Below are 57,671 nucleotides of genomic sequence, written 5' to 3' on the forward strand. Positions count from 1 at the left end.
GGTGCGGAATGTGGGTTTTAAGTTGGGATGAAGTTTTTCAGGAAAATTTTACTCTTTGGGAAGATTAGAAATATATACTTTTGTGTCCTTAATCTCTAATTATTTAGGGTATAGAATATGCGATATTCAAAAAACAATTAAAATTTACTCTTCCCTCTCAATAGTCAGCAGTCAACAGTCAACCATTCATTAAACTTCGTTACGAAATAAGAAGCTAGGTGAAAAACATGATACCTTCTGATCTAGTCAAACAATTACACAAACCTTACAAAGGAGAACACAGTGGCAATGGAATCCAATGTACTAACGGGCGCAACTGTAGATAATCAAGATATAAGTGAATATGTAGCTCATCTACAGTTGCACATGACACTGCAAGCTCGCAACCTGGTTCCAACCCTTAAGCAGACAGTAGAAGATAGTCGTCAGCAATTGCTTCATCAAACCCAAGCTGACTTTGAAAAATTTGCTTCTCGTCAAGTTTTATAGATCTAACAGCATTTTTCCTGTAATTCACATAGAATAAAAGCAGATATTGTGGTTTTAGCCCCAAAGCCGCTATATTTTGCTTTTGATATTCTTTTAAGTATTTAGTTAAGAAAATCACTCTTTAGAAGCAAGACCTAAGAGCCAAAAGCCGTTAAAATAATTGTAGCATTAGACCACCAATCATATTTTGTCAAGGTTAAATCGCGGCTTGAATCAAAATGACTTCACTACTCCCTCGAAACCTCAGCGTGATTATTCGACCAGTCCAACATAGGGACTTGGACGAAATCGAACGCCTAACTCAAGAATCCTTATCCCCTCTTTCCCCACAAGAAGTTGACGAGGCCATGCAAAAAATGCAATGGTTACGACGCTGGTATGGATTCCTGAAATTTTTAAGTTGGTTTCCCAATCCCTTACAGTATCGCTTTTGGGGTTACGTCGCCCAACAGGGGCGCATCCTCCTGGGTATGATTCAAATATCACCGTTTAACCGCACCCGCAGCACTTGGCGGATTGATAGAGTGATGTTAGCAGGTAGTAGCGATCGCATGGGAGTAGGATCACAATTACTGCGCCATTGCTTTGAGTCCATTCTAGAAGCGCGGACTTGGATTTTAGAAGTTAACGTCAATGATGTTGATGCTTTAGCACTGTATCGCCACAACGGTTTTCAACGTCTGGCAGAAATGACATATTGGGAAATTAACCCCCAATTATTAGCTGAATTAATCCAAACCGAGCCAGATTTACCCAATCTCCTCCCAGTTAGTAACGCTGACGCTCAATTGCTCTATCAATTAGATACAGCATCCATGCCACCCTTAGTCCGGCAAGTATTTGACCGTCACACCCACGACTTTAAAACCACATTCTTTGGTGCTATTAGCGATGCAGTCAAACAGTGGATGACAAAAACCGAAGTTGTAAGCGGTTATGTCTTTGAACCCCAACGCAAAGCAGCCATAGGGTATTTTCAGATTCAACTTGACCGCACAGGTGAAAATCCCCACGTAGCCACACTTACAGTTCATCCCGCTTATACTTGGCTATATCCTGAACTATTGTCTCAATTAGCCCGCATTGCCCAAGATGTTCCCCAACAAGGACTACAACTAGCTTCTTCTGACTATCAACCAGAAAGAGAAGAATATTTAGAACGCATCGGGGCGAAACGCATAGAACATACATTAATCATGTCTCGTTCCGTTTGGCATAAACTCCGAGAATCTAAATTTGTCTCCTTGGAAGGGATTCAATGGCAAGAAATGTTACAAGGACTGCAACCAACCCGGAAACCTATCCCCGGAGGAATGTCATGGGTACAAGAACACCAGCCCATACAACAAGCCGTTAATATAGATATAGCTTCTCCCTCGGAAGCAATGCCAGATGAACCCCAGGAGCAATAATAACGTGATCTCTGATTCCTCCAAATCATTTATCTCTGCCTTGGGTATTGATGTTGGTAGTAAACGCATCGGTTTAGCCGGTTGTGATGGTACTGGCTTAATTGCCACAGGTATCACCACAATTGAGCGTAAGTCTTTTGTTGAAGATGTGGAAAAAATTCAACAAATAGTTAATGACCGACAAGTACAAATTTTAGTTGTCGGTTTACCATATAACATGGATGGTTCTTTGGGTTTTCAAGCGCGTCATGTCCAAAAATTTGCCACTAGACTAGCTAAGTCTCTCCAACTGCCTTTGGAATATATGGATGAACGCTTAACTTCCTTTCAAGCAGAACAACTATTAATTTCAGAAAACCGTTCCCCATCCAGAAATAAAGATTTAATTGACCGTAAGGCGGCAGCCTTGATTTTACAACAATGGTTAGATGTGCGGCGAACTTCGGTACACAGATCAGTAACATTTACTGATGAGTGATCCCTTTTAACATGATATTCTAAAAACTATTGCTTGTATCTCTCAATTTATGGTTGACATCGGCTGTCATTTAACGGTTCAATGATTTCCATATTTAAGAGTATTATTTAAATTTAGATAATTCAGCTATGTTTTCCTCTCCATTCCCTGAAGATAATGATCACGCTCCCGAAAGTTCTCTGACTTTGACAGATGAGCTAAAACGAACTTTAGAATGTTACATTGAGCATACCCTCTCAGTAGACGGACAGAAATATGTCCTGCTGTTACCTGTAGATGCACCCATAGAAATTTTCGCTTGGGAAACTGATGGCGAAGAAGAGGAAGCAGTTTTAGTAGAAGATGATGAAGTCATCGAAGAAATTTTTAGCACTGCTCAAGCGGTTCTTTCTGAGCAAAATCTCATTCTCAAAAATACTGCTTATGCCCTGACTGTAGCAGGTGATTTACCTCCTGAAGAGGAGTCAAAATTATTCACTTTAGAAATTGAAGATGAAGAAAATGGTTTAGAACCAGAGCAACTGCTGGAAATTGCCACTTTTTATCATCAAGACCAGGAGTATGCCATTTATACTCCCCTCGATCCCCTGCTCTTTTTTGCCAGAATTACTAAGACAGGTGAACCAGAATTACTTTCTCCTGAAGAGTTTCGCCAATTTCAACCCCTGTTAGAAGAACATCTTTTTAACGAAGTTGAGTAGTTACGGTTGACTGTTGCCCTATTCAAGAAGATTAAGTTTAATCCTATTAGACATAGGAGTGAAAATTATCCTAGGGACAATTCATGAATTGTCCCTACAAGGGTTTAGTGGTTATGCACATTTAATTACCACCAGATGTCTATTGAACCAAGTAGGTTAGCAAAATAAAATCAAAGTGTGTAAGGAAAAGAAAACAAGGATAAAACCCTTTTTCCGCTGCCCTCTGCCTCCTACCTTATCCCAAGGACAATTTTTAACACAAACCTACTTATGACCCGCAATCATCTATTACAGCCTGATTTGATTTTACCAGGCTCAATCTTGACTCTGACACCAGACATAATCCAACAATATGGGCTTAAAGGTCTAGTATTGGATGTAGATGAAACCTTAGTACCAATTAGAGCGGGTTCGACTTTCCCAGAACTGCAAGTATGGGTAGAAGCAATTCGTTATTCTACAACATTATGGTTAGTTAGTAATAATTTAAGTGAAGCCAGAATTGGTAGTATTGCCCGTTCTTTAGATTTACCTTACTACTTAGGTGCGGCTAAACCCTCCCGTAGGAAAATTAGGGCGGCATTACAAGAGATGAATTTACCAGCCCATCAAGTGGGAATGGTAGGCGATCGCTTGTTTACAGATATCTTAGCGGGTAATCGTTTAGGAATGTTTACAATTTTAGTTGAGCCAATTATCCATCCTGATTTTACAGACCTGCGTACCCACCCCATCCGTAACATTGAAGTTTGGATATCGGAAATACTAGGGGCATCTATTACCGGGAAGAGGTAGGGGCGCAGGGGCAAGGAAGGTAAAAATAATACAGCGATATGCAGTTGAATGAGATACAAACGGTTACTGAGCGATAGCCTGTGTGGCGTTAGCCATGCCACTGCCTCCTGCTATATTGTGTTTTTTTGTGTGGTTTAGGATACAAAGATTTACAAACATTGATAATTTGTAAAAAAAGTAAACCTAAAGAAATAATTAAGAAATTCTATAGTTTGCAAAAAATGAGGGATCATTGATTTTGATAATATCAGGGTCAGCCGAAAAAGACCCTAGCAGATAATAAATCAATATAAACTCATACAGCGTCAACCTTCACTATAGAGGGATTGGCGCTGTATAATTTTTTGGAAGTATAGCAGGTGACTGTTAACTGTTAACTGTTGACAACTGACAACTTGACTAATGACCCAAACAATTGTTATTAAAATCGGTACTTCTAGTCTTACCCAACCAGAAACAGGACAATTAGCCCTTTCTAGCATTGCTACTTTAGCGGAAACTCTCTCTGATTTACGAAGACAGGGACATCGGGTAATTTTAGTTTCCTCTGGTGCTGTGGGGGTGGGTTGTGCGCGGTTAGGTTTAACTGAACGTCCTAAAGCCATAGCCTTAAAACAAGCTGTAGCAGCAGTTGGTCAAGGGCGATTAATGCGTATATACGATGATTTATTTACTATCTTACAACAACCTATTGCCCAAGTATTATTAACTAGAGCAGATTTGGTACAACGTAGCCGCTATCTGAATGTTAATAACACTTTTCAAGAACTACTCAATTTAGGAGTAATTCCTGTTGTGAATGAAAATGATACAGTAGCGGTAGAAGAGTTAAAATTCGGGGATAATGATACTCTCTCGGCATTAGTCGCTAGTTTAGTAGAAGCAGACTGGTTATTTTTGCTCACCGATGTTGATAGATTATATTCAGCCGATCCCCGTTCCGTACCTGATGCTAAACCTATTAGTGTAGTTAGCAGTATGCAAGAACTGACCGAACTACAAATTCAAACCGATGGACAGGGTTCTCAATGGGGAACAGGAGGAATGATGACAAAAATTTCTGCGGCCAGAATTGCGATCGCTGCTGGTATCCGCACAGTTATCACCCAAGGGCTGTTTCCTCACAACATTGCCAAAATTATTCAAGGAGAACTCATCGGTACACACTTTTTACCCCAACCAGAACCCACGTCAGCCCGGAAACGTTGGATAGCCTATGGTTTGATCCCCGGAGGAAAATTATATTTAGATCCAGGAGCGATCGCCGCCATTACCAAAGGGGGAAAATCCTTATTGGCCGCAGGTATTAAAGCCGTAGAAGGAAAATTCGACAATCAAGAAGCAGTGCAATTATATGATACTAATGATCATGAAATTGCTAGAGGACTAGTAAATTACAGTAGTAATGAATTGCAAAAGATTTGCGGCCGACATTCACGAGAAATACCCTCAATTTTAGGTTATGAAGGTGTGGATACTGTAATACATCGAGATAATTTAGTGTTAATTTAAATTACCAATTACCAAATTGTGAATCTACTACGTTTAATCCCAATTTTTGATAATTCTGTTTCTACCTGGGGGTTAGAAGCCCGTATATTGCGTTGGCTAATATTAACATGGATGTTTATTGGCCTAATCATCCTCTTCTCTGCATCCTATCCCGTAGCTGATGAACGTCATGGTGATGGTTTATATTATTTCAAACGTCAAATGCTTTGGGGTATCGTTTCCTTAATTATTTTCAACATCATTGTTAATTTGCCATTGCGGAAAATTTTAGGAGTATCTCATTGGTTTTTAATATTGTTCCTAATGTTGATTTTTGTGACCTTAATCCCAGGATTAGGAAAAAAAGCCTTTGATGCAGCCAGATGGATAGCCATCGGACCCATTCCTATTCAACCATCAGAATTAATTAAACCGTTTTTAGTGCTACAAAGTGCCACACTTTTTAGCAAATGGGAAAAACTATCTTGGGAAATGCGTTTATCATGGTTAGGTGTTTTTGGTCTTGTTCTCTTAGGAATTCTTGCACAACCTAATTTAAGTACCACAGCACTTTGTGGGATGACAATTTGGTTTATAGCCTTAGCCGCAGGACTACCCTATAAATACCTGGGAGGAACAGCCCTTGGAGGTGTACTTTTAGCCTTACTAAGTATTAGCATCAAAGAATATCAACGTAAACGTATTATGTCCTTTATGAATCCTTGGGGTGATGCCACAGGAGATGGTTATCAATTAGTACAAAGTTTACTAGCTGTAGGTTCAGGTCAAACTTGGGGATCTGGGTTTGGACTTTCTCAACAAAAATTGTTTTATTTGCCTATTCAAGATACTGATTTTATCTTTGCAATTTTTTCTGAAGAATTTGGTTTTGTGGGAGGTATTTTACTATTACTAATGTTAGCCATATTTACCACCATAGGATTAATTGTTGCCCTCAAATCTAAAAATTTGACATCCCAATTAGTCGCCATTGGTATGGTAGTTCTGATAATTGGCCAGTCATTATTACATATTGGTGTCACCATAGGCGCATTACCAACTACAGGTTTACCCTTACCCATGTTTAGTTATGGTGGTAATTCCATGATTGCTAGTTTAATATCTTCAGCTTTATTAATTCGAGTAGCCAGGGAAAGTGGCAAAGCAGAAGTAGTTCCCCTCCACAAAACACCATCTGAAAATCGGCCAAGAAGACGATTTTTTTAGAATTAGTCCTATTCAATTACTTTCCCAATTCCTCAATATTCTTCATGTTCCTGTTTCTGAGGCGTTATTTTCCAATAAGTATTTATATCAACATTAACAGGCAATTTTTCTAGATTAACTCCTAAATTTTTCCGTATATCTTCGGTTAAAGTAATGGTAAAATCTAAATCAATCCCTTGATTTTCTATCAAATCTCTCAATTCTTGAAACTGAGTTTTGAAAGTTTTTCGCTCATAGCTAGTCAGCTTACAGTAAGAAGTTTCTTGAACATCCTGGGCTAACATAGCTTGCTTAACTCGTTCCTGTAAATGCTCAAATTCAGATTTAAGTATTTTCTGTTGCTGTTCGATTTCCACATATCTAGCAGTCAATAAACTTAAATCTTCACTACTAGGATCTATATTTAATTTTGACTCTATTGTTAATAACTTTAAATATACTTGGGCTAGATAAATACAATCAAGATAGGCATATTCTATCTGTACTGATGTTAATGGTCTTTTACCCCAATCACCGCTTTGTTCTTGTTTATCAATTCCATGAAAATTACAAAGTTGAGTAGCTAAAGTTTGCAGTTGATAGTTAGGTAATGGTAATAAATAAACAGGAATTTTTTTAGCCTTGGCTAAAGTACAAGTAACATTTTTCGCTTTTTTACCGCCTAAAAATTTCAGATCATAACTAGCATTATGAAAAACCTTTTCAATCCTCTCATTCTTCATAATCTGATCAATAAAATCAGCAATTACATCTGATTGATTCAGAACATCCAGCAAATACACCCGATCACCAGTCATATCTTCAGGATCATCCAATACCTGAATTAGTGATAATCTAGGATTAGGACTTTTATAATCGGCAATTTCTGTATCTATCCACAAAATTTTAGTTTTGCTATATTCAGCAATGAGAGAACTAATTTCCTTAGCAGCAGTAATATAAGGCATTGGTAGATGTCGGAAGATTTGAATTTGTTTTGCTACACCTATATTTTATATAGGACTTATGCCACATGTAACTGAAACCTTTATTCTTTCCTAGGGGTAATTCATGAATTACCCCTACAAACTTTGAATTTATTCAGTCCATTCTATAGGCATAATATTTGATTTATGAAAAGATAAGTAGGGTGCGTCAGACTGCATAAATTCTATCAATAAACAGATTTGTCATATCTGACGCACCCTACAATACTTCTTTTATCGCACATCCGTGAGGTACAAACTGAATAACCAAAACCCAAGCTGCAAGGGTGTTTCACCTCCTGCCTCCTATCTTCTCCTATATCCACGAAAAAAGCTCAGGAATTAATACCTGAGCTTGTGGTAAACTTAAATTATATATTTGAGGCAGATAGACATCCGATACTTTTTTGCTAACTAATGCCAACAAATACATAAGTTGAGATTTTTTTCTTTCAACCAAGGCGTATCAACCAATGCACAAAGATAAATTCCTCGCGCACTTAATAAGTGTTTGCCGTGCTTGGTTCTCGCACAAAGAAGCAAACTGAATTAAGAGTATTATATTTTCTTGACGCAGTGACTATCTTGATTTACAGAGGAATAGTTTGCCAAGATGGTATTTCTCCAGATACTCTTAATTCTAAATAGCTTACAGGCTATAGGTAAAATATATCGTACATCCGGTGAAATTCGACCGCTTTTCACCAGTGGTATGTATGCCATGGGGAAAGTAGATCGTTAGTTAACGAAAGTTAGCAAATGCTTAACTAACTAATTCCCTTCTCAAATTGATAGCTATTAGTAGCGGTTACCGCGGAAATTACCGCCACCACCACCACGATTTCCACCAAAAGAACCGCCACCACCACGATCTTCTCTGGGTTTAGCTTTGTTCACTTTCAAATCACGTCCCATCCATTCAGCACCATCTAGGGCTTCAATTGCTGCTTCTTCTTGAGCATCAGATTCCATTTCCACAAAACCGAAACCCCGTAGTCTGCCTGTTTCCCGGTCAGTGGGTAATTGTACACGCTTTACAGTACCATATTCTGCAAAAACTGCACTTAGAGCGTCCTGGGTAACTTGATAAGAAAGATTGCCTACATAAATTGACATAAATCTGCTCCAAAATCATAAGAGTGTAGAGATTTAGATTTCGGAGAAAAGTCTGTAAATACCAATGGTAAAAAGCCGATCAATACTAAAAACAAACGTGGTCCACCGAATTACTTCTCGAATCCGATTATAGCATAAAAAATTTATATATAGGGAGGTAAATTAAAAAAATTAATCATCTTGTAGGAAGCAGGGGCTAAGGGGGAGGGACTAGGACGGGTTGCAATCCGCAATTACCAATCCCCTGTTGCTTTTTGTCTGCTAGTAGGCGGTTATTACCCCCACAATCTTCTACCTGATTTTCCCTGTAGTCGTTCATGACTATCTGTGAGTAAAGCGGGAATATCTAATTTTTCGGGACATTTGGGCAAACAATCGCCACATTCTGTACAACGGTTGGCTTTCATACCAGGAAACCAATGACCAGCATTTTCAAACATTGCATAACGATATTTACCATAATCGGTCATATCATAAGCTACAGCCAAATTTCTTAATCTTAAAACTTCGGGGATGTGAATATTTTCTGGACAAGGTAAACAAGCATAACATTGACTGCATTTATCAGTTAATAAAACCTGATTTTGGTGATGTGCTAATTTTTCTAAAATATCAATTTCAATTTTTGTCAATTCATTTGCATAATCGAAAAGGTCTAAAGAAATTGCTAATTCTTCTGGCTTTTCTGGTCCGATACTCAAGGTAGTAATACGTTGATCACTGAGCAAAAAACGATAATTGAAATCTAAGGGTGTCAAGGGATGACAAATTTCTGTTAAGGTTAGGGATGGAGTATATAATTTTCCACCTTTATCAGCAGGAGAAATAATAAAAATACCCATATCTTTTTTTGCTGCCAACTCAATAGCCGGGGCATTACGTTGGAAAAAATAATAATAATGGAGATTGACAAAATCAAAGAAATCTGTATTTATAGCAGCTAAAATGATATCTAATGGTGCGTGGGTAGAAAAGCCAATATGTCTAACCCTGCCATCATTGACAGCTTCCTGGACAGCTTGCATACAGCCGTTTTGGGATTGTACCCATCCTAAATGTTGCCAAGTATTTAAACCATGAATTCCCAAACAATCAAGATAATCTGTATTTAACCGTTTTAAAGATTCATCAATATACTGACGCATAGTATCGGCATCAGGTGTGGGAGGAATTTTAGTAGTAATATAAAGTTGATTTCGCGGGACTGATAAACCAGTTTTTATGGCTGTTCCTAAATATGTTTCGCTGTCGCCATAACCTCTTGCTGTTTCTAAATGATTAATTCCTAAAAATAAAGCTTTTTCAATTGTTTGCCGGACATTTTTGCTATCACTTAAATAGCGCATGGTTCCCAAAGAAAAAACAGAAATTTGTAAATTAGTTTTACCAAAACGACGATATTGCATATAGGTGATTATAGCGGTATGCACTTGAATGAGATACAGAATTTACCTAAAAAACTATACACTCTCATGACTTTCAACTCTGTTCCCTATTCCCTGTTCTAGTTACGTTTTACCAAACTAGCAACTACTATTGCTAGTTCGGCTGGTTCAATGGGTTTTGGTAAATGAAGTTGAAAACCTGCTTGGATAGCCCGCATTCGGTCTTCTGTTCCAGCATAGGCTGTTAGTGCGGCGGCTGGGATATTTCCGCCTTTGTCTGAGGGGAGCGATCGCACTTGGCGAATTAATGAGTAACCATCTTCTTGTGGCATCCCAATATCACTAATTAAAACATCTGGTTGCCATCGCTTTAGCATCTGCAATGCTTCTGATACTGATGCCACTGCTGTAACTTCTGCTTGGCATTCTTCCAGTACGGTCTTCATAAATTTACGGCTATCGGTTTCATCATCTACCACTAACACGCGCACATTGGTGAGTTCAGGCAAGGATCTAGAAGACTTGAGAGGTAAAGAGGCAGATTCTTCTACTTCATCTAGGGATTTCTGCTTCTGTGCATTTGTGCTTTCTTCCAGAAGTGGTAGTTTAATTGTAAATGTTGATCCTTGGTTATGACCTGAACTTTTTACATCAACAGTACCACCATGGAGTTCTACCAAATGCCGCACAAGTGATAATCCCAATCCTAATCCACCATAGGATCTAGTGCTAGAACTATCGGCTTGACGAAAGCGATCAAAAACATGGGGAAGAAAATCTGCACTAATTCCAACACCATTATCAATAACTTGAATTTGAGCATATCTTCTCAATGGTAGTTGTTGATAATTACTTCCTTGCCCGTGTGAAACTATTGATGGAATTTCTTCTCCTCTGCTCCCCAGTCTCTCTACTCCCCTGCTATTGCTTAGGTCTGGGTTGCTAAGATTAATCTGATCTAGCCTGATTTCGACATTACCGCCTTGGGGTGTGAATTTAATAGCATTGGTTAACAAATTCCAAAGAATCTGTTGTAAGCGGTCAGAATCCCCGGAAACTATCACAGCAGGGACAGAGGACAACAACGTTTTTGTGTCCACTTCTGACTCCCTGGAATCACTAAAATAGGGGTAAAAGTGCAAATTAATTTCCTTCGCCTGGGCAGCTAAAGAAACAGTTTCAATGGCTGAGGTAATAATGGGAACTAAATCGCAAGTCTGAGGATTAAACTTTAATTTGCCGCGAATAATGCGCGAGATATCCAACAGATCATCTATTAACTGGTTTTGCTTTTTGGCGTTGCGCTCAATAGTTTCTAATCCCTGGGCTATTTTATCTGGGCTGAATTGGCGAGTACGTAGAAGATGAGACCAGCCAAGGATGGCATTTAGGGGCGATCGCAATTCATGGGATAACACCGCCAGAAACTCATCCTTCATGCGGTTAGCTTCCCGTAACTGTTCAGTTTGTGTCTGCAAGGAAGCAATCAAACTAGCTCGATCCATAGCGATCGCTACTTGGTTACAAACTGCTTGCATAATCGCTTTTTGATTTTCACTGAATTCTGACAGTCTCCGACTACCAAAAAAAAGAGTCCCAATTAACTGCTCCTGAGCTATGAGGGGATAACCATAAAAGGCTTGTATTCCCAAAAAACGGAGGAACTCTGTTTTTGGGTCAGTAGATTCCTGGACATGATCTAAAGCAATTACCCGTCGTTCCTGAGCTATAGTGCCATATATAGCTTCACCAAACTCCAAGGTGGCAAGTTCTTTGGCGATTTCCTCAGAAAAACCTGTGTAAGAAACTAACTGCATCACCTGAGAGTTGCCTTGAATTACATAGTTAAAGTAAACATCTAAATTAATCTGCTTTGCTAGTTCTTGAAAAACAGCCTCAATCAATGTGACCGGTTTTTGACTAGATAGAAGAATATTAGCCGTATTAAATAGTAGCTGAAGATTTTTATAGCCCGATGACAGGTCTTTTTCTATTTGCTTGAGTTCACTAATATCTTGGAAAGTTAAGAGACAGGTTGATGGATGACCGTGCATAACTGGCATAGTATCAGCAAATATGAGCAGAGAGTGAATACCTGTAGAGGTATGCCAATCTATCTCAAAACCTGCCAAACTTTCCCCACGCGCTACCCGCACTCCTGGCATTTGTTCATTAGGAATGGGATTACCTGCGGCATCCCTACAATCATAAATAGTCTGATATTCTGCGGCTGGTATGTTTTTGGGAAATTCACCCCCAGCTAATTTATCAGCAGCCTGATTAGCAAATATTACCCGCGCCGTTTCTGGTTCAATAAATACTAATGGTATTGGCATTAAGTTAAGTATATCTTCTAACCATTTTTGGTGATTTCGCAGCAAGTTCTCTGCTTGCTTTCGTTCTGTAATATCCAAAAATGCACCGATACATCCTCTAGTTTCACCATCTTCATCAAATAGGGGAGTAACATATTCCAACAAATTGATGACTGTACCATCCTCATGGACAACATCAACTTCACAATCCAAAATTTCCACACCATGAGCGGCAGAATACTGCATGGGCAGTTCTTTTGCACTCAGTTCTCTACCTTCACGGAAAACTTTAAATTGTGTCGGTTTTTCTTCTACAGGGGCAGTCAGAGAGGCATTTTCATGGGGTTGCATTCTCAGTAACTTGGCAAAAGCCGGATTCATGTTAATAGTTTGGCATTCTGGATCTTTCGCTATGCCAATACCAATAGGAATCATGTCCAACAAAGTTTGTAACTCGGTGACTCGTCGCTGTAATTTTTGGTTGAGTTCGAGGATTTTTTTCTTGCTTTTCTGGATTTCACTGAGTGCGGCTTCTCGTTCACTAATATCTAGGATAAAGGCCACTGATTTCTCCCGTTCTTCTCCCATCAACACAAAACCAAGTAATACGGGAAGGCGACCACCATCTTTACGAATATATTCTTTTTGAAATGGCATACAAGCACCATCTACACTAGATTTAGCTTGAGCGATCGCTTGTTCATCTAAATATAAGTATTCTGGTGGTGTCAGATGCCGCCAATCTATCCTACCAGCTAGTAAATCCTCTTGTGTGTAATCAATTATTCTCAAAAATTCCTTGTTTGCTTGGTAAATGCACCCATTTATGTCGCCAAAAAGAATACCAATAACGTTGGAGTTAACGAAACTTTGCAATTTCTCTTCATTTTCTTTCGATGCTTCTTGAGCGCGATCTCGTTGCCGACTGAGGCGATCAATTATCAGCGCACTTTGCCAAGCTAAAATGGTAAAAACGATAATTACAACAATAGCAAACAGTGAAATTCCAAAGGCAAAATCGTACATCCTTGCCCGTTCACCGTTGAGTATTAACCAACCTAGTAAAAAAGGTATGATTATTGCTGGTAATAATAAACGCCTAGCTATTAACCCACCATAACTATCATTAGTTATTACCCGCATCAAACCCTGCCTTGAACTCGCCCACAGAATGCCCATAGACAATATCATCAAAGTTACAGCCGTATGTAATGCCATTGATGTTGTGTGTAGAGCAATACGATAAAGCAAATCTTCTTTGTAGGCATATCCCATCAGCGACTGAAGACAAATCAAGGCAGCTATAATCGTGAAAATTTGGGCAACCCAATAACTACGCTGTTTATTTGGCTGAATAATTAGATATATAGCTACATTAATCAGGATGAAACTGAGTGCGGTGTTAAACCCCATGCGTCCAGGGTGGGATGTGGTCAATACTATTGGTGAGTCCCGAAATAAAAATTCATCAATTTTGAAATTCCAGCCCAATACATATTGAATAATTGTTAGTAACCCACATTCCGGCTACTGTTACCGTAAAAAATCGAGACAGCCACAGGTAAAACACACGCCTTGTTTCCGTCATACCTTGGGATATCCATAGGGATAATCCAGACAGCAAAAAACATAATGCTGTATTTGCTTTCATGGTGGCAGGACTACCAAGAAAACCCTTTTTGAGAATTTCAAGATCAAAATACCAGCCTAGTAGTACCAGTCCACCTATGAAAATAGAAATTGCACTTGTAGCTCTTACCACCCCTAAACGGACAGGTATTTTTAGTAAATCTCTTATCCTCAAGTGATTAATATTTAACATTGAGGCTCTTAAATTTCTATCTAGCTATGGAAATACAGCAGAAGGCAGGAGGTGAAACACTCTTCCTATCCGATAGCGTAGCCATGTTTAGGTTTTCAGTTTGTACCCTTCGGTTGACGCTGACGGAAGCCTCATTGAGTTGCAATCTGCTGGAATGATTTTAACTATTAATTAATAGTAGTTTCATCTGTCTTGAAATTAAGTTTCATCTAACTATAAGTACAATATTACACCACAGATTAATAGCAGATAATAGTTATTTTAAAAAGTCTATCTTTAGATAGATTTCTTGATTGCTGATCGTATTGTCATTATCATCGGTGTAGAAATTCTATATCAAAACCGATAGCGATGAAATCCGCCATGATCATCATTGTTGAGGTTGAGAAAAAATGGAGAAATTGTAGATTTTTGACGATTTTATGATTTTTCTCCATTCTCATTATTTACAACTTAATCACCATTACCAAACCGTTTAATCAAATCTTCAGGACGGAGATTGGAAATAAATTCCCGGAAAGCTTGCTGTTCAGCTTCATCAGCATCACGATCCACAGGAATAGAAGCATCAGCTACAACTTCTTCCATGACCCAAATTGGTGTATTTGTACGCAAAGCAATAGCGATCGCATCACTAGGACGAGCATCAATCTCTTTTTTCACCTCTCCTTGCTGAAGAATTAAGGCGGCATAAAAGGTATCCTTTTGCAAAGTATGAATAATAACTTTATCTAAAGTCATATTCCATGCTTCGAGCATATTCACCATTAGGTCATGTGTTAAAGGTCGAGGAGGCTTTTGATTTTCCATTGCCCCCATAATTGCCCTAGCTTGTTCCTGACCTATATAAATGGGTAAAGCCCGACGATCTGAACCATCCTTCAGAAGTACAATTGGACTGCGGGTGATCGCATCTAATGCTATACCAGCGACTTTCATTTCTATCATTGGTTCAGCCTCTAAAATTCTTTAATCGCTTGGGACTATGTAGTAAGTAACACACTTTTTCTGTTCTTCCTGGGGCAGAAATAAACATAGGGTTTTTCTGGTCTATAATGCTTCTATTAAACTCTAATAGGATAACGGTGCATAAGCCATAATCTCGGTGAATCACAGTCTTAAATTATAGAAATCGCCCAAGTGTCGAGAAAATTAACTAATGATAAAACACAAGACACAAACAGACTTGCCACCCCCTCACCTCTCACCTCTTAGCTGTTACCCGTCAAAACTCAACACAAAAGTTTGCCTTGGCTCTACCTATCTAGTGATGAGGTATAAATGAACTAATTTTGCACCGACTTTAACCACTAATTTATTGATCCTTCATATTTTATCCTTCTTTAATCTTATGATTCAAGTATGCCTTGGGATTGATGCTAATATATTAATATTCATTTAGCAAAATGAGGAAAAATTAAACTGGAGAACCTTTACATTTTTTCCTAGAATTATTAGTTAATTTCCGCCAAAATTAGGCAATAAATAGATTTAGTTTTGCAAAAGCTGTGTTTACAGGATTAATTCAAGGTTTAGGAACAATCAAACCCCTAAGGGGAGATTTGTGGCAGATCAATTGTCTTACTCAATCAGAGACAATAGTTCAAGATTTGGCTTATGGTGACAGTGTAGCGGTAGATGGGGTCTGTCTGACAGTTGCAGAAATCTTAAAAGATGGATTCATTGCCACCGCTTCCCCAGAAACCCTGGGCCGCACCACATTAGGCAAAGAAGAAACTCAACAAAGATACGTCAATCTAGAAACATCACTGCGGGTAGGTGGTAAAGTCGGCGGTCATTTTGTGATGGGTCATGTAGATGGAATTGGTCAGTTAATTACATCAGTACAAACTGCTACTTCCTGGGAAATGACCTTTGTTGCACCACCAGCGATCGCTCGCTATATAGTTTATAAAGGTAGCATCGCTGTTAATGGTATCAGCCTCACCGTAGCTGAATATACATCCAAATCATCTCAATTTACAGTCGCCGTCATCCCCCTCACATACAGTGAAACTAATCTCAGTCATTTAGTTCCCGGTAGTTGGGTAAATTTAGAAGGCGACATCCTTGGTAAATACGTAGAAAAATTCCTCACATCGGCAAATAATCACCATCAACAAGAGGAAATCACACCTGCATTCTTAGCAGAAAACGGGTATTTGTAGAGCGAGGGAACAGGGAACAGGGAACAGGGAACAGGGAACAGGGAATTGGGAATGGGGAATTGGGAATAGGGAATAGGGAATTGGGAATTGGGAATTGGGAATTGGGAACGGGGAACGGGGAACAGGGAACAGGGAACAGGCAGGAGTAGGGGCGAACGGCCGTTCGCCCCTACAAAAACCGTCAACAGTCAACCATAACCAAATTAGCGAGCTTGGGCTGTTCTTGTTCCTTGTGTTCTTCCTAGTAACTGACTCAGTCCACCTTGTAACTGCACACCTGGGTCAACAGCCACCCATCCATTTTGGGTGAGGTGACGGACTTCAAAGTGGAGGTGGGGTCCAGTGGAGTTACCAGTGCTACCCACTCGACCAATGACAGTTCCTGGTTCTACTACTTGACCAGGTTGAACCAAGATTTCAGACATATGCCCGTAGAGGGTTTGTTGAGCGGAACTATGATTGATAATTACAGCTAAACCATAACCACCGATCCAACTAGCTGTTTCTACTTGGCCTCTAGCGGCTGCTAAAATTGGTGTTCCCGTAGGCGCACCGATATCTGTACCAGCGTGGAAACGGTGATCGCCTGTGATGGGATGTACTCGCCAGCCAAATAATGAAGTAATGGGTGCGGCCACAGACAAAGGAAAGACTATTCCGCCACCACCACGATAGGCTAGGGTATTAGTATAAGGAACTTCAGGCAATACAGACGCTAGGGAGAAGTCATAGGACACCATACTGGGACGGGGAGCAACATTTCCCTCCATCATCGGTGCTGGTAAACTACCTACCTGGGGCGCGATAGGAGTAGAACTTACCCTAGTTGTGCTAAATTCGCTAGGACTGGGGATAAAACCATTAGCGTTATAACCAGCCTTGTTATGACTGCTGGTATTATTTCTGGAACTTTGCCAATTATTTGGAGTTTGACTAATTTTGTTAACAGTATTAGCCACAACCCCAGCCAGATTGTCTGGTTGTTTGCTGTTTGCTGTGATCGTTTTCAGCGCTGGAGCAACTAGAGGTAGTTTAGCAGTTTCACTTTTTTTCAACCAAGTTGGCACAGATTTTTTAGACTGAGCTAGAGCAGGAGTTTGAGATGGTTTAGCGCAACCATTTTGCCCTGTGGTAACATTGGCACTACAACCGCTAGAACGTTCTGTTACTACTACAGAACTAGGAGGTTCATAGTTATCGGTGTTTGCATTTTTGTAGTCTGTGGGATCAATATAAGCGTTGTTATAATCCGTGAGTTTATTCTCTGTATCCTTAGCAGTATTTTGAGAATTATTTACTGACTGTTCTACTTCTGGCAATTTTTTCACTCTAGAGTCAGTTTCACTCACACTAGCACCAGGTTGAGTATTTTCCCCTTTCGGTTTAGTAATTTTCACAGTATTGCTATTAGAAGCCTTTTGAATATTGGGCCTCTTTTTCAGATTAGCTTGCCGGGCAGAAAAATCTGACTTTGGCTTGGCTATTTCTGGAATAACAACTTCTTTCTGAACTTGACTTGTTCCTGCGGATGGCTGGGAATTTTCAATAGTCGGGACAATATTATCTATTGATGATGATTCCGTTTGAGCATTAACAAAACCGCTACCAAGAATGCTGACACTACTTAGTAAACATAGACTTTGGGCTGGTAATCTAGAAGCAAAGCGTTTACTGATACTACCGTAGTAAGAATTTTTATGGGCAGATTTATGGTGCTGCGTCATTTTTCCCTTGCGTTGTGTGTAATGAACTGACTGTAAGAATTAAGGAGTTCAGGAGTTGAGGAGGCAGGAGGGGCTAACGGCCGCCCGTATAAGAGTTCAGAATAAAGAAATTTCTCCCCTGCTCCCCTGCCCCTGTGGTTCCTATTCCCTGAATCATTTTTGACGATAACCCAAACTGATTGTACCTGGTTGCACGGAAATTTCTGGTATTACCACTGCTTTTGGATCATAAGTTGCCATTTGTAAACGGAGATTACCCTCTTGAGTAACTCCCACTACTGTACCTAAAAAATTATTGACATAGACCTGATCACCCATATTTGTGAGTACATCAAGATAGCGAGACAAAAGAATATTTATTCCTTCGACCTGTAGACAGTCTATACCGGACTTAATTCCTAGTAAAACCTGGGCAGTTAGCATTTCTAAATGATAAATCATCTGATAATTCTGGGAATTTTGCCATAATTGCAGATTAATTCCCGTTTCTGGCACTTCATTTGTCCAGTTAATACCAACACCGATTACAGCCTGAGTAATTTGTCCTTGATTAACTTTGGTTTCCGTTAAAATGCCGCCTAACTTACGACCCTCTAATACTAAATCATTTGGCCATTTTATGCCTACCGGTAGACCACATTTTTGTAATTGTGCTGTAATACCCCACGCACTAGCTAAAGTAAGTTGATAACTGCTAGTGGCTTGTAGTTTAATATCTATTGCCATCGAAAGATATAGACCACCAGTAGAAGACTGCCATTGACGACCCCATTGTCCTCGTCCTGCGGTTTGTTGAGTGGCAATAACTACACAACCAGATTTTTCTCCTTGGTTAATTAGTTGCCACAGGACTTGATTTGTGGAGGATACAGTGTTAAAAATATGTAGAGAGAATGGTAAATTTTGTTGCTGATATTCTACTTTTAAGCTATCTACCAAAAGTTGCCGATTAAATTCCACCGCAGTTCCCCATAGTTCAGTTCAAAATTTTTTTCGTTTTTGGGCAAATCTTTTTGGCTGTTGTTCAAGTTAGCATTGATTAAAGATTGTTAATTTTCTCTTGAGGTTTGGTTGAAGATGCACACTTGGCAATGGCACAATTGGGAAGGCCTACCTTACCTAACTTGTAATTTACTCGAACCCTGGCCACACGGTTTCTTTACCCAACAGTTTTGGCCACGTCCACCCCATGAACTAACTCAAGCACTACAACCAAATGCTTCAGCTTATCGTTTAAAACAGGTACATGGCAATACTGTTTTAACTCCCCAAGAAGTTGATCATCTCCTGAATACCAGTGATGATGATTTAGCTTTGGCAGATGGTTTAATTAGTCAGCAACCTTTACAAGCTGTTTGGGTGGCTTCTGCTGATTGTACACCTGTGTTAATTGGAGATGTGAAAACTGGACAGGTGGCAGCTTTACACGCTGGTTGGCGGGGTACGGCGGCGAAAATTATCCCCGAAGCTATTAACAGAATGCAGTCCCAAGGTAGCAATTTAGCAGATTTGCGGGTGGCAATGGGGCCTGCTATTGCGGGGGAAGTTTACCAAGTTTCTGTGGAAGTAGCGGCAGAAATTGGAAACAGTATCATATCACATGATGATCCAGAAAAAATAGTTGCTGCGTTACATGAATTACCTAATTCACCTTTATTTCCAGATGCAGAACCGGGAAAAGTACGTTTAGATGTGCGTGGGGTAAATGCTTTACAGTTAGAGCAATTGGGAGTTGGTGTAGAACAAATTGCGATCGCTCCTTATTGTACTTTCCAAACTCCCGAACATTTCTTTTCCTATCGTCGAGAAAGGGAAAAAAAGGTGCAATGGTCAGGAATTGTCAGTGTCAGCAAATAATCACAAGTTTTTAAGGAAGCATGATTATGACTATGCCACTTGTAGATGAAGTAATGGAAGAAAAACTTGTAACACTTAAAGATGTTTCTTGGGAACAGTTCAAAGGTATTGAAGCACATCTTTATGAAAACAAGAATCTTCGACTCTCTTATTTATCAGGAATTTTAGAAATTATGTCTCCTATTGGTGAAAAACATGAAAAAGTGAAAAGAACTCTCAGTTTATTATTAGAAGCTTATATGAGAGAGAAAGGTATCCGATTTTATGGTCGAGGTGGTTTCACTTTGGAAGAGACTGGATATGCTTCAGGAACACCAGATGAATCTTATAGTATTGGTACAGAAAAAGAAATTCCTGATATCGTCATTGAAGTTATTGTCACCAGTGGAACTATTAATAGAACAGAGTTATTTAAACCTAAGAGAATACCGGAAATTTGGTTTTGGAAATCTAACACGATCAAAATATTCAGTTTTACCGAAGCGGGAGAATATATAGAAGTAAATCGGAGTAGATTTTTTCCTGATTTAGATCCAGCATTGTTATTACATTATATTGCCATGCCTGATCAATATGATGCAGTTTTTGAATTTCAGCAATTTATCCGCAATCAAACTCACAAATAATAGCTATTCCCAAACAATTTCCATATTTAAAACAAAATCTGGTAAAACATCTTCACCGGATAATTCTTGGGGAAATTCTAATATTTCTACTGGTTGACCAAGACGATAAATTTCTATTTGACCCATTTTCCGATTAATTAACCAACCTAATTTAACTCCATTATTGATATATTCCTGCATTTTTGCTTGGGTTTCTGGCAAGCTATCACTAGGTGACATTAATTCTAAAACAAAATCCGGGGCAATGGGTGGAAAGTTTTCCTGTTCTTCTGGTGTGAGCGCGTCCCATCTTTCTTTTTTTAATCCAAGCAACATCAGGAGAACGATATAACCTCGTCGGATATGATATCAACTGTAGTGAAAATATCAGGTTACTTATTATTAGACTTTTAATTTATCAATTAATGATGAACGTTAATTTCATAGTTAAATTTAGGTGCATTTAGATAAAAAAATAAATTAGCAAGCAAGTACATTTAATAATAATCAAATAGATTATGCTTATAAGCGATACCCCAAGTCTGGATTCAAAATGAAAATTATGCCAGTTATAGGTAGAAAGGCTTATGATATTTATGGGATAACATCCTGGTCATATTTTCCTAAGTGGGTGAAAAGCCTACTGGGAAGATACTACCCACCCAAATTATCACCAAAAGTGTAAAACTAGTTATCTCAGAGAAAAAAAACTACAATTTTCAAAGTTTTACTATACTAGTATCAACAAAACATAACGAGACACAATCATGACCAATACCTCAACACAAGTCACTGGCGATATCCAAGAAAAAATCCAAGAAGAAGTTGAACAAGCTCGCGCTGTATGTGATATCTCAGGTAGCAACTCTGCTGAATGTGCTGCTGCTTGGGATGCTGTAGAAGAATTACAAGCAGCAGCTTCTCACCAGCGCCAAGTCAAGCCCAAGAATGCCTTAGAAAGATACTGTGATGATAACCCAGATGCAGATGAATGCCGTCTTTATGAAGACTAGAATCAGACAATGCCATCAGAAATTAACAATTAAAAATTAAAAAAGTAGATTTCACAGACTTCTGCGAATTTTTAATCGTTGACTATTTTTGCAATGTTGCTCTGGTATATCAATGGTTCTTAAATCTATTTATCAATGGATTTAAACCCAGACGGGGAATCTACTCCCCGTTTTTCTCTTTTCACTAGCATATCTAGCAAATATCCAGGTACAAATTTTCTATTTTTTGATTGACGTTATGACACCAGTATGGTTTCGCCCTTATGTTTGGATGGACTATAGACTATCTTTATTGTTTATCCTGATTATTCCTTTAATTCTGCTGATTTGGGCATTTGTGCAAAAAGCAGAATCAATGCAACGTCTATTAATGATTTATTTTAAAGTGGCTAGTTTATTAGCTATTACCATTTATTTAATGATTGGCAACTTTAGTGCCAGTTTCATCTCTGCTTTAATGGGACGCATTCTCATCCCCATTAGTCTATGGTTTTGGGTAGATATCAATGATGAAATTGAGTATTATCCTAATGGTCTATTAAAATTGATTTTTAGCTCTTGGCGTTGGGCAACTACGGTATATTCGATTTTAGGAGTAATAGCTTTAATACCTTTTGTGGGTTGTGCTTTTTCAACAACCGCAATAAAAACTCCTTATTGTAGTGTTTGGTTAGAAGCTCCATTAATTTTTAAAGACTATTTCCATCATAACAGTAAACCAGCTTTTTTAGGTTTTCTGGGCATAGTGGGGTTAGGATTTTATGTGGTTTACTTGAGTTATTTCGTTATGTTTAAACTATATAAACATGGACGTTCAGCTACACACTAACCAATTGAAAATTTTGAATTACTGAGTTGTTGTCCTAGAAATAATCAATGAATAACTCTATTGCTCAAAGACTGGAAAAATATACAGCAAAAAAACCACAAGAAGTTCTGATTGTCACTGTAGAAATTGATAACGAATCAGATAAAATTGCTGTATTTAAAGGGTTTTCTAGTTCTTTAATGCGTCCTACGGCATTTGATCCCGATGTGCCTGTATTACCAGATACAGCTAAAATTATCACTATTGATAGGATCGCTAGTCCCTATAATCCCGAAGCACCTCGTTATCTGCAACAAAAGATTTCTTGGGAAGAGATGCAAGTTTTGTTAGCAGAAGTGGGAATTTAGGTAAGCTTTTTAGTGATTGAGAATGGTTGTTTTATTTACGCCGTGCTGTACTAGTACACTGCGGTGTGAGTGAACCATTTTCAACCTTTCTGCCTCCTGCCTCCTGAAATTGTTCATTTTTAATTGTCACTATGTCCCGTTCTGGATATACTTTGCCGGTGTTTGCTTGTGGGGCTGCTGTTGCGGCTTTGCATTGGTTACGAAATCATCAAGGTCTCACTGTAGCTGCTATAGACTTGCTTGAACCGGCTCAAATAGCAGAAATACCGATTGAGCAAGTTGCAGGAATATCAGCAAATCAAGCTTTGGCCATTACTCGCAGTGATCCCGGTGATAATCTGGATTTAACTAAAAATACCCCAGTTTGGGCGGTGGTAGAATTTTACGCAGGTGAGGGGGAAGCGGTAATTATTCAGGGTGGAGAAGGCATTGGTAAGCAACTCAACGATGAGGGGAAAGCGGCAATTTATGGTTATGCTCAAAGGTTATTAACAGAGAATTTACAGCGATTATTAGCACCTATAGAAAAAATCAAGGTGACAATTATTTTACCAGAGGGGCGATCGCTCGCACTCCGCACTTCTAACTCCGCATTTGGGGTAGTGGAAGGACTGTCTCTATTAGGAACAACAGGTATTTCTCAACCTTTGAGTACACCTGATCAATTATCAGCTTTTCGCGCTGACTTAGAAGCAAAAGCCAGCCAATTTACAACTTTAGTATTTTGTATTGGGGAAAATGGTCTAGATTTATGTCATAAACTAGGAATTAATCCTGCACAAATGGTGAAAACGGCTAATTGGTTAGGACCGATGTTAGTCGCGGCCGATCTCCTTGGTGTGAAAGAAATTTTATTATTTGGTTATCATGGTAAACTAATCAAACTCGCGGGGGGGATTTTTCACACTCATCATCATTTAGCTGATGGTCGTCGGGAAATTTTAACTTCCCATTGTTCCATACTAGGTCTACCTTCTCCAGATATTGCCACCATTTTTCAGAGTTCTACAGCAGAAGCAGCATTAAAACATTTAAGAATTTTGGATCAGGCAACTGGTAGTAATTGGGTACATCAAGTATATAGCAGCATTGCTGAAACTATTGATATTCGCACTCACGAATATATTAGTAGTCATAATGATCAAGGTAAAGCTCTGATAACCTGTGGTTCTATCCTTTTCGACCGCGATCGCCAAATTCTCATTAAAAGCAAAACAGGTGGTATATTACTAGAAAAATTATGTTAACTTAGGTTGAATTATCATCAATATATCCCATAAAAATACCAAACTATGATTTCCATGATTGATTAGATGAAGATGATTAATTGAACTGTTATAGCAGTACCTTGTCCAAATTGGAAAAAGCCTTGATTTATAGGTTGGGTTGCGCTGTCGCCTAACCCAACCTACGGAAAATAGACAAGGTATTGTTATAGATATAATATTTGATTTATAAAACTATTTGCTTAGATAGGCAAAAAGCAAAAGCCAATAAGCAACAGGATTTTAGAAGATTAAACTATTCTGAGTTGTTTTCCCAAATCAAATATGAGTTTCATATCACCACTAATCAAAAAAATCATCAAAATCGCAGTTTAGACCTTTCTATCCTTAACGACACACTTTCGCTACCATGAATACAGCGGTGAATCTACCAACCGTCCCCTTACCTCAAACACAAGTAAATTTGGGTAAACTCAAAGGACAAATAATTGTAATTTTAGACTTTGGTTCTCAATATTCTGAATTAATTGCCCGCCGTATCCGCGAAACTCAAGTATATTCCGAAGTTCTTTCCTATCGCACCACAGCAGAACACCTACGTCAACTGAAACCCAAGGGCATTATTCTCTCTGGTGGTCCTAATTCTGTGTATAGTGATTACGCGCCCCATTGTGACCCAGAAATATGGGAATTGGGAATACCTGTTCTGGGTGTCTGCTATGGTATGCAGTTGATGGTAAATCAACTCGGTGGCAAAGTTATTCAAGCGCAACGGGGAGAATATGGTAAAGCGGCTCTCTACATAGATGATCCCACGGACTTATTAACTAATGTCGAAGAGGGTACAACTATGTGGATGAGTCATGGAGATTCAGTCACAACCATGCCAGATGGGTTTAAGCTACTGGCACATACCGATAATACTCCCTGTGCAGCGGTCGCTGACCATGACAAAAAACTCTATGGTGTCCAGTTTCATCCTGAAGTCGTACATTCTCAAGGTGGTTTAGCCTTAGTTCGCAACTTTGTTTATCATATCTGTGAATGTGAACCTACTTGGACAACAGCCGCTTTTGTCGAAGAGTCAATAGAGGAAATTCGTGCTAGAGTCGGTGATAAGCGCGTTCTTTTAGCACTCTCTGGAGGTGTAGACTCCTCTACCCTCGCGTTCCTACTCTATAAAGCCATTGGTGAACAACTAACTTGTGTATTTATTGACCAAGGTTTTATGCGGAAATTAGAGCCAGAACGATTACTTAAGTTATTTAAAGAACAATTCCATATTCCTGTAGAATATGTCAATGCCCGTGAAAGATTTATCTCTGCTATCGCTGGAGTAACAGATCCAGAAGAAAAACGTCGCCGCATTGGTCATGAATTCATCAATGTATTTGAGGAAACATCCAAAAGTCTAGGTCATTTTGACTACCTAGCTCAAGGTACACTGTATCCAGACGTAATTGAATCGGCTGATACTAATGTTGATCCGAAAACCGGTGAACGGGTAGCAGTCAAAATTAAAAGTCATCACAACGTTGGCGGTTTGCCAAAAGACTTGAGATTTAAACTAGTCGAACCGTTACGCAAACTATTTAAAGATGAAGTCCGTAAGGTTGGGCGTTCTATTGGTTTACCAGAAGAAATTGTCCAACGTCAACCTTTCCCTGGACCTGGTTTAGCCATTCGCATTTTAGGTGAAGTCACAGCGGAAAGATTAAATATCTTGCGAGATGCTGATTTAATCGTCCGGCAAGAAATTAACCAACGCGGTTTATATAATGAGGTTTGGCAAGCCTTTGCAGTCCTGTTGCCTATTCGCAGCGTTGGGGTAATGGGAGATAAACGCACCTATGCCTATCCGATTGTTTTACGGATTGTCACCAGCGAAGATGGTATGACGGCAGACTGGGCGCGGATTCCTTACGATATACTAGAAGCAATTTCTAACCGCATTGTTAATGAAGTTAAAGGCGTTAACCGCGTAGTTTATGACATCACCTCTAAGCCACCTGGAACTATTGAGTGGGAATAGGGGCAGAGGGGCAGGGGCAGCGGTTCGGCTTACTTCGACCCTTCGACTAGTTCAGGGCATCGGCAGATCGGTACAAGTCGCTCACCGACCGGGAGCAGGGGAGAAAATACTATTTCCTATTCTCTTTTGCCTTTTGCCTATCACCATCGGTAAAATTAAGAAGTATTACATTTTGTTGAAAATATTATGGCTGTGAAAGTAGAAATTTACACTTGGACGACTTGCCCGTTTTGTATGCGTGCTAAAAATCTGCTTAAAAATAAAAAAGTTGATTTTATCGAATACAACATTGATGGCGATGAAATAGCAAGAAATGAGATGTCTAAAAGAGCTAATGGCAAACGCTCTCTACCACAAATTTTTATTAATGATGTTCACATTGGTGGTTGTGATGATATCCACGCTTTAGACCGTCAAGGTAAATTAGATCAGATGCTACTTGCTTAAAATATTGTGGATGGGAATCCCCGACTTCTTTCTCTCATTTTTCTCCAAGATGAGTAAATGAATTTGAAAAGTCGGGGATCTTAAATATTTTTGAATATTAAAATTTGTAGATACAAGAGGTATAAAGGGTGAAACTGGCTTTTATTATTGATCCTATCCATCGTCTTGATCCATGTCATGATACCAGTGTTGCTTTGATGGAAGCCGCGCAAATTCTGGGGCACGAAGTTTGGATCACTCAAGCAAATTTATTGAGTGTAATTGATAGCAAGGCTTGGGCTGTATTGCAGCAAGTAGAACTTGTACCAGTGGAATTAGTGGCAGGACTTTGGTTAGCGGCTGACTCCTGGTTTAAGCCAGGTACAACTGCCTTTACTTCTTTGGAAACAATGGATGCCGTATTTATGCGGACAGATCCACCTGTGAATGATGCTTATCTTTATGCTACTTATATTTTAGATTATATTGACCAAAACAAAACCCTGGTAATTAATAATCCGGCGGGAATTCGGGCGGCAAATGAAAAAATGTATGCACTCCAGTTTAGGGAATGTATTCCTGAAACAATTGTTAGTGCTAATAAACAAGCTATTCGTCAATTTGTAGAAGCCAAAGGCAATACAATTCTGAAACCACTGGGAAATAAAGCCGGAGAAGGAATTTTATTTTTACAGTCAGGCGATCGCAATTTTAATTCTATTGTGGAACTCAGCACTCTGCAAGGTCAAGTTCCTGTCATGGTACAAAACTATTTACCCGCCGCTAAGGATGGAGACAAACGCATTATCCTACTCAATGGTGAACCCATAGGTGCGTTAAATCGTCTTTCTAGTGGTAGTGATTTTCGTAATAATATGGCCACAGGTGGCACAGTGGCACAAACTACTATTACCCCCAGAGAAGAGGAAATTTGTAAACACCTCACCGCCAAACTCTGTCAAGATGGCTTAATTTTTGTGGGTATAGATGTAATTGGTGGCTACTTAACCGAGGTAAATGTTACCAGTCCCACAGGTATCCGTGAAATTGACCGCCTCGATGGTACTCACCTAGCTCATCAGGTCATTCAATGGCTAGAAGCTAATAGGTAAGCAAGCTACGGTGTACAGTTTAATCAAATGGCCTAATAGGGTTTTAATGCCCCTTAACCCCCAATTCTGGGGGAATTAAGAATTTCAAAGTCCCCCAAACTTGGGGGATTTAGGGAGCTAAATTAGCAGAAACGGAAGACAGAATTGAAGGCAGAGAATTCCCAGCAGATCATTTTTTATTTCTAAAATTTTTGTTACAATTAATTAACTTTTTACCGTAAAATACCACTATGGCTTTATACGCAGAATTGCATCGGCATTTAGGTGGTTCGGTTGTACCCCGTGTACTATGGCGATATTTCCAACGTCATAATACTGAGTTAATTTCTCCCTTTGCTGAATATCCAGAATTTGAAGATTTTTATACCCGTCCCCGTAACACCTTAGATGAATATTTAGAACTGCACACCCTAGTTGAAAGTGTGCAAACTGTAGAAACTTTACCCTATTTTATTTACCGCTTATTACGGGGTGCTTATATTTTTGAGAATTTGGCTTATTTAGAATTACGCTATACTCCCTATTTGCGAACTCCTGAACATCTCAATCAAAATGAAAGAATTGATAAAATGGCGGAAATTGTGGATATTGTGGGTAAAGCTAGTTGTTCTTTAGAATATCCCATTGTTACCAGTCAAATTCTTTGTATGCACTCCCGTTTACCCTTTGAGGTAAATAAGGCAATTATTGATTTAGCGGCGCAAAATAGAAAATATGTCTGTGCGATAGATGTGGCGGGAGGCGATCGCTATTATGCTGAACGCATGGAAGAATGGATTAGTTTATATAATTATGCCCATAGTTTAGGTATTAATACCACAGGGCATCTTTACGAAACCAAAGATGGTTGTTATCCAGAATTATTACCCTATTTAATGCGAATTGGTCACGGTATCCAAATTCCCATTTTGTATCCTGAATTACTGCCAGAAATTGCCAGGAGAGGTCAATGTTTAGAAGTTTGTCCCACAACTTACTTAAAAACAGGAACTTTACAAGATATTCGCCAACTTAAATTAGTTTTTGATCGTTGTTTTGAAACCGGAGTTGATATTGCCATTTGTACAGATAACGCCGGCTTACATAATATGCGTCTACCCTTTGAATATGAAAATCTTTTGACTTACGACATTATCAATTTTCAGCAATTACAAGCCTGTCAGGATGCGGCTTTTCGCCATGCTTTTGCCTGGCCTCACAGTCAACGTCCGGCATCTTTATTAACTGCGTTGTTGAAGTAGGTTCAGGAGTCACCGAGTCACCGAGTCAGGAGTCACCGAGTCACCGAGTCAGGAGGAAGAAAGGAAGGAAATTTCTACTCCTCTGCTCCCCTGCCTCCTCTAAACTACCCCTTCTGTAGCCCCACCGATGGCTTTCCAGGCTTGTAAACCTCCAGATAGTTCTGCTACGGATGTAAAACCGAGGAATTGTAAGGTTATCACCGCTTGTGCAGATTGGGTTTCGTTTTCACCGTAGATGTAGATTTGACGCTCTCTGTGTAGGGATGTTTGGGCGCGAGATTCTAAATCATTGAGGGGTATAGAAATTGCTCCTGTGATGCGGCTATGATTGTATGTTGAGAGATCGCGCACATCAATAATTGTAAAAGCAGGCTGACCCCAGAGGAGACTTGTTTTTAAGTCATTCACATCTGCCACTAAATTAATACTCATAAGCTTTTTTTTGCTGCTTGTCCTAATCCAAAATCTAGCAAATATCCTCTATTAATTTGTATTTCTTCAGAATGACAGCAGATTTTAAAAGTTTATTTTCAAGTCATAATATTGTAAGCTAATCTTCTATTGAAGGAGACAATTGTTAATTTTTAATTTGTAATGTTTAATTATTCATGATGACATCTACTATTCAAGCTTTACCAACAGAAGTTGTATATCTAATTACGGCAGGAGAAGTAATTGATTCTTTGGTGGCTGTTGTCAGAGAGTTAGTAGAAAATTCTCTAGATGCTGGGGCAACGCGCATTGTAGTTTCCTTATGGCCACAACAGTGGCGAGTGGGTGTGGCTGATAATGGTTGCGGGATGAATTTGGATGATTTGCAACAAGCGGCAACTGCACACAGTACCAGTAAAATTCATTCCCGTGCAGATTTGTGGAAAATTAGTAGCTTGGGTTTTCGCGGTGAGGCATTACATAGTTTAACAACTTTGGCAGATTTAGAAATTTTAAGTCGTCCTATTGGGGGAACAGAAGGATGGCGAGTAGTGTACAATCATCAGGGAGAAGTGAACCAAGTAGATTTAGTTGCGATCGCACCTGGTACTGTAGTAACAGTTAATAATTTATTTGCCAATTGTGAGGCACGTCGTCAAGGTTTACCGCCAACAAATCAACAATTAAAAGCTGTACAAGGGATAATTCAACAAATAGCTTTATGTCATCCGCACGTTAATTATCAAGTTTGGCAAAATGACAAAGAATGGTTTACGATTTGTCCCGCACAAACGGGCGGACAACTAATTCCCCAAATTCTCTCCCAAGTGCGACAAAGTGATTTACATGAGGTGAATTTACCCATTTCCAATTTACCAAATTCAGCTTTAAATTTAGTCATCGGTTTACCTGATAGATGCCATCGTCACCGTCCTGACTGGGTGAAAGTAGCAATTAATGGCAGGATGATTAAATCACCAGAATTAGAGCAAACAATCCTGTCAGCTTTTCATAAGACATTACCACGCGATCGCTATCCAGTTTGCTTTTTACATTTGACTATTGCTCCTGAACAAATTAACTGGAATCGCAACCCAGCCAAAACAGAAATTTATTTACATGAAATGCCTTTTTGGCAAGAAAAAATTACTGAAGCTATTAATCAATCACTGCGGATTTCTGATCCAAATATTAAAGAATCTGTGCATACCACCAGAGTGAGTAATTTACTCAAGGTAGGAGAATCTAAAGGTGAATATAACTTTAATTCGCAAACATCATCAAATTCCCCCGATCCTGACAATGATACATCTTTAAAAGCAGTTGCCCAAGTCAGTAATACTTATATTGTTGCTGAACATTCTGGGGGAATGTGGTTAGTAGAACAACATATTGCCCATGAAAGAGTATTATATGAGCAATTATGTGATCACTGGCAATTAATCGCCGTTGAACCGCCGATTATTCTTTATCAATTATCACCAGCGCAAGTTTCCCAATTAGAACGAATTGGTTTAGATATAGAACCTTTTGGTGAGAAACTTTGGGCAGTACGAAATGTACCAGCCATGTTAAAAGAACGAGAAGATTGTGCTGAGGCAATTTTAGAATTAAGTTGGGGAGGAGATTTACAAACTGCTCAAGTTGCGGTTGCTTGTCGCAGTGCAATTCGCAATGGGACAAAAATGACTTTACCAGAAATGCAGACCTTATTAAATAATTGGCAACGTACCCGCAACCCCCGCACCTGTCCCCACGGTAGACCAATTTATTTATCTTTAGCAGAATCTACATTAGCGCGATTTTTCCGCCGTAATTGGGTTATTGGGAAAAGTCATGGCATTTGAAAAGGAGTTAATTTGTTTAATAACCATTGCACAGCAGCGTCCACGTCTGGAACTTGTTCTCCTGAGGGTACTGGTGGACGCTTAACCATGACAACCTTGATCCCTAGTTTCTGGGCGGCGATAATTTTTGGATAGGTGGCACTACCACCACTATTTTTACTCACAATTGTATCTATATTATATCTGAGTAAAATTTCCTCTTCACTTGCTAAAGTAAAGGGACCACGATCATATAAAATCAATCCTGGTGGCACAATAATATCTGCGTTGGGATGATCAATCATCCGCATTAAAAACCAAATTTTATGTAAATGTGCAAATGTGCCAATTTCTTGTCTACCAATTGTTAAAAATACTCTTTGACTTTGGTTTTCTAAAGCATTAGCAGCATCTCGATTATTTTCTACTTCTAACCAGTTATCTGTCTCTAATTTTTGCCAAGGTGGACGAACTACCATTAATCTAGGAATACCTACTTCCCATGTTGCGGCAGCGGCATTTTCAGAAATTTGATGAGCGAAGGGGTGGGTAGCATCAATTAATATATCAATTTTCATTTCTTGTAAATAATTTACCAAGCCGGTAACACCACCAAAACCGCCAATTCGCACATTACCGACGGGAGTATGGGGTGCAAGGGTTCGGCCTGCTAAAGAGGCGATCGCTTCAATACCAGCAATATTTGCTACCCTAGCAACTAATTTGGTTGCATCACCAGTACCACAGAGAATTAAAACTCGCAACATATCAATTTTAGATTTTATGTAAGAATTCAGGATTTTAGGAGGCAAGGGAGATATGAGAGAATGTACACTACTCTGCTATAATTAATGTTGATTAAGGCTAGATTCTAGGGTTTTAACTTGGTTTCTGAGTTTTTCTACAGTTTGTAAATGGGATTGTTGTAATGAATAATTGACCCAGATAAAACTACCACTAAACATGGTTAAAACAGCAAGTAAAATACCTGTTAATAATTTCACCTGAAAATGAAGGTGTTTAACCTCATCAATTTGATTTCCCTCTAGTAGCTTTAGACTAGAATCTATATCTTTATTTTCACTTTCTAAAACTGCTTCTATTTTCTGAGGTTCAACTCTAGGGAATTCAACCTTACTGTGTAGCCATCCAGTAATCAATGTAGGGCAGTTATTTTTAAACCAATGCCAAGCCACAATTTTAAATACTGGTTTAGATAGTTTAGTAATAAACTTGAGACTGCGGTTAAAAGTAGTCAATTGAACTTTTTGGTTAACTAAATTAGTTGAACCCATATCATATAGACACTCTATAATTAATTTAATTGTACTTTCTTCTTCATAAATTAAAGTTTTGACCAGTAAAAGCAGTTCATTGATCAGTTTTTCTTCCCTAGCTTTTTCTGTTGCTTCTTGTGTGATATCATTTGATTTTTTTACTGGTTGTGACATAGTTTTAACTATAAATTAAATTATTTGAAGAATTGTTTTAACACTCTGCAAAAGAGATCGGAGGCAATATAGCAAAACTGCTTTTTTCTATTCCCTATTGTCTTTTTATGGTAAGAATTCAGGTGAGGTACAAAGATCCCCGACTTCTGTGATCAATTTATGATTTATAGACACAATCAATAAAAGAAGTCGGGGATCTTATCACCTCACCTGAATCCTTACCTTTTACTTTACATATTCAGGACTGTACTAGACTAGTTGTTCTATAATTAGTTTAGTTATTTGTATAGAAGCATCACCTTTTCCATAAAGAGATTTCCACTCTAATGGTTGAATAAAATTAGATATTGCTTGAGTTAATTCTTCTGGTTTTACCAGTTGATTCCATCCTGATTCTAAGGTTTCTTTCCATTCAGTTTCATTTCGCAAAGTATAACAAGGACGTTGTAAGATATATGCTTCTTTTTGAATACCACCTGAATCAGTAACTACCCCTCTAGAAGCAGTCTGTAAAACTAACATATCTAAATAACTTACAGGTGGAATTGCTTGAATAGACGGATAATTTAAGTAATTATTCAAGCTCATTTTTTCAATACAGCTGAGTGTACGCGGATGTATAGGAAAAACTACTGGATAATCTAAATTGATAAAACTTTCCAGAATAGCCTGCAAACGTACAAACTCATCCGTATTGCTGGGACGATGAATTGTTGCTAGATAAAATTTTCCTTCTTTCAAGTTATATCTACTTAAAATGTCAGATGTTTTTTGAGCCTTTTCTTGATATTTTAAAACAGAATCCATCATCACATCTCCAACTAAGTACACACCTTGATTAATGCCTTCTTGTTGTAAGCAATTAACTGCTAAAGGTGTGGGTACAAATAGTAATTGAGAAAGATGATCTGTGACAACACGATTAATTTCCTCTGGCATTTGACGGTTATAGCTTCTTAATCCTGCCTCTATATGGGCAATGGGAATATGTAATTTAGCTGCTACTAATGCTCCAGCAATTGTTGAATTTGTATCACCATAAACACATATTAAATCTGGGTTCTCTATTATTAATAATTCTTCTATTTTTTCCATCATTCTTCCTGTCATTGCACCATGTTGGAGACTATGAATATTCAAATGATATTTTGGTGCAGGTAATTCTAAATCTTGAAAAAAAACATCAGACATTTTGGGATCAAAATGCTGTCCAGTATGAATAATTATTTCATTAATTCCAGCATTTTTGAAAGCATCACTGACTACAGATGCTTTAATAAATTGTGGTCTTGCACCGAGAACAGTAGCAATTTTCATGTTCAATATAACTCCTTTCAATTAATTGAAATATCAGGTTTTTGAGTAACAAATAAATAATTTTGGCAAAACCAGGAAAATAGATATTGTAAAATTTCGTCACTGATATTCCAAATATTAGATATTAATGCAGATTTTTTCAACCTTTTGGGTAATTTTGATGAGATATTTCTAGGCAAAAATCCATAACGTTTCAGTTCTAAAATTTCTAATCCTGATTGTTGACATAGATTGTTAATCATGCGCTTATTATAGCGATATTCATGATGATGTTTATTAGGTATATAGGCAGAAATTGTCTCTATCCAACTAAATTGATTGGGAAAATGATAACATATAAAGTATCCTCCTGGTTTCAAAATTCTGTATATTTCTTTTAAACTATCAATTTCATTTCCTCCTGTTTCTCTCACGTGTTCTAATACTCCCACAGAAACAACGGCATCAAATTGATTATTTGCGTATGGGAGTATCTTTGGTTCTTGACGATTTCCTAGTTTAAAATTATAATTTAATTTTAGATATTGTCGTAATGAAAAATCATTAAATGAAAATCCATCAGTTTGATAACCTGCTGTTAATAAAAAATAAGAAAAGTGACCATTACCACATCCCCAATCTAACACTTTACTACCTTTAACGATATATTTTGATAATATAAGATAAAGTTGATTATATTGATTAGCACTAATTAGACTTTGAAATTGTGAGAGATCACAATTTGGATATTCTGCTTGAATTTCCATGAGTTCGTTAATTATTTGTTTAGTCTCTATCTGATGTGATGATTCCATAGTTGTTCCTAATAATTATCTGGAGATATCTGGAAAATTATAATTGTATTTTTCCATTGCTTGAATAATTTTATCTGTGACTAATTGCCATGAAAAATGTTTTTCGGCATATTCACGTGCTATAATGCCCATCTGAGATAATTTTTCTCGGTTGGATATCATTTCTATGGCTTTTGCGGCTAAATCTTGAGAATTACCGGGTTGATGTAATACTAAAAATTTGCTGGGTTCTAATTCTTTAATCCCTTTAATATCTGAAGCTAATATTGCTCTACCAGCAGCAGCATAAGCGTAAAGTTTAATTGGAGAGTAACCGATATCATCTAAACCCTGTTTTGGTAATAAGGCTATATCAAAACAGTTAATATAATCGTTAGATTGTTCGTAGGAAACTACTCCCATGAATTTAATATATTCTAAATTTCCATAAGTTTCGTTTAAGTAGTTAATTTTTCTTCCTCCTCCTATTACTAATAAACGAGTTTCTGGGTATTTATCATAAATTATAGACATGGCATTAATAGCAACTTCTACACCTTGCCAGGGTTCAAGATCACCAATAAATCCTAAGTAAAAATATTCTGGATTTAAGTTGAGTTTTTTGAGTATTTCTTGTCGGGTTTTTGGCTGAAAAAAGTTAATATCTGTGCCATTACCAGCGACGAATATTTTTTGACTATCTATACCATTTTCTATCAGTTTTTCTTTAATATTAGGAACTACTGTTCTGACTAAGTTGGCTAATTTTCCATCTCTAATTTGCAGGTATTTAATAATACTTTGTTGCCAGTCATAAACTCCCATCATGGTAAGTTCATCAACAAACCAACCATTATGTTCGGTGACAATTTTTTCAAACCCTCTTAATTTTAAGGCTAATAATACAAAGAATGATAATAAATTACTTCGCAAGTATACCCAATCATACTCATTAGGATTTTGCTGTAATACTGTAAATATTTGTAATAAGCTATTAATGCTAGTTTTACTGATGGGAAGTAATTTACTTAACTTATTACTAGAAAAAATGACTTTATCAAAATATTTGGTAGCTATTTGCTGATCAATTTTTTGGTTATTGGTGCTAGGAATAATGGCATCTAAAATATGTCCAGCACGGCGAAATTCTTGAGAAATAGATGTAAAATGTACTGTACCACCATTGGAGTGAGATAAATTGAGTGTGGAAATAATAAGAATTTTCATAAATTCTGATATGGTATTTTGATAAATTTAGGGAATTTTAACATTAAAAACTTTTACCCAACGGCTAAAGTTAATTACGCGCCAAATAATGGGATTAAATAACCGTTTACCTGCAATTATATCTGCAAACATTTGGTTAATTAATTGGGGATGTAACCAGAGATCAAGGGTGGTAATAGCTGCTTGAAGTTCTGACTCGAAGGTATTATACAATGTTTCGCGCATCCAATGATATTCGGGGGTAACAAAACCCATTTTATCTTTTCTGTTTCTGACAGAATTAGGAATTATGCCTGTCATGGCGGATCTTAACACTGTTTTAGTTTCACCATTTTTAATTTTTAGACTGTCATCTAATCCATAGACAAATTCTACTATGCGATAGTCCAAAAAAGGTACTCTTGCTTCAATTGAATGTGCCATTGAGTTACGATCTTCCCAATGCAGTAACATAGGTAAGCTGGTATTGGTAAGCTGTAAGGCAGATAAATCTTGAATTGGTGTATCTGTTTGATGCAATATTTTAAAAGGATCGTGAGGGTTAATGTCTAGCGATCGCATTTTATCTGAATTAATCCAAAAGGGAAATTTAGTCGCTGATGGATAGCCTAAAATTTGTCTAATTATTTGACGAAAATATCCTGGTAAAATAGATTCTACACTTTTAAGAAACTTGGTAGAACCTTGATAACGACAAGAAAAAATGATTTCTTTTGATAGGTTTATTAGCTGCTTTTTTTGTAACAGATATTTAAACAAAGCCCCATAAAATCCATGATATCCTGCAAAATATTCATCAGATCCTTGTCCATCTAAAATTACTTTTACTCCTGATTTATTAGCTTGTTGAAAAATACACCACTGGGCAAATATGCTGGTAGAACAAAATGGTTCATCTTGATGCCAGGTAATTTTATCAAGTAAATTAAAGAGTTCTAAGGGGTCTGGAAATATATAATGAGGTTTAACATTTGTGGATGTAACTACTGAGTTTATATAAGGGCGTTCATCGCATTGGGGAATATCAAAACAAGAGGAAAAAGTTTGAAAAGGATAGGATGTATTTTCATGTTGACGAATTTGATTAGCAAGGCAAACTATAGAAGATGAATCTAGTCCACCAGAAAGACATGAACCAACTGTAACATCTGCTTGTAAACGCAATTTTATGGAATCATTTAATAGTTTGTAAACTGAATTTGCGGCTTCAGGAAGAGTTAATTCTAGTGATTTATTCGGCAATTTATACCAAGATTTTACTTGTATTTTGCCAAAATAATCATCATTTTGGTCTAAAGAAAGTGTGAGATATTCGCCTCCGCGCAGTTGCCAAACCGATTGAAATAGGGTTTCATGGGTATGATCAAATAATCCATAAGCTAAAAAATCATAGGCTTTTTGGGGATTAATTTGGGCTTGCCATTGGGGTAAGGTGGTAAATTGTTTAATTTCGGAGGCAAAGGCAATTAATTGATGAGGTTTTTGATATATATATAAAGGTTTAATACCAAAGCGATCGCGTACTGCCCAAAGTAATTTTTTCCTGTCATCCCAAAGCAAAAACGCAAACATTCCATTAAACCGATTTAAACAATCAAACCCCCAAGTTTGGTAAGCTGCAATAATGATTTCTGTATCGCAATGACTCTGAAAAGAGAAACCATGATTTGTTAATTCTGCTGCTAATTCTAGGTAATTATAAATTTCACCATTAAATACTAACCAAATTTTTCCATCTCTACTGGGCATTGGTTGATGTCCGGCTGGAGATAAGTCTAAAATAGCAAGACGACGATGGCCTAAACCCAAGCCAACATCATCAGCAAAGTAAAAACCGCTATCGTCTGGTCCGCGATGAGAGATAATATCAGTAAAGGATTTGAGGATATCCCTATTGATGGGTTGAAGATTTTGATTCCAAATGCCTGTAATGCCGCACATTAGTTATTCTAAATATTGATTAATTTTTCATATAATTGTAAACTTTCTTGATTAACTCAATTGTTATAAAATAAAAAAATATTTCTAATAAATTATTCATCCTTATGATAAATGAATATATTTTTAACAACCACTTATTATTAATAAGTCTTCTATTAATTTGTTTTTCTTTATGACTAAAAATGGCATTATCAATTAATATACAAAAAGTTTTATAACTATATTTTCCACTTAAATAAATTTCATTATAAGCCAATTCCGTGATCTCAGTTATATATTTATCATCTTTTATTTTGCCAATTACTTCATCAAGATTTGAAAAATCCTTTTTTATAGCAATATAATGTCGGTTGGGTTCTAGGATATGATCATAATTTCCCTCTACTAAAATTTGACAAGTTTTAGTTATTATTGCTTCAAAGTGACGGGGACTGATCGCAAAAAATTGATAATTATCCCAATCAGGAGGAAGAAAATGAGTGATTTCTTGGAAGGAAATATTGTTATTATTCTTGAGTATAGTTTCAATCTTTGTTTTTATTTCTCCACGTCTATCCAATACACTTGAACCACTTTCACAACCTATAACTGTTTTTCCGGAAGCTAAAAAATCAAACCATTTATCTCCTAATATAGTATCTTTATCTAAAGTTGATATATTGGAATTTAATCCCAATCTCTCTGCGCTATCAGATACAATTTTTGCGATTTGATGTTTAAGTTGACCATGTTTACCAAATCTATAGGGTAAATGACTTGCACGGTAAACAATATCATATTTTCTATCTTTAATTGGTGTGAGCGAATGAGCATATTGTTGAGCTACAACATCATCTATATACCCTGTTAAACATTGATAAAATACAGCTTTATTATACATTTTTGGATAGAGAATTTTTTGTTTCTCCTGATCAAAATTTGTAAAAATTACTGAAATATTCCACTCATACAACCAATCATCTAATATTTCTGCATAATCATATTCATCTTGAGGAATAGCCATTTTCAGGCAATTGACATTTTTAATCCATTTCATTTGCCATTTCCAAACCTCAAATAACCGAGAATGGCGTAAGCAAAGAAAAGTATTATGTAAAATCAAAACATCAAAATTAAGATAGATTAACCAAGAAGGAATACCAAACAAAGCATTATAATAAATGATGTCATGTTTTACATCAGAATATTCTAATGCTTTAAGATGATATTGAACAGCAGCACGCATTTTACCAAAACCAGGATACCAATATAATACTAGTATCCTTTGAGGATTTCTGAGCATCAGATTCATTTAATTGATGTACTATTTTATGCTTGATAAATTCATATAGTTTTGATGTTTTTGGATACATTCCTCAATAAAACTGAAATTATTTTTTGTCCAGTTGATAGTATTAATTAATCCTTTTATCAAATCAATTTGACATTCAAAATCCAATTGAGTTCGAGATTTTTCACTACTACCAAAGCGTTTTCCTGAATTATCCCATTCTCGTTTAGGACGAAAATCAAGTGGTGTGGGATTAGATGTTAGTTCATTAATTGAATTTGCTAACTCTAAAATAGAAGTTTCCACTCCACTGGCTAAGTTATAAGTTTCTCCTGAAATTCCCTTTGTAGCACACAATATTAACCCTCGGACAATATCATCCACATATATAAAATCGCGGGTAGCAATTCCGCCATTTTCTACAGTTAAAGGCATTTGTTTAATGGCACGGTAGATAAATGTGGGTATTACATTTCTCCATACTGTAGCTGGTGTTCCTCGCCATTGTCCAGCGCCTAAAACTTCTCCTGGTCCATAGACGTTTTGAAAACGAGCCTTAACAACAGGTAAATTATGACGTTTAAAATAATAATTTGAGTAAAATTCGCCAATAATTTTAGATATTTGATAGGGACTATCTAAGTACAATGACACAGGAGCATCTTCTGTAGTTGCTTCTGCTTGCTCAAAAGTTTTTTCAGCCACAGTGCAACCAGCAGAAGAATAAACAACTTTTTTGAGATTAGCGAAGTCCTTTATCCTTTCATACAGTTTTAACGTTGTTAAGGTATTGTTTTCGTGATCAGCCAAGGGATCATAAATAGAACTTTGATTACCATGATAGGTAGCTAAATGAAATACATAATCTAAATCATCTGGTAAATCAGCTAAAGTTTCATCATTGGTAATTGAACTTTTAATAAAACTAATCCTACTATCATCAGGTAAATTTTCTTGTTCGGATGAAAGTAAATTATCAACTACTATGATTTTTTCTGGAGAAAAAGATAACAAGGTTTTTACTAGGTTACTACCAACAAACCCTGCACCTCCGACGACTAACACTTTTTGGTTAATTAACTGATTCACGATGATTACAAAAAATAAATTAACTAAGATGACTGTTTGGCGAAATCATGATAAGTGACTCAAATTTCTTTTGAAATCACTTATCAACTTATTAAGAAATAGGAGATTTATTTTTTCTCCTCACCTATTTTCAAATGAGTATAAGTTTGGCTAATACCATATTGCTTATACCATTCTATAGCCGCTTTTACTCCTGTTTCTAAAGGAGTAGTAATTTTCCAGTTAAAGTCCTGATTAGTTTGAGATGGATCTAACAGGATAGTAAAAGCATCATCAACATTGCGAGGACGAACTTCAACTTCTTTTTCTAATCTAATATCCAAGGCTTTGACTGTAGCATCAAAAAGTTCTTTGATTGAATAATCACTACCCGATGAAATATGATAAGCTCCTTTACTTCCTTTTCCATCTAAAGCTTTTATAACTACATCAATGAGATCATCAATGTAAATAAAATCTCTACGAGTATCCATTACAAAACAGGGTTTATCATTGGTTAAGCGATGGTAAAAGGTGGGTAATGGTCCACTGAGGTTTCTGGGTCCATAAGCATTAGCTAAACGGAAGGAAATATAGTCTAAACCAGACAACTGAATATATTGTTCACCGGCAGTTTTACTAATGGCATAACTACTGCCACCAGATAAAATAGGATGATTTAAAGTAATAGGTTGTTCTAAAGGTTTTAAACCATAACAGAGGGCTGTTTGGAAATAAATTAATCTTTTAACATTTAACCTTTGGGCAGCTTGGGTAATATTAGCTGTTCCTAAAACATTGGTCAAACTATCTTCAGTCCAATTGTTGGGATCTTTATAGGAAGCTGCTGCATGAATAACCTGTTCCGGTTGAAAATCATCAAATAGTTTGTTAACTAATTCTTGATCAGCAATTGTTGCTTCAACCACTGTTAGATTAGCATGAGATTTTAAGTTATCTCGCCTTCCGGTAGAATAGTTATCTATAACGAGAACTTGCTCACCTTTGGCTAATAAACGATCAGCCAAATGAGACCCAATAAAACCTGCACCACCTGTAATTAAAATTTTCACTTTGAATAAACCTCACACTTGAATTAGTTTTTGATATTTACTTTGTTGATCATGGAAAGTTTGTTGCCACAATTCGAGAGATAATAACCCCCAAATTTTACGCCCGAATTTAGGTTCATTTTCCAGTTGCCCTAAAACCTTGTGATTATTAATCAACTGCCGATTTAAGGCGTTACTAGAAGAAAATATATCATAGATAAACTCTTTTGCTTCACCTTTGAACCATTCTGATAAAGGAACTGGAAAACCCATTTTATTTTGTCTTTCCAGAATCGCCGGTGGTAAAACCGATGACATGGCATTTTTCAATACCTGTTTCATTGTACCATCTTTAAACTTAATATTAGAGGGAATTGTTGCTGCTAATTCGACTAAAGGATGATCTAGGAAAGGAACACGAGACTCCAAACCATGAGCCATACTAACTCGATCTTCTACTTGTAGTAAAGCAGGAAGTAGGGTTTTAAAATCAAAATGAGTCATACTATCAAAATAGGACTCTTTCTGCACATTTTTACCCTTAAAAATAGTTCGGAAAGTTTCGTATGTCGAGTAATCATTTAATTCATTCCAATTGATCTCATCATTGAAACCATCTCTACGATTAATTAACTCAAAATATCTTTTATCTATATCTTCAAATAATCCTTGACTCCAGAATTTTCTTAGGAGAGGTTTGTAATTCTTAAGTGCAACTAAATTGGGAATAATTGATTCATAGGTGACAATAAAATTACCTGAGTGCATCGTCCCATCAATTGCGCCTTTAATACACTGCTCAAAATAAGCAATTAAATAACGAGTATAACCCCCAAAAATTTCATCTCCTCCTTGTCCTCCTAGCACAACTTTACGATATTTACTAGCAAGTTGTGACACCATATATTGAGCAAAAGAACCTGGTCCAGCAGTGGGATAATCTAAATGATAAATCACCTTTTGAATATTATGAATAAAATCATTAACATTAATATCAGCTTCATATAGTTCAAAGCCACGCCAATTAGCTACTTCACGAGCATAAGGACTTTCATCATAATCAGAACTTATCGAAAACTTACCGATAAAACCAACCAAATCATCAGGGTTTTTTTCGGAAGCAATAGAAGCAACAATACTAGAATCTAAACCTCCACTAACATAAGCACCAACAGGAACATCACTGCGTAAATGAAGTTGTGCTGATTCTCTAATTAAAGACTGGATTTTTTTCTCAAAATATTGTTCTGTATGATCAAAATCTAAGTGATAGTAAACTTCCCAATAACGAACTATTTTAATTGAACTATTTTGAATAATTAAATCATGTCCAGCTTGTAATTCACTAATATCTTTAAAGAGAGTTTTTCCTGCCAAACAGAACTGAAAAGTCAGATAATCTTGGAAACCTTCTATATCAGTTTCTATTTTGTCTATGAAAGGCAAAAGAGCTTTAACTTCACTAGCAAAATAAAAAATATTATTAACAATAGTATAATAAAATGGTTTAATGCCAAACCGATCTCTGGCACAAAATAATCTTTGATTAGCTTCATCCCATAAGGCAAAAGCAAACATTCCTCGAAAATGATTAACACAATCTGTTCCCCATTTTCTATAAGCTTGTAAGATAACTTCTGTGTCTGAATGAGTAAGGAAATTTTCTTCCCCTAATTCGTGCCGTAATTCAATATAGTTATAGATTTCGCCATTATATGTCACCCAGTTACCTGATCTATCAGTCATGGGTTGCTTTCCCGTTTCAATATCAATAATACTTAAGCGACGATGAGCAAAACCTAATCTTTTTTGTTCATGAGTCCATATTCCTTCACCATCGGGTCCTCGATGATGTTGAATGTCATTAATTACCTGAAGATGGGACTTCAGATGAGGTATCTCCTCATAGGCTAGATTAACAATGCCACCAATTCCACACATATCAAAAGTTTTAAAGAGTGGTTAATTTATAACATATAAGGTTGTTATTGTGCAAGGATTTAACAAAAATTCTCTTTCCTTTGAGGTAAAATTTGCTAACTAAATTTTGGCTAATCGCTGTTGTTTGAGTTTTTTCAACCATCTCCAAAGACGGGGAAATTTACTTTGAATTTTAGCTTTTATTTTTTCTTTGATAGATATTAATAGCATATCTATGATCTCACTGAGTTTATATTGTATCTCATATTGTATCTCTTGGATAGTATTCTTTTGCTTATTTTCCGCTTCGTGAATGGTGAAAGGTGAAACTCCTTTACCAATGGGTACACATTCATTAATAACTTGATCAAAATCTTGAATGAATTTTCGGTAACTATATTGACCAGATCGAATAATATCTTGATAAGCTCGTTCTGTCAATTGGATTAAATAATCATCATTTTGCAGTTTATTAAGTACATCATCAATATTACTAAAATCTTTTTTTAGTGGTATGTAGTGAAGTTCAGGTTTAACAATCCCTGAATAATTACCCTCAAAAAGAATTAATGCTGTTTTCAAAGAAATTGCTTCAAAAATTCTCGGAGAAATCTGGTTCATCATTACTTTACCTTCATGTTCAGCTAGATATTGCTGATGAATTTCTTCATAAGTTAATGACGGATTTTTTTGCAGAGCAATCTGAATATTTTTACGGATATTACCATAATCATCAAAGACATTTGAGCCACTTTCAGTTCCTAAAGTTGCTCGACAATTTTCCATAAAATCATACCATTGTTCACCATAAATGCGCTTTTCATCGTCCCATTCAATATCAGAATTTATATTTTTTTCTTCACAAATTTGATGCATTTTTTGAGCAATAAGTAATTTCTCTCTTCCTAAATTTCCGTACCAATACGCTAATTCACGACCTCGATAATTAATCGCAAGTTCACGTTCTTTAAGTGGTTTAAAGGTAGTTTTATTTTCAAATTCAATAGGAATAAAACCAGTAATTATACTTATAAATATAACATCAGGAAATCTTGATTTAGGATAAACTAAGTCAAGATATTGTTCTGGTACACAACTAAAAACTGCCTTAATACCTAAATTCTCGATCCAAGTTCTTGTGATTTCAGTATAATCATATTCATCTTGAATAAATAAAACTTTAAAGCCATTAAAATTTTGTAAAGGTTCACGATAATGAGGTGATAATAAGTCAAAACATAATCTTACTGAATAATGAATAATCACCACATCAAAAAGTTCTAAATTAAAGTTACATTTAGCATTATTAGTTGCATGAGCATAAAATATATTATGTACTGAAAATAGAGAAAAACTCTCTATGTATTCTTTAACTGTATTTGTTAAAACAGAATACTGATCGTATAAGAAAAGGATATTAAGATATTTTCGTCTGTCCATGTTCATTTATTAATTACCTTTGAGAAAGAATAGATTATTTTGTAGCGAGTATATATAGATCTAAACCAACAAATCGGGCTATATTATTGAAAAGATTTTCCCGATTGACAATGATTTTGCCATTGAAAAGAACGTAAGTATCAAAGTTTTGCACATCAATTTTAACAGAGGAAAATTCTTTAAACAGTTTATACACATCTTGCTTGGAAACATAATCAGTATGAGGTGCTGCCTCGCCTTTAGAGTTAGGATCATAGAGTGAACGGACAAACTGAGCAAAGTTATCATAACGACTTACTTTATTATCCTTAGAAAATAATGTTTTTAAATACCTAAAAGGAACTTGTACAAGTTGCCTAAATGAGTTTTTATGATAAAGCATAATAATTGCTTTTCCATTAGGTGCTAATACTCGGTAAACTTCTGATATACTCTTTGCCAAGTCACCTGTATGATGTAAACAACCTATTGAATAAACAAAATCAAAAGATTCATCTTGGTATGGAATATTGAGCGCGGAACCAACTTTAACTTGTTCTGGGTTATTTCGACCCGTCATGGATAGTCTATAAGCCATCATATCTACAGGGTTTTTAGCAATATCTAAGCCAAAATAATTGCAGTCATAAGAAGCTAGTAATCCGCCTAATGTACCATAACCTAAGCCAATTTCTAATACTTTTTTTGCTTTTAAATTTTCATTAGCAACATATTGTTTTAGGTAGGGATATAAGTCAAAATAGGCTTTGTCAAAAATGGCAATATTTTCAGGTGTTATTTCCGTTATACCCAGTGACTTTGCTAAACCAGTTCCACAAAGTTCATTCCAAAATTCCGAATTTTCTTGACTAATATTATCTAAATTCATTGGTAGTTTTCCCTATTTTACTATGATTAGCCTAATTATTGTTTTGTTAATTGATACACTCGCCTATACCAGCATATTTATTTTGGTATTTAGGATAGTCGTTAGGAGCATATTCTATATTTAAAAGAAATTGCTTATGCTGATCATCTAAATTGATATTATAAAAAAGCATCAAAGTATCCTTTAAGTCTCTGGAAGAATTTTAAGCCCACGAGGTAAATAATATAACTTATTAACAAGACATAACCTAAAGCGATTAAATTAGGAATATTATGATTTAGAATACATTCTCTATACGCTTCAGCCAAAATATAAAATGGATTTGCTTGAGAAGCTATTTGTAAAATACCGGGGACAAGTTCCAGAGGATAAAAAATAGGAGTAGCAAATAAAAGCATCATTAAGAGATTAGGCAGAATGACACTGACATCTCTAATAAATACATTAATTGCCGACAAAAAGAAACTGATAGCAATGATAAACCAAAACAGAATTATTGTCACAGGGATAACAATAATAACGTGCCAAGTAGGTAAATTTCCATCTATCACTAAGAGAATTAACAAAAATAAGATGCTAACGGCTAAAGGTACAAAGCCAACTAAGGATGAAGCAACGGGTAGCACTTCTGTTTTAAAAGCAATATTTTTAATTAATCCTGCACCACTTACTACAGATGTAGTAGCAGCCATAATAGATTCATTAATTGCTAACCAAGGTCCATAACCACTAATTAACCAAATAGCATAGGAAAGTGTTGTGTCAGAACCGGGTAATTTGGATTTAAATACATAACCAAACACAAAAGTGTAAATCCCTAACATTAATAAGGGATTTAAAACTGCCCAGATACTGCCTAAACTTGAACCTAAATAGCGATCGCGGATATTCATCTTGCAAAAGTTAAAGATAAACTTTAAATCTTGATAAGTAAATCCGAGAATTGAGGTTTTTTTGATCAAACTTCTACGCAATAGTGTGGTGTCCTTTGACTTCAGATTGATAAGTGTAAATGATTGCTGGACGACCTCCAGTGGGAGGATTGGGATCAATTACTTCGACAATGGTTGACTTTACCGCTATAACTTCACTGTTGTCAAGTAGTTTACAAGTTATAACATAAATACCCCATCCTAACAAAAGAGGAGTCATACTAATGGTATAAGCAATAGAACCGAAAAAGTTACCAGGGGCGATCGCTTCATAATCACTAAGACGACTATCTTCTATTAATAATCCATCAAGACGCATGATTTCAAGTTTCATATCAGGATCATTAAGAGGGGTGGTAATATTCATCTGTAATTTTAAAGCTACATCTTTCCCAACAGTAATAATAGAACGAGGTTGACTTTCGTTTAAATAGCTTGTCTCTAGGGTAACTATGTCACAACCTGTACGAAAAGATTGAGATTTAACCAGAAGACGATATTTTGTTAATAATGTTTCTTCATCAGCTTTTTTGACCGCATCTAAATAAGCCCCAGTCACATCTTTGGGATTTCCATCCATAACAATATGACCTTGATCCATCCAGAAGCATCGGTTACACATTTCAGTAATTGTTCCCATCCCGTGAGAAACAATAATCACAATTTTACCTTGCTCACAGATTTTTTTAATTTTACGAGTCGCTTTGCTTGCAAAAACTGCATCTCCAGCGGATAACGCTTCGTCAATAATTAATATTTCTGGCTGAATATACACAATCATGGAAAAAGCCAGACGACTTTTCATACCAGTAGAATAAGTGCGTACTGGATAATCAATAAATTCTCCTAGTTCAGCAAACTCAATTACTTGATCAATCACTTGATCTACTTCTTGACGACTTTTTCCTTGTACTTCTCCGTCAACATAAATATTTTCTCTACCACTAAGGTCTTCTCTTAACCCTACGCCTAAAGTCATAATAGCAGTAACATGACCTTGAACTTCAATTGTTCCTGAAGATGGTTGAGTTAAACCTGCTAACATTTGTAATAAAGTAGATTTCCCCGCACCATTATGTCCTACAATTCCTAAGCGATCGCCACTTTGAAGCATAAAGGAAACTTGATCTACAGCTACCTTACTGCGAGTTGTTTTGACGGCTTGATGAGCAGGGTTAAAAATTGCCTGACGGAGCGATCGCACCGTATCTGTAGTGGTAGTTTGATAGATTTTAGAAAGGTTATTAACCTTAATATAAGGATTCAATGGGATATCTCCAATTTATGCCAATTTAAAGGTAAACTCATTAAACTTGAGCGAGATGAGCCTTCTACGATTAAATCTAAACGATTTCCATAAGTCCAACTTCTCACATCATAACCTACTCGTGGTTCTTTACTACCCACGGGTACTGCTTGTGATAAAAACAAACTAAAATAATAATTACCAGGTGCAATGGGCAAACTAGGAATAGTTAAGTTAACTTGATATTGTCCCTCTTGAGAAGCAACCGGAATGTCATTTTCCAATAGTAAAATTTCCCAACCTACACCAACTCGAAAAAACTCAACTCCATAACCAAAAACAACCGGAACTGATTTAGTTAACTCTACAGGAAAGCAAAATTTAGTATGTTCTCCCGATTTAGCTTTCCATGTTTGAGGTAAGTTCGAGCTAAACTTTGCACCTTCGGCTAATTCGGCAGTGGAGAGGTTTAAATAGTCTCTAACAACGGTTTCCGATGAGCCATAGTTCACCATATTCCCCTTATTTAAGATACAGGACTCTTCACATAATTTTAATAATGCTGTCCAATCATGGGTTACTAAGACCCCAGAAGCACCATGAGAGAGTCTTTCTCTGATTCTTTGCCAACATTTATTTTGAAAATGCTCATCACCCACAGATAAGGCTTCATCAATTAAATAAATATCATATTCTACAGCCGTAGCAGTGGCAAAATAAAGCCTAGCGGCCATTCCTGTGGAATAAGTACGAATAGGTCGATCAAAATTAGCTTCTAATTCAGAAAACTCTCTAATCTCTTCGATAAAATACTTGAGCCGAGATGATTTAACTCCTTGTAAAGTTAAAAGACGTTGAGCATATTCTTTTCCTGTTAAATAAGGATTACCTACTCCACCTAATTCAAATAAACCAGATAAATCTCCATACTTCAATATTTGACCTGATGTGGGAGTGTAATTACCTCCTAATACTCTTAATAACGTGCTTTTTCCTGAACCATTACGTCCAATTACACCAATAATTTTTCCCTTGGGAACTGTTAAAGAGATATTATTAAGAGCCAGAATATTCTGCTGTGTTTTTACCTTACCTAATAAAATTTGCCAAGCTGAACCATGATCATAAATGGGGAAAACTTTGCTTACTCCATAACAAGATAGAGCAGCTATTCCTTGACTTTGTATGTTCTCCTGTTGCACTGTTGTAATCTTGTATTTTGAGATACTAGTCATTATCTTAATCAGTATAAACCTAGGTCGGCCGGATTTAAACTTTTTCCTGCCATTAAAGCATCATAAACTTTTTCATATCGTTGTGCACAAGCATCAGCACTATGCCATTTAATAGCATATTCTCTACTTTTTTGGCCTATGTTCAAGCGTTTTTCTTGATTCAATGCTAAATCTTTTAAAACATCATACACAGTTTCTTCTGTAGCAGAAACTAAAGGAAATTCATCCTGACAAGCTAATTGATGTCCCTGTTTTAATTCATAAGGATTTATATAACAAATCACTGGTTTTCCCAACATCATACATTCCCTAGCGGTAGCCCCATAACGTCCTAAATTTAATTGATCTACAATAATATCGGCTTGAGCTTGAATATATCTGACTTCTTTATTTTTCATGTTAGTAATAAAGATTAATTTGACAGGTATTCCTTCTGATTTTAGTCTTTCTATTGCGTCCATAACCGCAGGAGTACCTTTGATATTGCGTTGATTATCTCTAGTACGAATATCATAATTTCCTACTGCATGATAAACTAAAATTTCATCTTGATTTTTCTTGACCTTAAATTCCTCTGGTATTGATAATTCAGGAGTCCAAAAATCAGGATCAAGACACATAGATAAAGGTTCAAAAATTGTTTTATTTGTATCTACATAATCCAATGCAGGAACAGTTTCAGCACAGATTAAATCACAATAAGTATCAACTTTTTTACCCCAAGCTAGATTTTTTTCATCATTACAAACTTGTGGATTATCTTGCCACATACAGGTATTACAAACAATCCTACCATCTAATGCTGACCATTGTGCAAAGGTAGTTTGAGCTATTCCACTATTACAACCGCTAAGAGTATAGGCAATTTTTTTGCCTAAATTTTTCCACTCAATAATATCTGTAGGCTGTTCATTTTGCCAGTTTTCAGGAAAAAAAGACATTAGACCATCACCTGCAAAATGTAATAAATCAAAACGATTTTTTGCTTGTTCAAAAAAACTGGTAATATTTTGTTTAAATCTGACAGGATCAGCATCATATAAATTAATATCCTCTCCATGGTAATAGTTAACATTTACTCCATTTACTGGATCTTCATAACTAACAGTTACTGCATCCCATCCTCTTTTCCTCAGAGATTTTGCTAAATAATAAAAGTGATAGTAACTATTATGAAGAAAAAGCACACTTCTATCTTTATAACTGATTAAATAATTTTGTCCTAAGTTATCCTGACGAATTTGTTTACGTCGTAAATTATCCAGATATTTAATAGCTGGATCATAATTATTTTCAAGGCTTTCTAATCTAAGATTAAGAGCATATACATTTTCCGAAATATAATTATATAGTTGTTCTTGATTTTTGTTTAGTTGTTCTTGATTTTTGTTTAGTTGTTCGTTTAGTTGCTGTTGATGATGTTTAATCTCTTCTTGGTTAACGAGTATTTTCTTGATAACTTCTATTAGTTTTCTGGTTAGACGATATAAGAAAAATGAGCCTAAAATACCTATAACAAAAATACTTATTCCTGTAAGCACAAGTAAATAGTTCATAATTTAAGTATGATAATAAAGTAATTCTCTTGTTTTTTCAAAACCGCAATTCATCAAAACATCAATAATAGAAAGTCCACTCACAAATTCTTTGGTATTAATTTGTTGGTAAACTGGATGTTGAAAATTTTGATAAATTAACTCAATTCCTTCTAGTGAAAATTTGTCATTTTCTTGATAGCCTGAAGCACCTCCTCCACATAAATAAGCTGTTCCTTCTACTGCCTTAACCATAGATATTAACAGATCAGTAGCATTTCCCTCCACCTTAAGATTAGAACCTAAGATAAATTTTGAAATATCTAACTCAAGCACATTAATCAACTCATGAATAGCATTTAAGTTAAAATCTACTAAGGAATCAGTAGGATAATTAATCAATTCTAAAAGTTGAGGAAATACTATATCAAAAAAAGAGCTACGACAATAGTTAATTTGAATTGTTTTTAATAGTTTAGAACGCCAAGTTTGATGATTATTAATTTGGATATCCTGATAAGTTATTTTACCACTATAACTACGTATAATTGGCATAGTAATCCAATTACTTTGACCAGCAATTAATAACTTAGCTCTGTTTGACCATGTTCCTGCTCCTGTTTTAGGAAATTGTACATTATCCATGATGATAAATATATCAGATCTGGCAATTTTGTCAAAATATCCGAGCCAAGGGAAAAAGTTAGGTTGGTGAATCGCAACTATTTTAGTTTTTTTCATAGTCATCTCGCAAAATTCCCATAATTATAACATCTAAATAGTTCCCATCAATATAAGCAGATTGTCTTAATCTTCCTTCTTGGATAAACCCGATTTTATTATAGAGCTTAATTGCTACTGAATTATGACTAAATACATGAAGATAAACACGATTAAGGTTTAAATCTTGGAAAGCAAACTGTAATAATAATTTAACAGCTTCTGTACCATAACCTTTACCTTGTTCTGCGACTTCTCCAATTCTAATTTGTAACTCAGCACAACGGTGAATATAGTTAATACTATGTAACTGACATGAACCAATTAATTGATTATTTTTTAATAAGCGAATCCCAAAAATAACTAAATCATTTCTTTTTTGGATAGATTCAAACCAACTTTGATGTTGAAATTCACTAATTGGTTTATAAGGTGCATTAAATAATACTTGCTCACGGTTATTAATCCAGTCAAACATAATAGGAATATCAGCCAAAGTAAGAGGAGTAAGAGCAATTTGTTTATACATAAATAGGTGTCTCTAAAATTTCCGAATGCAGAAGCATCGAATAGGAATTAACTAAAATCATATCGGTTTTTAAATCACACACCTGCTTAACAAATTCTAAATAATTAATAGATTTTTTAGGAGGTTGAATTAATAAAGGAATATGATGTAATTTTGCTAATTCTTGTAATTCTTCATTGAATATTCTCCCTTCCTACTTTTTTGAGAGAATCATCATATTTTTGATGTTGTTTTTTTGCTCTCCCATCAATACAGCGAGAAATGCGATCGCGAGGACTCATTATTTCGGGTGTCCACCAACCGGGATGAGTTAACACTTGTAATTTTTTATCTTCACCAGATTCTAAAACATCTTTGAGACGACGAAATCTCCAATAACCATTGGAATCAGAACAATAAGCATAATTTTCCTTAAAGTAACGTCCGTAAGTATTAATCATACCACCTATTTCATCTTCTTCTATGTTTAACCAATTACCAATATCAGGATTATGCCAAGAAAAGACATGAATTTTGAGATTAAAGTTTTTTTGGAGTATTTCTCGTTCAAATTGCAACCAATCTAACAAGTCTTGATAATTAGTCAATCTTGAAGCGTAGAAATTAGGATCGAAGTGAAGACCAAAATCATGTCCTAAATCTTTAATTTTTAATAACAGTTCAATATTTTCATTTTCAAAAAAATTATAAAACTCATTATGTAAGTGAATGAAATAAGTTGCTTTTATTCCTTCTTCAAATTCAATTTGAGCTAGACGATAAGCTCGATGAATAGAAAGATCCAAATCATGCCGCCAAAGACATACTTTGGCTGGATTTTGATAATCATAAAAATCAATAATTTTCCAATTTTGTTTAGCTATTTGTAAAAGATAGCGATATTGTAATTCAGTAAAATCTTCAAAATTGATGTTCATTGGTCAAATATTAAATTAATTTAGTTATTTTTTTGATTAATTGTTCTAACTCAGTAATTCGTTGCTTAAGTTGGCTAATTTCATCTGATACATTCATTCCTAAACGAACTCGACAGGATTTAATGATATCAGATGATCTCCGTCGTCCTTTCTTGAGTGTCTCAATTTCTTCTAATATAAGCATTCCATCAGAGGTTAAAACAGCTACTTCTTTAGTTTCATATCTGATTTCAATTACTTGACCCGGAACACCCAAATAAGGATAATCAATCGGTTCAGGATGTACCCTCCAGATAGTAACTTTTTCTCCATTCAGAAAAGAATAAGCACCCGCAAATGGTTCAGCACTAGCTCTTACTAATTTTGCTAAGTCTTGTGCTGACTGTTGCCAATTAATTTCTCCATCTTGAGGAAGGCGGGGAAAACATCTTAAGGAAAGTGCAGGATCACTAGGCTGTTCTTGGGGAATTATATTACTATTAGCAATACCATCAAGCAACTCAACAAACATCTGGGGGATATTCTCTGAAAGAAAATCATAAACATCAGCAATATAAATATTATTACTTAAAGGATATTCTCTCTGTAATAATATTGGTCCTTATCATTTCTTTTTTGGATAGATTCAAACCAACTTTGATGTTGAAATTCACTAATTGGTTTATAAGGTGCTATGAAAAAATCCTCATCTTTTCAGATATTCTCTAAGGTCTAAAACTTGGCTAAATCTTTTATAGTTATAACATTAATGGTATCTCCAAAGTGATTTTTAATTTTTCCTTTGATTTTGTCTCCAAAAGCAAAACTTAGGATTATCATGTGATCAACAGGGTTTATTTTTAAATCTTCAAAGTTTTCCACCGCTACTGGAAAGCCATCAAAATATTTTCTATGAACTCCCCTATCATCATCAAAAAACCGAATACTTTTCTTAATTCCCAGCATTGATAGGTAAGGAATGGAACGCAGAGGAATGTAAAATCCGATACTCTTTCTCTGGGCAAAACTATCTTCAATAAACTCTTTGATTATCTGTATTAGCTTCTTGTGCTGCTCAACATATTGAATGAATTTTTGATCACAATCGTGGTCATCTTGTTGAACATAAATTAAAGGTTTAGTATTTTTTTTCTGTGCTACGCAATATAATACACCTCCATATTTGGCTTTTTCAATATTGAGTACATGAAAACCAGCTCTTGCTGTGACTATTCCCAAGGATTCCACGTCATAAAAATTAATGTGTTCGTGAATAATCATTGAGATATCACCATTTTGAATATAAGAAGAGCAATCTGGGACTGCAAAAACAATCAAACCGTTTTCATTTAGTTCATCAAAATGATTTTGTAAAAATAAAACGGGATCTTCAATGTGTTCCAGTACATCATAATGAATATAAACATCTGCTGCTGGAAGTTTTTCCTTTGTTGGATAGAACTCTGCAAAAACATTAATTCCAAATGCTTTGCCTTTATCAACACATACAGGGCTAGGATCTATAGCAGAACCTTTAAATCCATGCTCTATAATTCTTTTAAGAATATAACATCCACCTGCACCAATTTCACGAACTTCTTTGGCAGAGGGATTAAATTTTTTTACCGCATCTAAAATTATATTAAGAAAATCATTTCCATAAGCTTCTGCCAAGTCGTGACCTTCCTGCAAATAGCCCACATTATAATTTTCTTGATACACACGTTCTAGTGATTCCCAGATAAGGGAGTTACTTTTTTGCTTGATAAGTCTGTTCTTCTGATCATAAATTAAAGAGAAAGGCAAAAAATCAGGCACTACATTTTTAGGATCATCTACCTGAGATGTCATTCGCCAATAAAACTGTAAGTTTCCCAAGTCTAATATATTTTCCATAATATTTTTATTTAAGTTTGTTATATACATCAATTAAAATATCTGTTTGAAAAAAGAGGTTATCTTCAGCCATAATTCCTGTTAAGATTAGATTCTTTAAATTCATATTTTTGATATCAGACGTAATCTTTCGTAAGCTAGAAATATTATTCATTGAAGGCATAGGAAACCCGCCTTCTAAAACTTCCGCTTTTGAGAATATAACCTGAGTATCGGGTGCTGTAACTTGGAAGCGAAAAAGCTCTTTCTCTGCTTCTTTTTCAAGGGATATAGACGATTTAACATCTTCATCTGAAACTAGAAGTTCCATACTGATAGGATAACCTCCATTACGGTATGCACCATGACAATAATTACTAAAATTGGTAAGTCTATACGTGTTGAATGCTTGATCATAGCAGAAAAAGTAATACAAATCTCCCATTTCTAATTGTTTATTGAGAAGCAAGCTGATAACAACTGTTTTCAGAGACGGATCACTTGTAAACTGAGACAGATCAACTCCAAGTAATTTACCAAGGAAAGGAATATTAGCAGTCCAGATCAACTGGTCTATATCGTCTATATGATGTTCTTGGTTTTGTTGCCTGATGTATACAGAACTAATTATTCCTTGGTTAGCCTCAATTTTAGCTATTTCTGCTTGCGTTAAAATCTGAACTCCTTTTCTACATAATTCTTGGACAATTGCCTCCACAATGCGATACATACCATACTTAACTGGATAAAACCCCCTACGATTAGAAGAACGTTCAAGAGGTAAGTTGCGTTGATCCACAAATGCTATGTGATCTTTTAAAATTGGGGATGTGGTCATATCTCTTGTCAATGGTTCATCAAAAAGTGCAACTCTTGTCATGGGTGTAAAAATTGTAGCCATGTAATCTAAGTCATTGGCACTTTTACGATAAATTTTTTCGATAGCAGGAATAATGGTATGGTCTGCTACTACTTTGCCAAATCTGGAATAGGCATACTCACAAGCGGTTCCATTCTTATTTTCGATCACCTCTCCTTTCAACTTTTTGTTGAGGTGAATAAAAAGTTCGGCAATACATATTTTGTAGGTATTTTCATCCAAATTCCTAAGATCAAAATAAGGGGTTTCATGCTGAAGTTGACCATTATAATAGATGCCAGCGATGTCTCTTTTGCTACCCTCTAATATTTGCCATTCTCGATCAGGAAGAAAACCATATAATATTCGATCAAGCTCTGGAATCGAAGTTTCGAGCATATTATGCATACCATAGTCAAATTTACCGTTGTTGCCATAATCAAAAGCTCGTAACAATCCCCCCGGCTCTTTAGATTTATCTATAAGAATAATATGGTTTGGATTTTTTTTATTTGACAAAATGTAAGCAGATAATAATCCAGAGATACCAGAACCAACAATGATAGTGTTTTTCATAAAAACTTATGTTGTAATATAATCTTGTGATTATTTGGATTTCCTATATACCTTTTTACTCTAAAATAATCTTTTCAAAAAGGTTCTTAGGTAATTAATTTATCAAATGCTACCACAAAAAGATTATCATAATATTTCAGCAAATATTCCTTTGTTTGATTGAGTGTATTCTGATTTTTAATGTGGGTGTAATAGTAGTACTTAATATCTTTCGTTCCCCATTTTTTTTTAAATGCGTAAACACCTTGTTGTGTTGTCCATGTCCCACCCCAGTTCCACTGTTTGTAACCATTTACAGAAGCATCGATCATGGCTGTATAGATTATCAGGCTTAGAGCTTGTTTGTCTCTGTATTTTTCTACAATAACTGGAGTATAATATTCAACAGTTTCACCTGTATAAAATAACAATAAAGCAGAAATAGTATTACCGTTTAAATGGGCAGTATAAATACGATAATCTTTTTCTGATTTGTAATACTTATTCAAAAGGTCAAAAAATTTTTTTGACTTCGGTTTTCCACCAATAGCGATCATATTTTCATGATGAGTCTCATAAAGAAAATCTATAGCCGAATTATCAATTTCTACTTTCACTCCCTCTTTTATTGCCTTTCTAATCATATTCCTTGTTTTATAATGAAACATATTCATCAATTGTCCTGCATGATTTTCAGTAAAATGAATTTCAGAAAACTGTCCGATTCTGTAATCTACATAATTTTGGGTCAAATCAGAATAGTCATCTTCCGGTTTTAAAGGATTAGAAATTACAGTGCTAGAGCAGAGCAAATTTTCATTTACAAATTGATTGTACTCTTTAACTAGAAATTCAAATACTTCTTTATTATTAGTTAATATTCCTCCATTACTTCCGTAAAATGGGAGTGAGTTATATACTGCTCCCAATGGTCCATTTTTATACAACATGGGAAGAACACCTTGAATCTGTCCATCAGTATTTACCGCACATAGATAGTGTTCCTCTACATTTAGTAATTCCTTGATAAAATCTTTATATTTCCAAGTATGGTACATAATTCTATGAGAGCAGGATGCAACAAATGCGTTATAGGTATCCCTCATAGATAAATCTAGTACCTGTGTCTTCAGACTAAGCATTACTGTAAATATTCGCAGGACGAATGATATTGTTTTTTTTGAAAACCGTCACACAAAATTCATAGGGTAGGTAAGAATGATCTAATTGTACCCGTCGGCTCAATTTATTAATACAAAATGCCGAAATTTCTAAGGGATCTGCGTGATAAGCCCCTTCCTGCATAAAATCAACTTGATTTGTCATGAAATCTATTGCCATAAATTCGCGTGTAATACAAAATAAATCCACAAAAATTTCCTTGATAATTTTTTTGTGTGCTTCAGTATCTTCAGTATATTTGATATTAAATGCACCCGAACTGAATATATAGTCATATTCCTTACACTCTTGTTTAAATTCTTCAGGTGAAAGTAAAACAGCGTCGGTAAATTTCTTCTTGTTATGCTGTAAAAACTCTTCCATCATATCCACACCTGTATAGCTTACATCCTCGAAATGCCTATCCAAGAATGATTTGAAGTGGGCAAGTCCACAGCCAAAATCAAGAACAGAGAATCCTTTTTTACCTTTAGGAATATTTTTTGTCAGTGCCATGAAACGTTCTTCCTGCCTACCTTTTATCCATAAAACTGCTTGTGAAGAATCACCATGCTTTTCAAAAGCTTCACGATAAATTGTTTTTATTTGTTCTTTATTATCCATTTGAAACACTTAGATAAATAGTTTGATAAACACTTTATAAAAACCTTTCACACCAATTCTCTACATTTAATAACGACCAAATCAACAGTCTTCTATTTTGTTTACCTGTTAAATGTTCACTGACTAGCTGCTGTATTGCCTCC

Annotated in this window: 53 protein-coding genes and 1 pseudogene (1 of these 54 running past the window's edge); 19 read left to right on the plus strand and 35 right to left on the minus strand. The window is 36.1% G+C overall.

Features of this window, described 5'->3' with window-relative positions; all coding sequences use genetic code 11:
• Positions 1–288: 288 nt before the first annotated feature.
• The 7 genes from CUN59_RS12220 to CUN59_RS12250 all read left to right on the plus strand — a co-directional run bounded on the left by CUN59_RS12220 (position 289) and on the right by CUN59_RS12250 (position 6,593).
• Entirely contained in the window at positions 289–489 is a 201-nt protein-coding gene (locus tag CUN59_RS12220) for a hypothetical protein (protein ID WP_104388104.1), read from the plus strand.
• A gap of 218 nt (positions 490–707) precedes the next feature.
• Positions 708–1,901 carry a GNAT family N-acetyltransferase gene (locus CUN59_RS12225; protein ID WP_104388105.1) on the plus strand — a complete coding sequence of 398 codons (1,194 nt, stop codon included), beginning with the start codon at positions 708–710 and terminating at the stop codon, positions 1,899–1,901.
• On the plus strand, positions 1,882–2,379 hold the full coding sequence (gene ruvX / locus CUN59_RS12230; protein WP_104388106.1) for a Holliday junction resolvase RuvX: 498 nt from the start codon (positions 1,882–1,884) through the stop codon (positions 2,377–2,379). Before CUN59_RS12225 ends, ruvX begins: the two co-directional genes overlap by 20 nt.
• Before the next feature lie 128 nt (positions 2,380–2,507).
• Entirely contained in the window at positions 2,508–3,080 is a 573-nt protein-coding gene (locus tag CUN59_RS12235) for a DUF3727 domain-containing protein (RefSeq protein ID WP_104388107.1), read from the plus strand.
• A gap of 270 nt (positions 3,081–3,350) precedes the next feature.
• A complete protein-coding gene (locus CUN59_RS12240; RefSeq protein ID WP_104388108.1) occupies positions 3,351–3,875 on the plus strand; it encodes a YqeG family HAD IIIA-type phosphatase in 525 nt (174 codons plus the stop codon).
• 402 nt (positions 3,876–4,277) lie between these two features.
• Entirely contained in the window at positions 4,278–5,387 is a 1,110-nt protein-coding gene (gene proB, locus CUN59_RS12245) for a glutamate 5-kinase (RefSeq protein WP_104388109.1), read from the plus strand.
• A gap of 18 nt (positions 5,388–5,405) precedes the next feature.
• On the plus strand, positions 5,406–6,593 hold the full coding sequence (locus CUN59_RS12250) for an FtsW/RodA/SpoVE family cell cycle protein (RefSeq protein ID WP_104388110.1): 1,188 nt from the start codon (positions 5,406–5,408) through the stop codon (positions 6,591–6,593).
• A gap of 32 nt (positions 6,594–6,625) precedes the next feature.
• Here the strand turns inward: CUN59_RS12250 and CUN59_RS12255 are convergent, their stop codons facing one another.
• The 6 genes from CUN59_RS12255 to CUN59_RS12280 all read right to left on the minus strand — a co-directional run bounded on the left by CUN59_RS12255 (position 6,626) and on the right by CUN59_RS12280 (position 15,144).
• A complete protein-coding gene (locus CUN59_RS12255; RefSeq protein ID WP_104388111.1) occupies positions 6,626–7,540 on the minus strand; it encodes a ribonuclease D in 915 nt (304 codons plus the stop codon).
• 816 nt (positions 7,541–8,356) lie between these two features.
• On the minus strand, positions 8,357–8,674 hold the full coding sequence (gene rbp, locus CUN59_RS12260; protein WP_104388112.1) for an RNA-binding regulator: 318 nt from the start codon (positions 8,672–8,674) through the stop codon (positions 8,357–8,359).
• Between the two features lie 275 nt (positions 8,675–8,949).
• Complete coding sequence (locus tag CUN59_RS12265; RefSeq protein WP_104388113.1) at positions 8,950–10,080, minus strand: aldo/keto reductase; 1,131 nt, start codon at positions 10,078–10,080, stop codon at positions 8,950–8,952.
• 98 nt (positions 10,081–10,178) lie between these two features.
• On the minus strand, positions 10,179–13,811 hold the full coding sequence (locus tag CUN59_RS12270; RefSeq protein ID WP_438501816.1) for a hybrid sensor histidine kinase/response regulator: 3,633 nt from the start codon (positions 13,809–13,811) through the stop codon (positions 10,179–10,181).
• Between the two features lie 31 nt (positions 13,812–13,842).
• Entirely contained in the window at positions 13,843–14,196 is a 354-nt protein-coding gene (locus CUN59_RS22665; protein WP_104388114.1) for a hypothetical protein, read from the minus strand.
• A gap of 453 nt (positions 14,197–14,649) precedes the next feature.
• The gene (locus CUN59_RS12280; protein WP_104388115.1) at positions 14,650–15,144 is read right to left on the minus strand and encodes a bifunctional nuclease family protein; all 495 of its coding nucleotides are present in this window, start codon (positions 15,142–15,144) and stop codon (positions 14,650–14,652) included.
• A 560-nt stretch (positions 15,145–15,704) separates the two neighbouring features.
• Here CUN59_RS12280 and CUN59_RS12285 point away from each other — a divergent pair.
• Positions 15,705–16,364, plus strand: coding sequence for a riboflavin synthase (locus CUN59_RS12285; RefSeq protein WP_104388116.1), 660 nt, complete (start codon positions 15,705–15,707; stop codon positions 16,362–16,364).
• A 203-nt stretch (positions 16,365–16,567) separates the two neighbouring features.
• Here CUN59_RS12285 and CUN59_RS12290 read toward each other — a convergent pair whose 3' ends face one another.
• Both CUN59_RS12290 and CUN59_RS12295 read right to left on the minus strand, forming a co-directional pair.
• A complete protein-coding gene (locus CUN59_RS12290) occupies positions 16,568–18,088 on the minus strand; it encodes a M23 family metallopeptidase (protein WP_104388117.1) in 1,521 nt (506 codons plus the stop codon).
• Between the two features lie 153 nt (positions 18,089–18,241).
• On the minus strand, positions 18,242–19,048 hold the full coding sequence (locus CUN59_RS12295; protein WP_104388118.1) for a biotin--[acetyl-CoA-carboxylase] ligase: 807 nt from the start codon (positions 19,046–19,048) through the stop codon (positions 18,242–18,244).
• A 117-nt stretch (positions 19,049–19,165) separates the two neighbouring features.
• On the opposite strand from CUN59_RS12295, the gene pgeF reads away from it, so the two are divergent.
• Positions 19,166–19,945 carry a peptidoglycan editing factor PgeF gene (gene pgeF, locus CUN59_RS12300; RefSeq protein ID WP_104388119.1) on the plus strand — a complete coding sequence of 260 codons (780 nt, stop codon included), beginning with the start codon at positions 19,166–19,168 and terminating at the stop codon, positions 19,943–19,945.
• Between the two features lie 26 nt (positions 19,946–19,971).
• Positions 19,972–20,571, plus strand: coding sequence for a Uma2 family endonuclease (locus CUN59_RS12305; RefSeq protein WP_104388120.1), 600 nt, complete (start codon positions 19,972–19,974; stop codon positions 20,569–20,571).
• 3 nt (positions 20,572–20,574) lie between these two features.
• Here CUN59_RS12305 and CUN59_RS12310 read toward each other — a convergent pair.
• Positions 20,575–20,911: pseudogene (locus tag CUN59_RS12310) on the minus strand (Uma2 family endonuclease); the annotation flags it as partial.
• A 406-nt stretch (positions 20,912–21,317) separates the two neighbouring features.
• On the opposite strand from CUN59_RS12310, the gene CUN59_RS12315 reads away from it, so the two are divergent.
• The 8 genes from CUN59_RS12315 to CUN59_RS12350 all read left to right on the plus strand — a co-directional run bounded on the left by CUN59_RS12315 (position 21,318) and on the right by CUN59_RS12350 (position 28,776).
• Entirely contained in the window at positions 21,318–21,563 is a 246-nt protein-coding gene (locus tag CUN59_RS12315) for a Calvin cycle protein CP12 (protein WP_104388121.1), read from the plus strand.
• Between the two features lie 238 nt (positions 21,564–21,801).
• Positions 21,802–22,392: a DUF3177 family protein gene (locus tag CUN59_RS12320; protein WP_104388122.1), complete on the plus strand. Its 591-nt coding sequence runs from the start codon at positions 21,802–21,804 to the stop codon at positions 22,390–22,392.
• Positions 22,393–22,439: 47 nt separating this feature from the next.
• Positions 22,440–22,739 carry a DUF7734 family protein gene (locus tag CUN59_RS12325; protein ID WP_104388123.1) on the plus strand — a complete coding sequence of 100 codons (300 nt, stop codon included), beginning with the start codon at positions 22,440–22,442 and terminating at the stop codon, positions 22,737–22,739.
• Positions 22,740–22,870: 131 nt separating this feature from the next.
• Positions 22,871–23,986, plus strand: a complete 1,116-nt coding sequence (gene cbiD, locus CUN59_RS12330) for a cobalt-precorrin-5B (C(1))-methyltransferase CbiD (protein WP_104388124.1) — start codon at positions 22,871–22,873, stop codon at positions 23,984–23,986.
• Between the two features lie 388 nt (positions 23,987–24,374).
• Positions 24,375–25,997, plus strand: coding sequence for a glutamine-hydrolyzing GMP synthase (guaA, locus tag CUN59_RS12335; protein WP_104388125.1), 1,623 nt, complete (start codon positions 24,375–24,377; stop codon positions 25,995–25,997).
• A 186-nt stretch (positions 25,998–26,183) separates the two neighbouring features.
• Positions 26,184–26,444: a glutaredoxin 3 gene (grxC, locus tag CUN59_RS12340; protein WP_104388126.1), complete on the plus strand. Its 261-nt coding sequence runs from the start codon at positions 26,184–26,186 to the stop codon at positions 26,442–26,444.
• Positions 26,445–26,572: 128 nt separating this feature from the next.
• A complete protein-coding gene (gene gshB, locus CUN59_RS12345; RefSeq protein WP_104388127.1) occupies positions 26,573–27,535 on the plus strand; it encodes a glutathione synthase in 963 nt (320 codons plus the stop codon).
• 230 nt (positions 27,536–27,765) lie between these two features.
• The gene (locus CUN59_RS12350) at positions 27,766–28,776 is read left to right on the plus strand and encodes an adenosine deaminase (RefSeq protein ID WP_104388128.1); all 1,011 of its coding nucleotides are present in this window, start codon (positions 27,766–27,768) and stop codon (positions 28,774–28,776) included.
• 99 nt (positions 28,777–28,875) lie between these two features.
• Here CUN59_RS12350 and CUN59_RS12355 read toward each other — a convergent pair whose 3' ends face one another.
• Positions 28,876–29,208, minus strand: coding sequence for a rhodanese-like domain-containing protein (locus CUN59_RS12355; protein WP_104388129.1), 333 nt, complete (start codon positions 29,206–29,208; stop codon positions 28,876–28,878).
• A gap of 179 nt (positions 29,209–29,387) precedes the next feature.
• On the opposite strand from CUN59_RS12355, the gene mutL reads away from it, so the two are divergent.
• The gene (gene mutL, locus CUN59_RS12360; protein ID WP_104388130.1) at positions 29,388–31,055 is read left to right on the plus strand and encodes a DNA mismatch repair endonuclease MutL; all 1,668 of its coding nucleotides are present in this window, start codon (positions 29,388–29,390) and stop codon (positions 31,053–31,055) included.
• Here mutL and CUN59_RS12365 read toward each other — a convergent pair.
• The 25 genes from CUN59_RS12365 to asnB (CUN59_RS12485) all read right to left on the minus strand — a co-directional run.
• Positions 31,043–31,801: a cobalt-precorrin-6A reductase gene (locus CUN59_RS12365; protein WP_104388131.1), complete on the minus strand. Its 759-nt coding sequence runs from the start codon at positions 31,799–31,801 to the stop codon at positions 31,043–31,045. The two genes, mutL and CUN59_RS12365, sit on opposite strands and share 13 nt — an antisense overlap.
• Positions 31,802–31,882: 81 nt before the next feature.
• Positions 31,883–32,485, minus strand: a complete 603-nt coding sequence (locus tag CUN59_RS12370) for a hypothetical protein (protein WP_104388132.1) — start codon at positions 32,483–32,485, stop codon at positions 31,883–31,885.
• Positions 32,486–32,734: 249 nt separating this feature from the next.
• Positions 32,735–33,802: a non-hydrolyzing UDP-N-acetylglucosamine 2-epimerase gene (gene wecB / locus CUN59_RS12375; protein ID WP_104388133.1), complete on the minus strand. Its 1,068-nt coding sequence runs from the start codon at positions 33,800–33,802 to the stop codon at positions 32,735–32,737.
• Between the two features lie 17 nt (positions 33,803–33,819).
• Complete coding sequence (locus CUN59_RS12380; protein ID WP_104388134.1) at positions 33,820–34,596, minus strand: class I SAM-dependent methyltransferase; 777 nt, start codon at positions 34,594–34,596, stop codon at positions 33,820–33,822.
• Positions 34,597–34,611: 15 nt separating this feature from the next.
• Complete coding sequence (locus tag CUN59_RS12385) at positions 34,612–35,802, minus strand: glycosyltransferase family 4 protein (RefSeq protein ID WP_104388135.1); 1,191 nt, start codon at positions 35,800–35,802, stop codon at positions 34,612–34,614.
• A gap of 27 nt (positions 35,803–35,829) precedes the next feature.
• Positions 35,830–37,743 (minus strand): asparagine synthase (glutamine-hydrolyzing), encoded by a 1,914-nt coding sequence (gene asnB / locus CUN59_RS12390; protein WP_104388136.1) that lies wholly within the window; start codon positions 37,741–37,743, stop codon positions 35,830–35,832.
• Positions 37,744–37,762: 19 nt separating this feature from the next.
• The gene (locus CUN59_RS12395) at positions 37,763–39,025 is read right to left on the minus strand and encodes a hypothetical protein (RefSeq protein ID WP_104388137.1); all 1,263 of its coding nucleotides are present in this window, start codon (positions 39,023–39,025) and stop codon (positions 37,763–37,765) included.
• 21 nt (positions 39,026–39,046) lie between these two features.
• The gene (locus tag CUN59_RS12400) at positions 39,047–40,102 is read right to left on the minus strand and encodes an NAD-dependent epimerase/dehydratase family protein (protein ID WP_104388138.1); all 1,056 of its coding nucleotides are present in this window, start codon (positions 40,100–40,102) and stop codon (positions 39,047–39,049) included.
• Between the two features lie 107 nt (positions 40,103–40,209).
• Positions 40,210–41,154, minus strand: coding sequence for an NAD-dependent epimerase/dehydratase family protein (locus CUN59_RS12405; protein WP_104388139.1), 945 nt, complete (start codon positions 41,152–41,154; stop codon positions 40,210–40,212).
• Positions 41,155–41,166: 12 nt separating this feature from the next.
• Entirely contained in the window at positions 41,167–43,074 is a 1,908-nt protein-coding gene (gene asnB, locus CUN59_RS12410; RefSeq protein WP_104388140.1) for an asparagine synthase (glutamine-hydrolyzing), read from the minus strand.
• Positions 43,075–43,173: 99 nt separating this feature from the next.
• Positions 43,174–44,493: a hypothetical protein gene (locus CUN59_RS12415; protein ID WP_104388141.1), complete on the minus strand. Its 1,320-nt coding sequence runs from the start codon at positions 44,491–44,493 to the stop codon at positions 43,174–43,176.
• Positions 44,494–44,527: 34 nt separating this feature from the next.
• A complete protein-coding gene (locus CUN59_RS12420; protein WP_104388142.1) occupies positions 44,528–45,361 on the minus strand; it encodes a class I SAM-dependent methyltransferase in 834 nt (277 codons plus the stop codon).
• Between the two features lie 158 nt (positions 45,362–45,519).
• The gene (locus CUN59_RS12425; RefSeq protein ID WP_207765417.1) at positions 45,520–46,323 is read right to left on the minus strand and encodes an ABC transporter permease; all 804 of its coding nucleotides are present in this window, start codon (positions 46,321–46,323) and stop codon (positions 45,520–45,522) included.
• 4 nt (positions 46,324–46,327) lie between these two features.
• Positions 46,328–47,560, minus strand: a complete 1,233-nt coding sequence (locus tag CUN59_RS12430) for an ABC transporter ATP-binding protein (RefSeq protein ID WP_104388144.1) — start codon at positions 47,558–47,560, stop codon at positions 46,328–46,330.
• Positions 47,557–48,774 carry an ABC transporter ATP-binding protein gene (locus CUN59_RS12435; protein ID WP_104388145.1) on the minus strand — a complete coding sequence of 406 codons (1,218 nt, stop codon included), beginning with the start codon at positions 48,772–48,774 and terminating at the stop codon, positions 47,557–47,559. The genes CUN59_RS12430 and CUN59_RS12435 overlap by 4 nt, the downstream gene beginning before the upstream one ends.
• Positions 48,775–48,782: 8 nt before the next feature.
• Positions 48,783–50,330 carry a glycosyl transferase family 1 gene (locus CUN59_RS12440; RefSeq protein ID WP_104388146.1) on the minus strand — a complete coding sequence of 516 codons (1,548 nt, stop codon included), beginning with the start codon at positions 50,328–50,330 and terminating at the stop codon, positions 48,783–48,785.
• 3 nt (positions 50,331–50,333) lie between these two features.
• A complete protein-coding gene (locus CUN59_RS12445) occupies positions 50,334–51,050 on the minus strand; it encodes a WbqC family protein (RefSeq protein WP_207765418.1) in 717 nt (238 codons plus the stop codon).
• Positions 51,037–51,558 carry a GNAT family N-acetyltransferase gene (locus CUN59_RS12450; protein ID WP_104388148.1) on the minus strand — a complete coding sequence of 174 codons (522 nt, stop codon included), beginning with the start codon at positions 51,556–51,558 and terminating at the stop codon, positions 51,037–51,039. Before CUN59_RS12450 ends, CUN59_RS12445 begins: the two co-directional genes overlap by 14 nt.
• Positions 51,559–51,731: 173 nt before the next feature.
• Positions 51,732–52,475 (minus strand): hypothetical protein, encoded by a 744-nt coding sequence (locus CUN59_RS12455; protein ID WP_104388149.1) that lies wholly within the window; start codon positions 52,473–52,475, stop codon positions 51,732–51,734.
• Between the two features lie 10 nt (positions 52,476–52,485).
• Positions 52,486–52,986 (minus strand): hypothetical protein, encoded by a 501-nt coding sequence (locus CUN59_RS12460; protein WP_104388150.1) that lies wholly within the window; start codon positions 52,984–52,986, stop codon positions 52,486–52,488.
• A gap of 200 nt (positions 52,987–53,186) precedes the next feature.
• Positions 53,187–54,350, minus strand: a complete 1,164-nt coding sequence (locus tag CUN59_RS12465; protein ID WP_165790189.1) for a class I SAM-dependent methyltransferase — start codon at positions 54,348–54,350, stop codon at positions 53,187–53,189.
• A gap of 7 nt (positions 54,351–54,357) precedes the next feature.
• Positions 54,358–55,764, minus strand: coding sequence for an NAD(P)-binding protein (locus CUN59_RS12470; protein ID WP_104388152.1), 1,407 nt, complete (start codon positions 55,762–55,764; stop codon positions 54,358–54,360).
• An 86-nt stretch (positions 55,765–55,850) separates the two neighbouring features.
• Positions 55,851–56,801 (minus strand): GNAT family N-acetyltransferase, encoded by a 951-nt coding sequence (locus CUN59_RS12475; RefSeq protein WP_165790190.1) that lies wholly within the window; start codon positions 56,799–56,801, stop codon positions 55,851–55,853.
• A gap of 76 nt (positions 56,802–56,877) precedes the next feature.
• Positions 56,878–57,528, minus strand: coding sequence for a class I SAM-dependent methyltransferase (locus tag CUN59_RS12480; protein ID WP_104388154.1), 651 nt, complete (start codon positions 57,526–57,528; stop codon positions 56,878–56,880).
• A 34-nt stretch (positions 57,529–57,562) separates the two neighbouring features.
• On the minus strand, positions 57,563–57,671 hold the 3' end of the coding sequence (gene asnB, locus CUN59_RS12485; protein WP_104388155.1) for an asparagine synthase (glutamine-hydrolyzing). Its footprint extends 1,763 nt past the window's final position; the window shows 109 of its 1,872 coding nt (coding positions 1,764–1,872); the start codon falls outside the window, past its right edge; the stop codon is at positions 57,563–57,565.

Source organism: Cuspidothrix issatschenkoi CHARLIE-1 (assembly GCF_002934005.1).
GTDB classification, from domain to species: Bacteria; Cyanobacteriota; Cyanobacteriia; order Cyanobacteriales; family Nostocaceae; genus Cuspidothrix; species Cuspidothrix issatschenkoi.

Coding starts and splice junctions, on each gene's coding strand:
- CUN59_RS12220 (WP_104388104.1), top strand. CDS start 289: ATGGAATCCAATGTACTAACGGGCGCAACTGTAGATAATCAAGATATA.
- CUN59_RS12225 (WP_104388105.1), top strand. CDS start 708: ATGACTTCACTACTCCCTCGAAACCTCAGCGTGATTATTCGACCAGTC.
- ruvX (WP_104388106.1), top strand. CDS start 1,882: ATGAACCCCAGGAGCAATAATAACGTGATCTCTGATTCCTCCAAATCA.
- CUN59_RS12235 (WP_104388107.1), top strand. CDS start 2,508: ATGTTTTCCTCTCCATTCCCTGAAGATAATGATCACGCTCCCGAAAGT.
- CUN59_RS12240 (WP_104388108.1), top strand. CDS start 3,351: ATGACCCGCAATCATCTATTACAGCCTGATTTGATTTTACCAGGCTCA.
- proB (WP_104388109.1), top strand. CDS start 4,278: ATGACCCAAACAATTGTTATTAAAATCGGTACTTCTAGTCTTACCCAA.
- CUN59_RS12255 (WP_104388111.1), bottom strand. CDS start 7,540: ATGCCTTATATTACTGCTGCTAAGGAAATTAGTTCTCTCATTGCTGAA.
- rbp (WP_104388112.1), bottom strand. CDS start 8,674: ATGTCAATTTATGTAGGCAATCTTTCTTATCAAGTTACCCAGGACGCT.
- CUN59_RS12265 (WP_104388113.1), bottom strand. CDS start 10,080: ATGCAATATCGTCGTTTTGGTAAAACTAATTTACAAATTTCTGTTTTT.
- CUN59_RS22665 (WP_104388114.1), bottom strand. CDS start 14,196: ATGTTAAATATTAATCACTTGAGGATAAGAGATTTACTAAAAATACCT.
- CUN59_RS12280 (WP_104388115.1), bottom strand. CDS start 15,144: ATGATAGAAATGAAAGTCGCTGGTATAGCATTAGATGCGATCACCCGC.
- CUN59_RS12290 (WP_104388117.1), bottom strand. CDS start 18,088: ATGACGCAGCACCATAAATCTGCCCATAAAAATTCTTACTACGGTAGT.
- pgeF (WP_104388119.1), top strand. CDS start 19,166: ATGCACACTTGGCAATGGCACAATTGGGAAGGCCTACCTTACCTAACT.
- CUN59_RS12305 (WP_104388120.1), top strand. CDS start 19,972: ATGACTATGCCACTTGTAGATGAAGTAATGGAAGAAAAACTTGTAACA.
- CUN59_RS12315 (WP_104388121.1), top strand. CDS start 21,318: ATGACCAATACCTCAACACAAGTCACTGGCGATATCCAAGAAAAAATC.
- CUN59_RS12320 (WP_104388122.1), top strand. CDS start 21,802: ATGACACCAGTATGGTTTCGCCCTTATGTTTGGATGGACTATAGACTA.
- CUN59_RS12325 (WP_104388123.1), top strand. CDS start 22,440: ATGAATAACTCTATTGCTCAAAGACTGGAAAAATATACAGCAAAAAAA.
- cbiD (WP_104388124.1), top strand. CDS start 22,871: ATGTCCCGTTCTGGATATACTTTGCCGGTGTTTGCTTGTGGGGCTGCT.
- guaA (WP_104388125.1), top strand. CDS start 24,375: ATGAATACAGCGGTGAATCTACCAACCGTCCCCTTACCTCAAACACAA.
- grxC (WP_104388126.1), top strand. CDS start 26,184: ATGGCTGTGAAAGTAGAAATTTACACTTGGACGACTTGCCCGTTTTGT.
- CUN59_RS12350 (WP_104388128.1), top strand. CDS start 27,766: ATGGCTTTATACGCAGAATTGCATCGGCATTTAGGTGGTTCGGTTGTA.
- CUN59_RS12355 (WP_104388129.1), bottom strand. CDS start 29,208: ATGAGTATTAATTTAGTGGCAGATGTGAATGACTTAAAAACAAGTCTC.
- mutL (WP_104388130.1), top strand. CDS start 29,388: ATGACATCTACTATTCAAGCTTTACCAACAGAAGTTGTATATCTAATT.
- CUN59_RS12365 (WP_104388131.1), bottom strand. CDS start 31,801: ATGTTGCGAGTTTTAATTCTCTGTGGTACTGGTGATGCAACCAAATTA.
- CUN59_RS12370 (WP_104388132.1), bottom strand. CDS start 32,485: ATGTCACAACCAGTAAAAAAATCAAATGATATCACACAAGAAGCAACA.
- wecB (WP_104388133.1), bottom strand. CDS start 33,802: ATGAAAATTGCTACTGTTCTCGGTGCAAGACCACAATTTATTAAAGCA.
- CUN59_RS12380 (WP_104388134.1), bottom strand. CDS start 34,596: ATGGAATCATCACATCAGATAGAGACTAAACAAATAATTAACGAACTC.
- CUN59_RS12385 (WP_104388135.1), bottom strand. CDS start 35,802: ATGAAAATTCTTATTATTTCCACACTCAATTTATCTCACTCCAATGGT.
- asnB (WP_104388136.1), bottom strand. CDS start 37,743: ATGTGCGGCATTACAGGCATTTGGAATCAAAATCTTCAACCCATCAAT.
- CUN59_RS12395 (WP_104388137.1), bottom strand. CDS start 39,025: ATGCTCAGAAATCCTCAAAGGATACTAGTATTATATTGGTATCCTGGT.
- asnB (WP_104388140.1), bottom strand. CDS start 43,074: ATGTGTGGAATTGGTGGCATTGTTAATCTAGCCTATGAGGAGATACCT.
- CUN59_RS12415 (WP_104388141.1), bottom strand. CDS start 44,493: ATGGACAGACGAAAATATCTTAATATCCTTTTCTTATACGATCAGTAT.
- CUN59_RS12420 (WP_104388142.1), bottom strand. CDS start 45,361: ATGAATTTAGATAATATTAGTCAAGAAAATTCGGAATTTTGGAATGAA.
- CUN59_RS12435 (WP_104388145.1), bottom strand. CDS start 48,774: ATGACTAGTATCTCAAAATACAAGATTACAACAGTGCAACAGGAGAAC.
- CUN59_RS12440 (WP_104388146.1), bottom strand. CDS start 50,330: ATGAACTATTTACTTGTGCTTACAGGAATAAGTATTTTTGTTATAGGT.
- CUN59_RS12445 (WP_207765418.1), bottom strand. CDS start 51,050: ATGAAAAAAACTAAAATAGTTGCGATTCACCAACCTAACTTTTTCCCT.
- CUN59_RS12450 (WP_104388148.1), bottom strand. CDS start 51,558: ATGTATAAACAAATTGCTCTTACTCCTCTTACTTTGGCTGATATTCCT.
- CUN59_RS12455 (WP_104388149.1), bottom strand. CDS start 52,475: ATGAACATCAATTTTGAAGATTTTACTGAATTACAATATCGCTATCTT.
- CUN59_RS12460 (WP_104388150.1), bottom strand. CDS start 52,986: ATGTTTGTTGAGTTGCTTGATGGTATTGCTAATAGTAATATAATTCCC.
- CUN59_RS12465 (WP_165790189.1), bottom strand. CDS start 54,350: ATGGAAAATATATTAGACTTGGGAAACTTACAGTTTTATTGGCGAATG.
- CUN59_RS12470 (WP_104388152.1), bottom strand. CDS start 55,764: ATGAAAAACACTATCATTGTTGGTTCTGGTATCTCTGGATTATTATCT.
- CUN59_RS12475 (WP_165790190.1), bottom strand. CDS start 56,801: ATGTACCATACTTGGAAATATAAAGATTTTATCAAGGAATTACTAAAT.
- CUN59_RS12480 (WP_104388154.1), bottom strand. CDS start 57,528: ATGGATAATAAAGAACAAATAAAAACAATTTATCGTGAAGCTTTTGAA.